The organism is Kribbella sp. NPDC051952 (assembly GCF_040680855.1).
Lineage (GTDB): Bacteria > Actinomycetota > Actinomycetes > Propionibacteriales > Kribbellaceae > Kribbella.
In genome coordinates, this window is sequence record NZ_JBFAXQ010000003.1 from 1 (window position 1) to 55,225 (window position 55,225).

At 67.7% G+C, this 55,225-nt stretch carries 58 protein-coding genes, 1 tRNA gene and 1 riboswitch (1 of these 60 cut by a window edge); of the genes, 34 read left to right on the forward strand and 25 right to left on the reverse strand.

The features are described from left to right. The 4 genes from AB0L70_RS07060 to AB0L70_RS07075 form a co-directional block, all read left to right on the forward strand. Window positions 1-391: thiamine pyrophosphate-dependent enzyme (locus AB0L70_RS07060; RefSeq protein WP_363680931.1), on the forward strand; the 391-nt coding region annotated here is incomplete at its 5' end. Beyond that, the gene (locus AB0L70_RS07065; RefSeq protein WP_363680934.1) at window positions 391-1,485 is read left to right on the forward strand and encodes a glycerate kinase; all 1,095 of its coding nucleotides are present in this window, start codon (window positions 391-393) and stop codon (window positions 1,483-1,485) included. The genes AB0L70_RS07060 and AB0L70_RS07065, both read left to right, overlap by 1 nt. After that, the gene (allB, locus tag AB0L70_RS07070) at window positions 1,482-2,825 is read left to right on the forward strand and encodes an allantoinase AllB (protein WP_363680937.1); all 1,344 of its coding nucleotides are present in this window, start codon (window positions 1,482-1,484) and stop codon (window positions 2,823-2,825) included. The genes AB0L70_RS07065 and allB overlap by 4 nt, the downstream gene beginning before the upstream one ends. After that, complete coding sequence (locus tag AB0L70_RS07075; protein ID WP_363680939.1) at window positions 2,822-3,637, forward strand: bifunctional allantoicase/(S)-ureidoglycine aminohydrolase; 816 nt, start codon at window positions 2,822-2,824, stop codon at window positions 3,635-3,637. Before allB ends, AB0L70_RS07075 begins: the two co-directional genes overlap by 4 nt. Here AB0L70_RS07075 and AB0L70_RS07080 read toward each other — a convergent pair. Together AB0L70_RS07080 and AB0L70_RS07085 are read right to left on the reverse strand one after the other, a co-directional pair. Further along, entirely contained in the window at window positions 3,634-4,062 is a 429-nt protein-coding gene (locus AB0L70_RS07080; RefSeq protein ID WP_363680941.1) for a GNAT family N-acetyltransferase, read from the reverse strand. The genes AB0L70_RS07075 and AB0L70_RS07080 overlap by 4 nt on opposite strands. A gap of 34 nt (window positions 4,063-4,096) precedes the next feature. Continuing rightward, window positions 4,097-4,636, reverse strand: coding sequence for a GNAT family protein (locus tag AB0L70_RS07085; RefSeq protein WP_363680943.1), 540 nt, complete (start codon window positions 4,634-4,636; stop codon window positions 4,097-4,099). 137 nt (window positions 4,637-4,773) lie between these two features. Between AB0L70_RS07085 and AB0L70_RS07090 the strand changes: the two genes are divergently transcribed. Beyond that, window positions 4,774-5,541: a glucose 1-dehydrogenase gene (locus AB0L70_RS07090; RefSeq protein WP_363680945.1), complete on the forward strand. Its 768-nt coding sequence runs from the start codon at window positions 4,774-4,776 to the stop codon at window positions 5,539-5,541. A gap of 95 nt (window positions 5,542-5,636) precedes the next feature. On the opposite strand, the gene AB0L70_RS07095 is transcribed toward AB0L70_RS07090, so the two are convergent. Then, entirely contained in the window at window positions 5,637-6,431 is a 795-nt protein-coding gene (locus tag AB0L70_RS07095) for an ABC transporter permease (RefSeq protein ID WP_363680947.1), read from the reverse strand. After that, entirely contained in the window at window positions 6,428-7,381 is a 954-nt protein-coding gene (locus AB0L70_RS07100; protein ID WP_363680949.1) for an ATP-binding cassette domain-containing protein, read from the reverse strand. The genes AB0L70_RS07095 and AB0L70_RS07100 overlap by 4 nt, the downstream gene beginning before the upstream one ends. A 97-nt stretch (window positions 7,382-7,478) precedes the next feature. Between AB0L70_RS07100 and AB0L70_RS07105 the strand changes: the two genes are divergently transcribed. Next, a complete protein-coding gene (locus AB0L70_RS07105) occupies window positions 7,479-8,240 on the forward strand; it encodes a TetR/AcrR family transcriptional regulator (RefSeq protein WP_363680951.1) in 762 nt (253 codons plus the stop codon). On the opposite strand, the gene AB0L70_RS07110 is transcribed toward AB0L70_RS07105, so the two are convergent. From AB0L70_RS07110 to AB0L70_RS07125, 4 genes are all read right to left on the reverse strand, one after another. Next, window positions 8,237-8,842 (reverse strand): FMN reductase, encoded by a 606-nt coding sequence (locus AB0L70_RS07110; protein WP_363680953.1) that lies wholly within the window; start codon window positions 8,840-8,842, stop codon window positions 8,237-8,239. The genes AB0L70_RS07105 and AB0L70_RS07110 overlap by 4 nt on opposite strands. Next, window positions 8,839-9,951, reverse strand: coding sequence for an LLM class flavin-dependent oxidoreductase (locus AB0L70_RS07115; protein WP_363680954.1), 1,113 nt, complete (start codon window positions 9,949-9,951; stop codon window positions 8,839-8,841). The genes AB0L70_RS07110 and AB0L70_RS07115 overlap by 4 nt, the downstream gene beginning before the upstream one ends. 145 nt (window positions 9,952-10,096) lie before the next feature. Then, window positions 10,097-10,432 carry a tetratricopeptide repeat protein gene (locus tag AB0L70_RS07120; protein ID WP_363680955.1) on the reverse strand — a complete coding sequence of 112 codons (336 nt, stop codon included), beginning with the start codon at window positions 10,430-10,432 and terminating at the stop codon, window positions 10,097-10,099. A 63-nt stretch (window positions 10,433-10,495) separates the two neighbouring features. Further along, window positions 10,496-11,371, reverse strand: coding sequence for an aldo/keto reductase (locus AB0L70_RS07125; RefSeq protein ID WP_363680956.1), 876 nt, complete (start codon window positions 11,369-11,371; stop codon window positions 10,496-10,498). A 138-nt stretch (window positions 11,372-11,509) separates the two neighbouring features. Between AB0L70_RS07125 and AB0L70_RS07130 the strand changes: the two genes are divergently transcribed. Further along, the gene (locus AB0L70_RS07130) at window positions 11,510-12,592 is read left to right on the forward strand and encodes a hypothetical protein (protein ID WP_363680957.1); all 1,083 of its coding nucleotides are present in this window, start codon (window positions 11,510-11,512) and stop codon (window positions 12,590-12,592) included. Here AB0L70_RS07130 and AB0L70_RS07135 read toward each other — a convergent pair. Then, on the reverse strand, window positions 12,573-13,055 hold the full coding sequence (locus AB0L70_RS07135; RefSeq protein ID WP_363680958.1) for a GNAT family N-acetyltransferase: 483 nt from the start codon (window positions 13,053-13,055) through the stop codon (window positions 12,573-12,575). The two genes, AB0L70_RS07130 and AB0L70_RS07135, sit on opposite strands and share 20 nt — an antisense overlap. Window positions 13,056-13,181: 126 nt before the next feature. On the opposite strand from AB0L70_RS07135, the gene AB0L70_RS07140 reads away from it, so the two are divergent. Continuing rightward, window positions 13,182-14,762 (forward strand): alkaline phosphatase D family protein, encoded by a 1,581-nt coding sequence (locus tag AB0L70_RS07140; protein ID WP_363680959.1) that lies wholly within the window; start codon window positions 13,182-13,184, stop codon window positions 14,760-14,762. 95 nt (window positions 14,763-14,857) lie between these two features. Here the strand turns inward: AB0L70_RS07140 and AB0L70_RS07145 are convergent, their stop codons facing one another. The 6 genes from AB0L70_RS07145 to AB0L70_RS07170 all read right to left on the reverse strand — a co-directional run bounded on the left by AB0L70_RS07145 (window position 14,858) and on the right by AB0L70_RS07170 (window position 21,063). Beyond that, a complete protein-coding gene (locus AB0L70_RS07145) occupies window positions 14,858-16,297 on the reverse strand; it encodes a diguanylate cyclase (RefSeq protein ID WP_363680961.1) in 1,440 nt (479 codons plus the stop codon). An 80-nt stretch (window positions 16,298-16,377) separates the two neighbouring features. Further along, on the reverse strand, window positions 16,378-17,124 hold the full coding sequence (locus tag AB0L70_RS07150) for a sugar phosphate isomerase/epimerase (protein WP_363680963.1): 747 nt from the start codon (window positions 17,122-17,124) through the stop codon (window positions 16,378-16,380). Between the two features lie 12 nt (window positions 17,125-17,136). Further along, window positions 17,137-17,952: a sugar phosphate isomerase/epimerase gene (locus tag AB0L70_RS07155; RefSeq protein ID WP_363680965.1), complete on the reverse strand. Its 816-nt coding sequence runs from the start codon at window positions 17,950-17,952 to the stop codon at window positions 17,137-17,139. Beyond that, complete coding sequence (locus AB0L70_RS07160) at window positions 17,949-19,157, reverse strand: dihydrodipicolinate synthase family protein (RefSeq protein ID WP_363680967.1); 1,209 nt, start codon at window positions 19,155-19,157, stop codon at window positions 17,949-17,951. Before AB0L70_RS07160 ends, AB0L70_RS07155 begins: the two co-directional genes overlap by 4 nt. Continuing rightward, window positions 19,154-20,317 carry a Gfo/Idh/MocA family oxidoreductase gene (locus AB0L70_RS07165; RefSeq protein WP_363680969.1) on the reverse strand — a complete coding sequence of 388 codons (1,164 nt, stop codon included), beginning with the start codon at window positions 20,315-20,317 and terminating at the stop codon, window positions 19,154-19,156. The genes AB0L70_RS07160 and AB0L70_RS07165 overlap by 4 nt, the downstream gene beginning before the upstream one ends. 11 nt (window positions 20,318-20,328) lie before the next feature. After that, window positions 20,329-21,063 carry a cupin domain-containing protein gene (locus tag AB0L70_RS07170; RefSeq protein ID WP_363680971.1) on the reverse strand — a complete coding sequence of 245 codons (735 nt, stop codon included), beginning with the start codon at window positions 21,061-21,063 and terminating at the stop codon, window positions 20,329-20,331. A gap of 587 nt (window positions 21,064-21,650) precedes the next feature. Here AB0L70_RS07170 and AB0L70_RS07175 point away from each other — a divergent pair. Next, complete coding sequence (locus AB0L70_RS07175; RefSeq protein WP_363680973.1) at window positions 21,651-22,346, forward strand: hypothetical protein; 696 nt, start codon at window positions 21,651-21,653, stop codon at window positions 22,344-22,346. On the opposite strand, the gene AB0L70_RS07180 is transcribed toward AB0L70_RS07175, so the two are convergent. Next, window positions 22,333-23,730, reverse strand: coding sequence for an FGGY family carbohydrate kinase (locus AB0L70_RS07180; RefSeq protein WP_363680975.1), 1,398 nt, complete (start codon window positions 23,728-23,730; stop codon window positions 22,333-22,335). The genes AB0L70_RS07175 and AB0L70_RS07180 overlap by 14 nt on opposite strands. A gap of 123 nt (window positions 23,731-23,853) precedes the next feature. Here AB0L70_RS07180 and AB0L70_RS07185 point away from each other — a divergent pair, with 123 nt between their 5' ends. Genes AB0L70_RS07185 through AB0L70_RS07215 form a run of 7 tightly spaced genes read left to right on the forward strand, consistent with a single transcriptional unit; the run spans window position 23,854 to window position 30,743 of the window. Next, a complete protein-coding gene (locus AB0L70_RS07185; protein ID WP_363680978.1) occupies window positions 23,854-24,747 on the forward strand; it encodes a nucleoside hydrolase in 894 nt (297 codons plus the stop codon). Further along, on the forward strand, window positions 24,744-26,042 hold the full coding sequence (locus AB0L70_RS07190) for an extracellular solute-binding protein (RefSeq protein ID WP_363680980.1): 1,299 nt from the start codon (window positions 24,744-24,746) through the stop codon (window positions 26,040-26,042). Before AB0L70_RS07185 ends, AB0L70_RS07190 begins: the two co-directional genes overlap by 4 nt. A 6-nt stretch (window positions 26,043-26,048) precedes the next feature. Further along, window positions 26,049-26,960, forward strand: a complete 912-nt coding sequence (locus tag AB0L70_RS07195) for a sugar ABC transporter permease (RefSeq protein ID WP_363680982.1) — start codon at window positions 26,049-26,051, stop codon at window positions 26,958-26,960. After that, window positions 26,957-27,853 carry a carbohydrate ABC transporter permease gene (locus AB0L70_RS07200; RefSeq protein ID WP_363680984.1) on the forward strand — a complete coding sequence of 299 codons (897 nt, stop codon included), beginning with the start codon at window positions 26,957-26,959 and terminating at the stop codon, window positions 27,851-27,853. The genes AB0L70_RS07195 and AB0L70_RS07200 overlap by 4 nt, the downstream gene beginning before the upstream one ends. Window positions 27,854-27,874: 21 nt before the next feature. After that, on the forward strand, window positions 27,875-28,870 hold the full coding sequence (locus tag AB0L70_RS07205; RefSeq protein WP_363680987.1) for a sugar phosphate isomerase/epimerase family protein: 996 nt from the start codon (window positions 27,875-27,877) through the stop codon (window positions 28,868-28,870). Beyond that, window positions 28,867-29,778, forward strand: coding sequence for a transketolase (locus AB0L70_RS07210; RefSeq protein WP_363680989.1), 912 nt, complete (start codon window positions 28,867-28,869; stop codon window positions 29,776-29,778). The genes AB0L70_RS07205 and AB0L70_RS07210 overlap by 4 nt, the downstream gene beginning before the upstream one ends. Beyond that, window positions 29,775-30,743: a transketolase family protein gene (locus AB0L70_RS07215; protein WP_363680991.1), complete on the forward strand. Its 969-nt coding sequence runs from the start codon at window positions 29,775-29,777 to the stop codon at window positions 30,741-30,743. The genes AB0L70_RS07210 and AB0L70_RS07215 overlap by 4 nt, the downstream gene beginning before the upstream one ends. Here the strand turns inward: AB0L70_RS07215 and ribB are convergent. Continuing rightward, window positions 30,727-31,341 carry a 3,4-dihydroxy-2-butanone-4-phosphate synthase gene (gene ribB / locus AB0L70_RS07220; protein ID WP_363680993.1) on the reverse strand — a complete coding sequence of 205 codons (615 nt, stop codon included), beginning with the start codon at window positions 31,339-31,341 and terminating at the stop codon, window positions 30,727-30,729. The two genes, AB0L70_RS07215 and ribB, sit on opposite strands and share 17 nt — an antisense overlap. Before the next feature lie 100 nt (window positions 31,342-31,441). Further along, window positions 31,442-31,575, reverse strand: a riboswitch (FMN riboswitch). 53 nt (window positions 31,576-31,628) lie between these two features. Between ribB and AB0L70_RS07225 the strand changes: the two genes are divergently transcribed. Genes AB0L70_RS07225 through AB0L70_RS07235 form a run of 3 tightly spaced genes read left to right on the forward strand, consistent with a single transcriptional unit; the run spans window position 31,629 to window position 35,433 of the window. Then, window positions 31,629-33,086 carry a DUF4038 domain-containing protein gene (locus AB0L70_RS07225; protein WP_363680995.1) on the forward strand — a complete coding sequence of 486 codons (1,458 nt, stop codon included), beginning with the start codon at window positions 31,629-31,631 and terminating at the stop codon, window positions 33,084-33,086. A 26-nt stretch (window positions 33,087-33,112) separates the two neighbouring features. Further along, the gene (locus AB0L70_RS07230) at window positions 33,113-34,090 is read left to right on the forward strand and encodes a sugar-binding transcriptional regulator (protein ID WP_363680997.1); all 978 of its coding nucleotides are present in this window, start codon (window positions 33,113-33,115) and stop codon (window positions 34,088-34,090) included. Then, window positions 34,090-35,433 (forward strand): threonine/serine exporter family protein, encoded by a 1,344-nt coding sequence (locus AB0L70_RS07235; RefSeq protein ID WP_363680999.1) that lies wholly within the window; start codon window positions 34,090-34,092, stop codon window positions 35,431-35,433. Before AB0L70_RS07230 ends, AB0L70_RS07235 begins: the two co-directional genes overlap by 1 nt. On the opposite strand, the gene AB0L70_RS07240 is transcribed toward AB0L70_RS07235, so the two are convergent. Further along, the gene (locus AB0L70_RS07240) at window positions 35,430-36,956 is read right to left on the reverse strand and encodes a DUF4185 domain-containing protein (protein WP_363681001.1); all 1,527 of its coding nucleotides are present in this window, start codon (window positions 36,954-36,956) and stop codon (window positions 35,430-35,432) included. The genes AB0L70_RS07235 and AB0L70_RS07240 overlap by 4 nt on opposite strands. 172 nt (window positions 36,957-37,128) lie before the next feature. On the opposite strand from AB0L70_RS07240, the gene AB0L70_RS07245 reads away from it, so the two are divergent. Then, the gene (locus AB0L70_RS07245; RefSeq protein ID WP_363681003.1) at window positions 37,129-37,911 is read left to right on the forward strand and encodes a DUF899 domain-containing protein; all 783 of its coding nucleotides are present in this window, start codon (window positions 37,129-37,131) and stop codon (window positions 37,909-37,911) included. Between the two features lie 3 nt (window positions 37,912-37,914). Here AB0L70_RS07245 and AB0L70_RS07250 read toward each other — a convergent pair whose 3' ends face one another. Further along, a complete protein-coding gene (locus tag AB0L70_RS07250) occupies window positions 37,915-38,856 on the reverse strand; it encodes a hypothetical protein (RefSeq protein WP_363681005.1) in 942 nt (313 codons plus the stop codon). Window positions 38,857-39,051: 195 nt separating this feature from the next. Here AB0L70_RS07250 and AB0L70_RS07255 point away from each other — a divergent pair, with 195 nt between their 5' ends. From AB0L70_RS07255 to AB0L70_RS07265, 3 genes are read left to right on the forward strand one after another with little or no spacing between them, the layout of a single operon-like run. Next, window positions 39,052-39,450, forward strand: a complete 399-nt coding sequence (locus AB0L70_RS07255; RefSeq protein WP_363681007.1) for a cyclic nucleotide-binding domain-containing protein — start codon at window positions 39,052-39,054, stop codon at window positions 39,448-39,450. Then, window positions 39,440-40,423, forward strand: coding sequence for an adenylate/guanylate cyclase domain-containing protein (locus AB0L70_RS07260; protein ID WP_363681009.1), 984 nt, complete (start codon window positions 39,440-39,442; stop codon window positions 40,421-40,423). Before AB0L70_RS07255 ends, AB0L70_RS07260 begins: the two co-directional genes overlap by 11 nt. A gap of 4 nt (window positions 40,424-40,427) precedes the next feature. After that, a complete protein-coding gene (locus AB0L70_RS07265) occupies window positions 40,428-41,216 on the forward strand; it encodes a GNAT family N-acetyltransferase (protein ID WP_363681011.1) in 789 nt (262 codons plus the stop codon). A gap of 1 nt (window position 41,217) precedes the next feature. On the opposite strand, the gene AB0L70_RS07270 is transcribed toward AB0L70_RS07265, so the two are convergent. Beyond that, window positions 41,218-42,495, reverse strand: coding sequence for a hypothetical protein (locus AB0L70_RS07270; RefSeq protein ID WP_363681013.1), 1,278 nt, complete (start codon window positions 42,493-42,495; stop codon window positions 41,218-41,220). After that, window positions 42,492-42,821, reverse strand: coding sequence for a PadR family transcriptional regulator (locus AB0L70_RS07275; protein ID WP_363681015.1), 330 nt, complete (start codon window positions 42,819-42,821; stop codon window positions 42,492-42,494). The genes AB0L70_RS07270 and AB0L70_RS07275 overlap by 4 nt, the downstream gene beginning before the upstream one ends. Before the next feature lie 161 nt (window positions 42,822-42,982). Here AB0L70_RS07275 and AB0L70_RS07280 point away from each other — a divergent pair, with 161 nt between their 5' ends. Next, a complete protein-coding gene (locus AB0L70_RS07280; protein ID WP_363681017.1) occupies window positions 42,983-43,906 on the forward strand; it encodes an AraC family transcriptional regulator in 924 nt (307 codons plus the stop codon). A gap of 257 nt (window positions 43,907-44,163) precedes the next feature. Here the strand turns inward: AB0L70_RS07280 and AB0L70_RS07285 are convergent, their stop codons facing one another. Further along, on the reverse strand, window positions 44,164-46,113 hold the full coding sequence (locus AB0L70_RS07285) for a Xaa-Pro dipeptidyl-peptidase (protein WP_363681019.1): 1,950 nt from the start codon (window positions 46,111-46,113) through the stop codon (window positions 44,164-44,166). A 146-nt stretch (window positions 46,114-46,259) separates the two neighbouring features. Between AB0L70_RS07285 and AB0L70_RS07290 the strand changes: the two genes are divergently transcribed. The 3 genes from AB0L70_RS07290 to AB0L70_RS07300 all read left to right on the forward strand — a co-directional run bounded on the left by AB0L70_RS07290 (window position 46,260) and on the right by AB0L70_RS07300 (window position 49,238). After that, window positions 46,260-47,273 carry a LacI family DNA-binding transcriptional regulator gene (locus tag AB0L70_RS07290; protein WP_363681021.1) on the forward strand — a complete coding sequence of 338 codons (1,014 nt, stop codon included), beginning with the start codon at window positions 46,260-46,262 and terminating at the stop codon, window positions 47,271-47,273. Window positions 47,274-47,287: 14 nt separating this feature from the next. Then, window positions 47,288-48,190 carry a 1,4-dihydroxy-2-naphthoyl-CoA synthase gene (locus tag AB0L70_RS07295; RefSeq protein WP_363681024.1) on the forward strand — a complete coding sequence of 301 codons (903 nt, stop codon included), beginning with the start codon at window positions 47,288-47,290 and terminating at the stop codon, window positions 48,188-48,190. Window positions 48,191-48,269: 79 nt separating this feature from the next. Further along, window positions 48,270-49,238 (forward strand): hypothetical protein, encoded by a 969-nt coding sequence (locus AB0L70_RS07300; protein WP_363681026.1) that lies wholly within the window; start codon window positions 48,270-48,272, stop codon window positions 49,236-49,238. Window positions 49,239-49,244: 6 nt separating this feature from the next. Here AB0L70_RS07300 and upp read toward each other — a convergent pair whose 3' ends face one another. Continuing rightward, window positions 49,245-49,886 (reverse strand): uracil phosphoribosyltransferase, encoded by a 642-nt coding sequence (gene upp, locus AB0L70_RS07305; RefSeq protein ID WP_363681028.1) that lies wholly within the window; start codon window positions 49,884-49,886, stop codon window positions 49,245-49,247. A 106-nt stretch (window positions 49,887-49,992) separates the two neighbouring features. Here upp and AB0L70_RS07310 point away from each other — a divergent pair, with 106 nt between their 5' ends. The 5 genes from AB0L70_RS07310 (at window position 49,993) to AB0L70_RS07330 (ending at window position 52,933) form a co-directional block, all read left to right on the forward strand. Then, entirely contained in the window at window positions 49,993-50,163 is a 171-nt protein-coding gene (locus tag AB0L70_RS07310; RefSeq protein ID WP_363681030.1) for a hypothetical protein, read from the forward strand. A gap of 85 nt (window positions 50,164-50,248) precedes the next feature. Further along, entirely contained in the window at window positions 50,249-50,746 is a 498-nt protein-coding gene (locus AB0L70_RS07315; RefSeq protein ID WP_363681032.1) for a tRNA adenosine deaminase-associated protein, read from the forward strand. Window positions 50,747-50,777: 31 nt separating this feature from the next. Beyond that, complete coding sequence (locus tag AB0L70_RS07320; protein ID WP_363681803.1) at window positions 50,778-51,206, forward strand: nucleoside deaminase; 429 nt, start codon at window positions 50,778-50,780, stop codon at window positions 51,204-51,206. A 13-nt stretch (window positions 51,207-51,219) separates the two neighbouring features. Next, window positions 51,220-51,310 (forward strand) — tRNA-Ser (locus AB0L70_RS07325). Window positions 51,311-51,421: 111 nt separating this feature from the next. Then, window positions 51,422-52,933, forward strand: coding sequence for a potassium/proton antiporter (locus AB0L70_RS07330; RefSeq protein ID WP_363681034.1), 1,512 nt, complete (start codon window positions 51,422-51,424; stop codon window positions 52,931-52,933). Here the strand turns inward: AB0L70_RS07330 and AB0L70_RS07335 are convergent. Next, window positions 52,930-53,493 (reverse strand): LytR C-terminal domain-containing protein, encoded by a 564-nt coding sequence (locus AB0L70_RS07335; protein WP_363681036.1) that lies wholly within the window; start codon window positions 53,491-53,493, stop codon window positions 52,930-52,932. The two genes, AB0L70_RS07330 and AB0L70_RS07335, sit on opposite strands and share 4 nt — an antisense overlap. A gap of 30 nt (window positions 53,494-53,523) precedes the next feature. Continuing rightward, a complete protein-coding gene (locus tag AB0L70_RS07340) occupies window positions 53,524-53,817 on the reverse strand; it encodes a type II toxin-antitoxin system VapB family antitoxin (protein WP_360364810.1) in 294 nt (97 codons plus the stop codon). A gap of 158 nt (window positions 53,818-53,975) precedes the next feature. Between AB0L70_RS07340 and AB0L70_RS07345 the strand changes: the two genes are divergently transcribed. Together AB0L70_RS07345 and AB0L70_RS07350 are read left to right on the forward strand one after the other, a co-directional pair. Beyond that, window positions 53,976-54,680, forward strand: coding sequence for a L,D-transpeptidase family protein (locus AB0L70_RS07345; RefSeq protein WP_363681039.1), 705 nt, complete (start codon window positions 53,976-53,978; stop codon window positions 54,678-54,680). Window positions 54,681-54,785: 105 nt separating this feature from the next. Further along, on the forward strand, window positions 54,786-55,225 hold the 5' portion of the coding sequence (locus tag AB0L70_RS07350; protein WP_363681041.1) for a helicase HerA-like domain-containing protein. 1,111 nt of this gene lie beyond the right edge of the window; the window shows 440 of its 1,551 coding nt (coding positions 1-440); the start codon lies at window positions 54,786-54,788; the stop codon falls past the right edge of the window.

The following is a 55,225-nucleotide window of genomic DNA, read 5'->3' on the forward strand; positions in this document are numbered from 1 at the left end:
CAACATCCCGTACATCCATGTCGTGGTGAACAACTCGTACCTCGGGTTGATCCGGCAGGCGCAGCGCGGGTTCGACATGGACTTCTGCGTGCAGTTGTCCTTCGAGAACATCAACAGCCCCGAGGTGAACGGGTACGGCGTCGACCACGTGAAGGTCGCGGAAGGCCTTGGCTGTAAGGCACTCCGCGTCTCCGAGCCCGACGGGATCCTGCCGGCGCTGGAGAAGGCCAAGAAGCTCATGGTCGAGCACCAGGTCCCGATCATCGTCGAGGTCATCCTCGAGCGCATCACCAACGTCTCGATGGGGCTCGAGATCAACAACATCACCGAATTCGAGGATGTTGCCGAGAGCCCCGAAGATGCGCCGACCGCGTTGGCCCTGCTCGACTGATGAAGGTGATTGTTGCTTCTGACAAGTTCAAGGGAAGTGTCGGGAGCGATGAGGTAGCAGCCGCGGTGGGTCGGGGCGTACGGCGAGTCCGGCCCGACGCCACCGTGGTCAGCATCCCTGTGGCGGATGGTGGTGACGGCACGTTGTCGGCCGCCATCGCGTCTGGCTTCGAGCTCGTCCCGGTAACCGCCTCGGGTCCCACGGGGGAGCTGGTGCGGAGTGGGTTCGCTCGTCGGGGTGATGTTGCGGTGGTGGAGTTGGCTGATGTCTCCGGGCTGGTCCGCTTGCCCGGTGGCCGGCCGGCTCCGATGACCGCGACCTCCCGGGGAACGGGCGAGGTGATCGCCGCGGCGATCGACGGCGGATGTACGCGCGTCATCCTCGGGATCGGCGGGAGTGCGTCTACCGATGGTGGCGCTGGGCTGGTAGAGGCTCTCACTGGGAGCCCGCTCGACCTGCCCGCGCTGCGCCAACGGCTCAAGGGCGTGGAGGTTGTGGTGGCGTGCGACGTCGACAACCCGCTGACCGGGCCGACCGGCGCGGCCGCTGTTTATGGACCGCAGAAGGGCGCCACCCCGGAGCAGGTGGTGGAGCTTGATGCGGCACTCAGCCGCTGGGCTGATCAGGTGGCCGAGGCGACTGGGCAGGACCTGCGGGACACGCCGGGCGCGGGTGCCGCGGGCGGGGTGGGCTTCGCTGCGCTCGCCCTGCTGGGAGCCGAGTTGCGGCCGGGAATCGAGCTAGTGCTGGAGCTCGTCGGCTTCCACGGCCAGTTGGCGGGCGCGGACCTCGTGGTCACTGGGGAGGGCGCGCTCGACGAGCAGACGCTCCACGGCAAGGCTGTAGCCGGTGTGGCCGCAGCAGCCCGAGCAGTCGCATCCCCCGGGATCCCGATTGTTGCGGTGTGTGGTGTGAACCGGCTGCGCCCTGAGCAACTGCGGTCGGCCGGTGTGCTGGCGGCGTACGCGTTGACTGATCTTGAGTCGGATGTGCGGAAGTGCATTGCGGAGCCGCGGCCGTTGCTCGAGCGGCTTGGGGAACGGATCGCGGTTGATCACCTTACGATGAACGAGACTGAGAGGGGCATCGCGTGAACGCGCTGGACCTCGTGATCCGGGCTCGCCGGACCGTGCGGGCGGGGAGCGAGCAGGCCTGTGCCATCGGCGTACGTGACGGCAGGATCGTTGCCATCGCGCCGTACGACGCCGACCTCGCCACGGCCACCGACGTACGCCTCGCGGACGACGAAGTACTGCTGCCCGGCCTCGTCGACACCCACGTGCACGTCAACGACCCCGGCCGGACCGAGTGGGAAGGCTTCACCTCCGCCACCAAGGCGGCTGCCGCCGGTGGTGTCACGACGATCGTCGACATGCCGCTCAACAGCATCCCGCCGACCTGCGACGTACCCGCGTTGGACCTGAAACGAAAAACCGCCCAGACCCAGGCGTACGTCGACGTCGGGTTCTGGGGCGGGGCGATCCCGGGCAACGTGCCCGAGCTCCGGCCACTCCACGACGCCGGCGTGTTCGGGTTCAAATGCTTCCTGCTGCACTCCGGCGTGGACGAGTTTCCGCCGTTGGACGCGCAGCAGGTCGAGGCTGCGATGGCTGAGATCAGTGGGTTCGACGGCCTGCTGATCGTGCATGCCGAGGACGCTCACCGGATCGACGACGCTCCGCCACCGGAGGGCGCCAGCTATCCCGCGTTCCTGCACTCCCGCCCGCGCGCCGCCGAGAACGCCGCCATCGCCGAGGTTGTTGAGCTCGCTCGCCGCACCGGTTGCCGCGTCCACATCCTGCATGTGTCCAGCGCGGACGCTCTGCCGCAGATCGCGCGCGCTCGCGAAACCGGCGTACGCATCACGGCGGAGACCTGCCCGCATTACCTGAGCTTCACCGCGGAGGAGATCCCCGACGGCGCGACGCAGTACAAGTGCTGCCCGCCGATCCGTGAAGGCGCAAACCGCGAGCTCCTCTGGGACGGTCTCCGCGACGGCGTGATCGACCTGGTCGTCTCCGATCACTCACCGTCGACGATCGACCTCAAGCATCTGGATACCGGCGACTTCGGCACCGCCTGGGGTGGCATCGCCTCGCTTCAGCTCGGCCTCTCCGCGATCTGGACCGAGGCCCGCCGCCGCGGCTTCAGCCTCACCGACGTCTCACGCTGGATGTCCGCCGCCCCCGCCGCCCAGGTTGGCCTGTCGACCAAGGGCCGGATCGAGATCGGCTCCGACGCCGACTTCTGCGTCCTCGCCCCCGACGAAAGCTTCGTCGTCGACGCGAAGATCCTGCAGCACAAGAACGCGATCACGCCGTACGACGGGCGCACGCTCGACGGCGTCGTCCGTAGCACCTGGCTGCGTGGCGAACCCGTCGACATCGACGCCGGCCCGCGCGGCCGCCTGCTGACCCGAGGAGCATCACGATGAGCTACTACTCCCCGAAGGGTGGGCTGCCCGCGCAGACCGACCTCACCACAGACCGCGCGGTCTTCACCACGGCGTACGCCGTCATCCCGCGCGGCACCATGCGCGACATCACCACCAGCCGGCTCCCGTTCTGGGACGACACCCGGTTGTGGGTGATCGCGCGGCCGCTGTCCGGGTTCGCCGAGACGTTCTCGCAGTACATCGTCGAGGTCGCGCCCGGTGGTGGGAGCGATCGGCCGGAGACCGATCCCGCCGCCGAGGTCGTCCTGTTTGTTGTCGAGGGCAACTTGGTACTCACGGTTGCCGGCGAGAAGCACGCGCTTGCGCCGGGTGGGTATGCGTACCTGCCGCCGGGTGGGGACTGGACTGTTCGCAACACGAGCGATGCGGTGGCTAGTTTTCACCTTGTGCGTAAGGCTTATGAGCGGGTCGACGGGATCGACGTGCCTGATGCCTTCGTGACGAACGAGGTTGAGGTCGAGGGGCGGGAGATGCCGGGCACCGAGGGGCGTTGGAAGACGCAGCGGTTCGCCGATCCGGATGACGTACGCCATGACATGCACGTGAACATCGTCAGCTTCGAGCCCGGTGGGGTCATCCCGTTCCCGGAGACCCACGTGATGGAACACGGGCTGTATGTGCTCGAAGGCAAGGCTGTCTATCTGCTCAACAAGGACTGGGTCGAGGTCCAGGAGGGCGACTTCATGTGGCTCCGAGCCTTCTGCCCCCAAGCCTGCTACGCCGGCGGCCCCGGCCCCTTCCGCTACCTCCTCTACAAAGACGTAAACCGTCACCCCAAGCTGACGCTCTAGTCGAGGGTCTTGGTGAGGAAGATCCGGCTGATGCCCAGTGATTCGGTGGGGATCCGACCGAACTCAGTCCAGCCGTGGTGTTTGTAGAACTTTGGCGCCTGGAAACTGATCGTGTAGACGAAACCGCTGACACATCCCCGCCGGCGGGCCTCGGTCTCGGCCTGCTGCAGCATCCTGCCCCCGAGCCCCGATCCGCGGAGTGAGTCCGGTAGGTAGAGCAGGTCGACGAACCACAGCCCGAGCGAGGTCCGGCCGGTCAGCCCGCCGAGTGTCCGGCCGCTGTCCGGGTCCTTCACGAGCACGGCAAGGGGCTGCCGATCCTGGACTCCGGCGGCCGCGAGGTTGAACTCGTCCAGGCCGTCGGACACGGCGGCGGTGTCGGCATCGGTCGGCTGGTCTGTCAGCACCAGGTCGTAGCTGATCACGCCCAGACCGTAGCCGCGGACTCCGACAGTTTTGTCAGCTCGCGATGGAGACTGGGCGTTGGGGTGGGGTCAGGGGGTCTGTGAGGAGGCGGGCGTGGCGTTCCACGTCGTGCCGGGAGCCGTCGTACGCGAGGCGTTGGCGTTCCACGCCTTCGGGGAGGAAACCGGCGCCGGCGGCGACCGCACAGGAGGCTGGGTTATCGATCTGATGGCCGAGTTCGAGCCGGTAGAGGCCGGCGTCGTGGTGGGCCCAGTCGGCCAGGGCGCGGAGTGCGTCCCGGGCTACGCCGTGGCCGCGGACGTCGGCGAGGGTCCAGTACCAGGTCCAGCCGACTTGATGGCGGTCGATGTTCGTGACCGCGACGCACCCGATGGGGTGGTCCTCGGCGTCGGCTACGGCGTACACATGCCCGTTGTCCAGGTCGGCGACGCGGCCGATCCAGTCGACCGCGGAGGCCCGGTCGACCACCCCGACCTGCATTCGCATCTGGGGATCCTGGTGCGCCGCGGCCAGCCGCAACGCATCAGCCGTCCGCCACCGCCGCAACCCCAGCTGCCCGAGCGCGTATCCCATCATTCGAATCTACCGCCGCCTCACCGTCAGTAAACCCCTGTACGGCGCGTTCTTAGTCAACGGACAGGGAACGCCCCGCGAGTTCTCAGGCAGAGGGGGGCGGCATGACTGGACAAAGTCGGGAGAGGATAGGGCGCATGGGATATCTGGATTTCAGGGATCAGGTTGTGGTGGTGACCGGGGCCAGTAGTGGGATCGGGGCCGCGGCGGCGGTGGGGTTCGCGGAGACCGGGGCGACGCTGGCGCTGCATTACCACCGCAACGAGGAGGGCGCCAAGCACACCGTGGGCGCGGTGCAGACGGCCGGCGGTACGGCGTCCCTGCACCAGGCGGACCTGGCTGATTCGAAGTCGGCCGACGCCTTCATCGACGACGTACTCGCGCAGCACGGGCGGATCGACGTACTCGTGAACAACGCCGGTGACCTCGTCAACCGGTCGCCGGTCGCCGAGGTGGCGGACGAGGAGTTCCACCGGATCCTGGATGTGAACCTGACCTCGGTGTTCGCGCTCAGCCGCCGGGTCGTACCGGTGTTCCGCGGCCAGGGCGGTGGCGCGATCGTGAACGTGACCTCGATCGCCGGCCGGCACGGCGGTGGCGGCGGGTCGGTGGTGTACGCGACCAGCAAGGGTGCCGTCAGCACCTTCACCCGAGGTCTGGCCAAGGAGCTCGCCCCGGACGGAATCCGCGTGAACGCGATCTCGCCGGGCGTCATCAAGACCCCATTCCACGAGCGCCACACCGGCGACGAGCAGATGACCGCGATGATCGGCACGATCCCGATGGGCCGCACCGGCACGCCGCACGAATGTGTCGGCACGATCCTGTTCCTCGCCTCCGACCGGATGGCGTCGTATGTCACCGGCCAGATCATCGAGGTCAACGGCGGCCAGTTGATGCCGTAGGCGGACTCCCACCACTCACCAACACCGGTCCTGGGCTTCCCTTCACGCTCACGGGGAGCCTGGGATCGGTGGTTGGTGAGTGGGGGAGATTCGCATCAGCGAGACAACGTGCGGAAGCGGTGCGCCGACAGCGGCAGGAAGACCGCGGTCAGCAGCAGCGGAGCGATGATCGCGGCGACCTCGGCATGGGTGCCGATCCAGGTCGCCGTCGCCGACGGATCGGCGTTGCCGAACAGGGCGCGAGAGGCTGTTGCCGTTGCGGACAAGGGATTCCACTGCGCGATCGTGCCGAGCCAGGACGGCATGGTCGAGGTGGCGACGAACGTGCTGGACAGGAATCCGACCGGCCAGACCAGGACCTGCACCATCGTCACGCTCTGCGCGTTCTTCACGCTCAGCCCGATGAAGATCCCGACCCACAGCAACGCGAACCGCAGCAGCAACAGCAACCCGAACGCAGCCACCGCGGACGGCAACCCTTCATGCCACCGCCAACCGAGTGCGAGCCCGGTCCCGGCCAGCACGACAAGTGTCACCACCGAATCGAGCATGTCCGCGATGCACCGCCCCATCACGACCGCCGCCGAGCTCATCGGCAACGACCGGAACCGGTCCGTCACGCCCTTCGACGCATCCGTCGTGACCGCGGTCATCGTGCCCTCGAGCCCGAACAGCATCGCCAGCGCGAAGATCCCGGGTACGAGCAGTTCGTAGTACGACTCGCCTTCCGGGAAGTCCATCGCGCCACCGAGCAACCCGCCGAACATCAACAGCATCAGCACCGGGAACGCCCAGCTGAAGATCACCAGCCCCGGCTGCATCCGCCAGTGGACGAGCGTCCGCCGCGCAATCGTCCAACTGTCCGCCAGCGCCCAACCGAAGGCCGTCATGCCGTCACCTCCGGCCCGGTCAGCTGCAGGAACACTTCGTCCAACGTCGGTCTGCGTAACGTGATGTCCTCCGGTTCGATCTTTGCCTCATGCAATGAGTTCGCCATCACCACGAGCGCGCGAGTCCGGTCCTTCACCGGCACGCTGATCCGCCCGTCCTGCACCCGGATCTCCCCGTCCGCAAGGGATCCCGCCATCTCGACGACTCGCCCTACCTCCACCGGGTCGACCAGCACGATGTCCAGCCAGTCCGATCCCAGTTGTGTCTTCAGCTCGTCCGGGGTGCCCTCGGCAACGACCTTGCCGGCCTTGAGCATCGAGATCCGGTTCGCCAGTTGATCCGCCTCCTCCAGGTACTGCGTCGTCAGCAGTACTGTCGTCCCGCCGTCGACCAGCTGCCGTACGGCGGACCACACCTCGAGCCGCCCGGCCGGGTCCAGACCGGTCGTCGGCTCGTCCACGAACAGGACCGCCGGTGCCACGATCAGACTGGCCGCGAGGTCCAGCCGCCGCCGCATCCCGCCGGAATACTTGCTGACCGCCTGACCCGCCGCCTCGGTCAGGCTGAACCGTTCGAGCAGCTCGTCCGCCCGGCGCACCGCCGCCGCGTGGCCCAGGTGGTTCAGGCGGCCGAACATCACCAGGTTCTGCCGCCCGGTCAGGATCTCGTCGATGGCGGCGTACTGGCCGACCAGCCCGATCCGTCGCCGGACCTCGGCTCCTTGGCGGCGTACGTCGTACCCCGCGACGGTCGCCGTACCGGAATCCAGCTCCAGCAGTGTGGACAGGATCCGCACCGCCGTCGTCTTGCCGGCGCCATTGGGGCCGAGCAGGCCCGTCACTGTGCCGGCCGTGACCTCCAGGTCGAAACCGTTCAGACCTGCCCCCTCGGTGCCGCCCTTGTAGTGCTTCCGTACGTCGACGGCCTCGATCACACGTTCCGTAGTCACTTCCCACCTCTCGCCCAGGTTGAGTCGTAGAGTGTACCGTACACTGTACGGCTCAGGTACGATCGGGACAACGACGACCGGCTGGAGAATGTTCCCGTTGACTGGAAAGAAGGCTGCTACGCCTGATCCGGCGCGCAGTCTGGCGCTGCTCTGGGGCAGCCACACGAAGCCCGGCCGCTCCGGCCTGACCGTCCGCGCGATCGTCGACGTGGCGGTCGAGCTGGCCGACGCGCAGGGGCTCGAGGCGGTCTCGATGCGGATGGTCGCCGAGCGGCTGAAGGCCGGCACGATGTCGCTCTACACGCACGTGCCCGGCAAGGGTGAGCTGACCGACCTGATGTTCGACCGCGTGTACGGCGATCTGTACGCCGACGTCGACGAGCCGGCCCGTCAGCCCGGTGGATGGCGCGGGGCGCTGGAGTTCATCGCCCACCGCAACTGGGACGTCCTCACCAAGCACCCGTGGATCCACGAGGTCCCGACGATGCGTACGGCGTTGGGCCCGAACGTCACCCTGAAATACGAGGCCGAGCTACGACCGCTCGACGGCATCGGACTGACGGACGTCGAGATGGACTCCGCCCTGACCCTGGTCCTCACCCACGTCCAGGGCACCGCCCGCGCCGGCGCGGAACAACTTCGCACCCAACGCGACTCCGGCCTCACCGACGAGGAGTGGTGGCGTCAGATCTCGCCGACCCTCACCCATGTGATGTCGGGGAGCGCCCAGCACTTCCCCCTCGCCGGCCGCGTCGGCACCGCGGTCGGCGAACAGTTCCAGTCCGTCATCGACCCGGCCCACGCGTTGAGCTTCGGCCTGACCCGGATCCTCGACGGGATCGGGCTGCTGATCGACTAGCCGTTGTTGAGCAGGTCCTCGAACGGGGTCGGGTTCTCGTAGGGGTCGGTGCGAGTGGGCGCGTCGTGCTGAAGAGCGGCGACCAGTTCGGTCGCGGCTTGGGTGATGCGGGTGCGGAGCTTGGCGGCGTTGGGTCCCCAGTCGGTGGAGGCGGCGTACACGCCGGTGGGAGTGGGCAGCGCCTTCAGGTAGGCGAAAAGTGGGCGCAGCGCGTAATCGAGGACCAGCGAGTGCCGTTCGGTGCCGCCGGTCGCGCCGAGCAGGACCGGCTTGCCGGCCAGGGCCTGGTCGTCGAGGACGTCGAAGAACATCTTGAAGAGACCGGAGTACGACGCACTGAAGGTCGGACTCACCACGATCGACGCATCGGCCGAGGTCACCGTGTCGAGGACCGTTTGCAGTGAGCCCGTCGGGAAGCCGGTGAGCAGGTTGTTCGTCAGGTCGTGGGCGTGGTCGCGCACCTCGATGGTCTCGACGTACGACGTGATCCCGCGCCCGGACAGCTCGTCCTGGACCGCGGTCGCCAGCTGGTCGGCGAGCAGCCGGGACGACGACGGTGTCGTCAGCCCGGCCGTCACGACGGCGATCTTCCGCTCGGTCATACCGAAGGCTCCTCGATCGTCTCCAGGTCGTGCGCCCGCTCGGCGGCGGCCTTCAGTGAAGCATGCGTCGGCGCGTCCGGCACGTGGGCCGGCTTCTTCGCCGCGAACTCCTTCCGCAGCACCGGAACCACCTCTTCGCCGAGGATGTCCAGCTGCTCCAGCACGGTCTTCAACGGCAGCCCGGCGTGGTCCATAAGGAACAACTGCCGCTGGTAGTCGCCGAAGTGCTCTCGGAACGTCAGCGTCCGCTCGATCACTTCCTGCGGGCTGCCCACGGTCAGCGGGGTCTCGCGGCTGAAGTCCTCCAGCGACGGCCCGTGTCCGTAGACCGGGGCGTTGTCGAAGTACGGCCGGAACTCACGGACGGCGTCCTGCGAGTTCTTCCGCATGAAGACCTGCCCACCGAGTCCGACGATCGCCTGGTCGGCGGCGCCGTGCCCGTAGTGCTCGAAGCGCGTGCGGTACAGCTCGATCATCCGCGCGGTGTGCGAGACCGGCCAGAAGATGTTGTTGTGGAAGAACCCGTCGCCGTAGTACGCCGCCTGCTCGGCGATCTCGGGTGAGCGGATCGAACCGTGCCAGACGAACGGCGGTACGCCGTCGAGTGGTCGCGGGGTCGACGTGAACCCCTGCAGCGGCGTACGGAACTTGCCTTCCCAGTCGACCACGTCCTCGCGCCACAACCGGCGCAGCAGGGCGTAGTTCTCGATCGCGAGGCCGATGCCGTTGCGGATGTCCTGACCGAACCACGGGTAGACCGGGCCGGTATTGCCGCGACCCATCATCAGGTCGACGCGGCCGTCGGACACGTGCTGCAGCATCGCGTAGTCCTCGGCGATCTTCACCGGGTCGTTGGTGGTGATCAGGGTGGTCGCGGTGGACAGGATCAGCTTCGACGTCTTCGCGGCGATGAACCCGAGCATGGTCGTCGGTGACGACGGCACGAACGGCGGATTGTGGTGCTCACCCTGGGCGAACACGTCCAGCCCGACCTCTTCGGCCTTCTGGGCGATGGTGATCATCGCCTTGATCCGCTCGCGTTCGCTCACGGTCGTCCCGGTCGTCGGGTCCTCGGTCACGTCCCCGACGCTGAACACACCGAACTGCATCCGTCCTCCTCACCTAGGTAGTTCACTATTAAACTACTCTGTCCATCAGAACACCAATCCCCGGCGTGTTCATTCCATCCTCCCCCGGCAAACGCCGACGGCCCGCGATCCGGAAGCGGATCGCGGGCCGTCGGTCGTGGCCGGGTTACAGGCTGTGTGGTCGCAGCAGCTCGTCGTCGCCGGTGAGGGCGGCGGCGATACGACGGTGTTTGCTGGCCTCGTCCCGGCGGGACAGGCGTTCCAGGGTGCGCGCGAGCATCAGGTGGGCGTAGTACTCGGTCGGCTCGCGTTCGATCACTTCGAGGAGATGTTCTTCGGCCGGCTTCAGCAGCGCGGCGTGGTAGTACGCCCGGGCCAGGAGCAGACGGGTGCCGACGTCGTCCGGCGTCTCCTCGACCACCGGCGCCAGGGCGCGGATCGCACCCCGGTAGTCGCGCTCCTCGAAGTACTGCCGGCCGAGGCCATAACTGAGTGCACGCATGTCTTCCACGGCACACCGAACGCCGGGTCGCTGGGGTCTTATTCCAGCGACCCGGCGGTGAGATCAGGCGGCGTCGAGGGTTGCTACCTGGTCGGGGGTGAGCTGCAGGTCGAGCGCGGTGTAGGAGTTGCGGATCGTTTCCGGCCGGCTGGAGCCAGGGATCGGGATGACGTACGGCGACTTTGCCAGCAGCCAGGCGAGCGTCAAGACCTGCGGGCTGACGCCGAGCTCGGTGGCGAGCTGGTGGAAGGCGGGGTGCTTGCTGCCGAGGTCACCGGCGTTCGAGATGCCGCCGAGCGGCGCCCAGGGCAGGAACGCGATACCGAGCTCGTCACACAGCTCGAGCTCGGGCTCGCTGGACCGGAACGCCGGGGAGAACTGGTTCTGCACCGAGACCAGGCGGCCGCCGAGGATCTCGTTGGCCTGCTTGATCTGGTCCGGGTTCGCGTTCGAGATGCCGGCCATCCGGATCTTGCCGGCGTCGAGCAGGTCCCGGATCGCGCCGACCGAGTCCTCGTACGGCGTCTTCGGGTCGGGCCGGTGGAACTGGTACAGCCCGATCGCCTCGACCCCGAGCCGCTTCAGCGAGGCGTCGGCCGCCTCGAAGATGTGCTTCGGCGAGCCGTCGACGGTCCAGCTGCCGTCGCCCGGGCGCAGGTGGCCGCCCTTGGTGGCGACGAGCACGTTCGACGTGTCACCGCCGTACGACGCGAGGGCGCCGGCGATCAGGGACTCGTTGTGGCCGACGTCGGTCGCGGTCAGGTGGTACGCGTCGGCGGTGTCGATGAAGGTGATGCCGGCGTCGAGCGCGGCGTGGATGGTCGCGATCGACCGGGCTTCGTCGGGCCGGCCCTCGATCGACATCGGCATCCCGCCGAGCCCGATAGCACTGACCTCAACATCACCGATCCGCCGCGTGGTCTTCGTATCTGGGGACATGCACCCAGCGTTGCGCGCCGAGACTCGGTATTCCAACAGCAAGAAAAGATGACAGCAATCAACCTGGATTCTGAATCCCCGGCCACATCGTAGGATCTGCAACGACAACGCCTGGGGGGATCCATGGTTCGAACGGTGATGAGCGGGCGCGCTTGGGTCGCCTACGCTCAGATCTACGTCGAGAGCGCGGACAGCAACGCCGACCTCGGTGAATGCTTCGCCGGCCAACGCAACGGGTTGTGCGGCGCCGCGGTGGCAGGGAAGTTGTTCCTGATGACCGGCCTGCACACCGGCAAGGTCGGGTTCACGGTCGAGGTACACGACGCGATGCCGCGATCGGTCGAGCACGACGCAGAAGAGATCGTCGAGGCGTCGTACCAACCGATTGGTGACGCTGCACTGAAAGGTTGGGGTGGCGAGGGGCGCTGGCCGCTGGACCTGGAGGACAGAAGCTACCGGGTGCGGTACTCCGCCTGGGGCATGGACGAAGGCCACCAGGCCGGCCCACCGATGGAGGACGACCCGCTGGTCGACCGATACCTGCTGCAATTCTGGCCGGCACCGCCTGCGCCGGATCGTGTGATCAGACAAACCAGCAAGCAAGCGGCGTACCGCCACAAGTACGCGCAAGAGCAACCGACCCCAGCACAGCTCGCAGAACAGAAGCGAGAGAAGGCCCGCCTCGCCGAGGAGCGGAAGCTCGCGGAAGAAGCCGAATCGTGGGGCGGAACGCTCCCGACCGCGCGGCTGCGGGAGGTGTCATCGACGGCGCGGGAGGTGGCCCGCCTCGATCGGTCGCTGGTGGACGGGTTGGTGCGTACCTATCCAGCGCACCTGCGGCTCATCGCGAGGTGGGCTGCACGGCGTGCCATGCAGGCTGCGGGATTGAGCCAGCTCGAGTGGGTCGCCGCCGCCCTCGATGGGATGGATCGAGGCGACGACCTCTGGGATCTCCTCCGCACCGCCGGCGAACTGCGGGGACCTATCGGAGGGGACCAACCGGGTGCCAGATTGGTCACGCGGCAATGGGGCTGGGACGACGATCTCGACCCCATGGAGAAGCTCTCGACCATGCTCTTCGCGGTCCACTCCAATGATCCGTTGCGTGCCGCGCTCGACGCGATCGTCCTCACCTTTGGCGCCTTCGGGAAGGGCCGGGAGCGCGACGTGATCGACGAACTGAATCAGGAGTTTCCGTGGGTCACGAGCCTAGCTGGGTGAGGGCCTCGTCGGTTAGGCGGTAGACCATCCATTCGTCCTGGGGGCCGGCGCTCAGGGATTTGTAGAAGTTGATGGCGGGGGTGTTCCAGTTGAGGACTGACCATTCGAGGCGTTCGTAGCCTTGGGTTACGCATTCTTGGGCGAGGGCAGTGAGGAGGGCTTTGCCCAGGCCGGTGCCGCGGGTTTCGGGGCGGACGTAGAGGTCTTCGAGGTAGATGCCGTGGACGCCGCGCCAGGTGGAGAAGCTGAGGAACCAGATCGCGCAGCCGGCCACCTCGCCCTCGTGTTCGGCGACGTGGCAGAAGACCGCGGGCTTGTCACCGAACAGGGCGGTCTGCAGTTGTTCCGCGGTCACGTGGCACTGGTCGCGGGCGCGTTCGTACTCGGCCAGGCTGTAGATCAGCTCCACCAGCGCCGGGACATCGTCCGGCCGCGCACGTCGTACCCGCTCGTCAGTCTGCATGAGGACATCTTGCCTGCCGGTCGATTCATCGGAGATCGCCGTTAACTTACCGACCAACTGTGAGACATCCGGCGCCTGAACACTGACGGGGCTTTCCCACCTGAACCCGCCCTCCAGGAGGAACCCATGTCCGTTTCACGCCGTCGCTTCCTCGGCCTGGGTGGTGCGGGCAGTGCCGCCGTACTGCTCGGCACCGGGGCCTGGGACGCCTCGACCACGTACGCCGCCCCGTCCGGCACCGGCAACCCGTTCACCCTCGGCGTCGGCTCAGGCGATCCGGCGTACGACGGTGTCGTGCTGTGGACCCGTCTCGCCACCGACCCGTACGCCGTCGACGGCAAGGGTGGCATGCCGGCCCGGCCGGTCCGGGTCGAGTACGAGCTCGCGTACGACGAGAACTTCCGGCACATCGTCCGCCGGTCGAGCGTCGTCGCGACCCCGGAACTCGGTCACTCGGTCCACCCCGAAGTCCGCGGCCTGCTGCCCGACCACGTGTACTACTACCGCTTCCGCACCGGCCACGAGGTCTCGCCGATCGGCCGGACCCGGACCACCCCGCACCCGTTCACCAGCCCGCGGGACCTGCGGTTCGCGTTCGCGTCCTGCAACGCCTGGCAGGACGGGTACTTCACCGCCTACGACCACATGGCCGACGAGGACCTCGACCTGGTCGTCCACCTCGGCGACTACATCTACGAGTCCGGCGTCAAGACGAACAAGCGTGGCGTGACCACCGACCCGCGGTTCCACACCGAGACCTTCGACCTGGCCCGGTACCGGCTGCAGTACGCGCTGTACAAGACCGAGGCGCCACTGCAGGCCGCGCACGCTGCCCACCCGTGGATCCACACGTTCGACGACCACGAGGTCGAGAACAACTGGGCCGGCGACCTCTCCCAGGCCGACACCGAACCCGACCAGGACCCGGCCGTCTTCCGCGCCCGGCGCGCACAGGCGTTCCAGGCGCTGTACGAGAACATGCCGCTGCGGCACGCACAGATGCCGGCCGGCCCGGACATCCGGTACCACCGCCGCCTCCCGTACGGCCGGCTCGCGGACTTCACCATCCTCGACACCCGCCAGTACCGCACCGACCAGCCGTGCGGCGACGGCGACTCGTCCACGTGTGACGACCGGTTCAACCCGGACAACACCATGCTCGGCGGCAAGCAGCGCGCCTGGCTGCTGGACGGGTTCCGCAAGTCGCACGCCCGCTGGCAGGTCATCAGCAACCAGACCCCGATGGGCCAGACCGACTGGACCCCTGGCCCGGAAACCCACGTCTGGCTGGATCCCTGGGACGGTTATGTTGCCGAGCGCAACAAGGTACTCGCGGCCGCCCAGGACAGCGGCGTACGCAACCTGGTGGTGATCACCGGCGATCGCCACCAGAACTACGCCCTCGAACTCAAGCGCGACTTCGCCAACCCCGACTCGTCGACGGTCGGCACCGAGTTCGTCGGTACGTCGATCACGAGCGGCGGCGACGGTGCCGACACGACCGAGCAGGGCCAGCAGTTCCTGGCCGCGAACCCGCACCTGAAATTCTTCAACAACCAGCGCGGCTACGTCCGCGTCACGGTGAACGAGAAGCAGTGGCGCTCCGACTTCCGGGTCGTCCCTTATGTCCAGACCCCGGACGCCCCGATCAGCACCCGCGCGACGTACGTCGTCGAGGACCGCAAGCCGCACGTGCACCAGGCCTGATCAGGCCTTCAACGGCAGAGTGGGAGGATCTCATCCTCGATCTCCCGCGGCCACAGCGACCACGTGACGCCGTCGCCGACGTACCCGGCGCCTGATCAGTCGCGGCTGTGTTTGGCGGTGTACATGGCTTGGTCGGCTTGGTGTAGGAGGGTGTCGAGGTCGGTGGAGTCGGGGGTGATGGGGACTGTGCCGATGCTGGTGGTGACCTGGACGGCGATGTTGGGGAGGGGGCGGCTTACTGCGGCTTCCAGACGGGCGATGAGGGCGGCCAGGTCTTCGCCGGCGATGTCTTCGGCCAGTACGGCGAACTCGTCGCCGCCGAGTCTTGCGACGGTGTCGCCGTGGCGGACGCCGGCGGTGAGGCGGTCGGCGATCTCGCGGAGAGCCCGGTCGCCGGCCTCGTGACCGTAGCCGTCGTTGACGAGTTTGAAATGGTTCAGGTCGCAGAACAGCAAGGCGCCGGGGCGGCCGGTGGAGCGGGTGCGTTCCAGGACCGAGAGGAAGCGGTGCTGGAGGTGCCGGCGGTTCGGGAGGCCGGTGAGTGGGTCGTGGGCCGCGTGGTGGCGGAGTTCGCGCTCGGCGTCCTTGCGGGCGGTCACGTCGTCGATCTGGATCAACAGGATCCGTGGCTGACCGTCGCCCTGTTCGACGATGGCCGCCGTACCACCGAGCCAGATCTCGGCACCGGTGGGCGGCGAGAAGATCCGCTCGAACCGGTACGCACCGTTGCCAGCGGCAACTGCTTCGAGTTCGCGCCGGGTCTGGTCCGGTTCCTCCTCGAGCAGGAAGTCGACCAGTCGGGCGCCGAGCAGCTGGTCGGCGGCGTACCCGGTGATCCGGCAGAAGGCGGCGTTCACCCGCAGGATCCGGCCCAGCTCCGGGCCGTCGAAGGCGACCGTGGCCATCCCGTTCCCGGCGCCCTCGAAGACCATCCGGAACGTCGTCTCGCTGGCCTCGAGCCGCGCCTTCTCGGCCCGCAGCTGATCGGTCAGCCGGGCCTTGTCGATCGCGAGCCCGGCCTGGGTGGCGAAGATCTCCAGCAGTTCCCGGTGGATCGGCCCCGGCCGGCGCTGGTCCTCGGGCAGATCGACCGCGAGCATCCCGAGCAGCTCACCATCCGGTGAGTACAGCGGCGCGAACAACGCGTCGAGTGGATGCCATGCGTCCGGATCGTCGGACACCGGTACGTCGGGAACCCAGCCGACCACCTCGCCCTCCGGCAGTCGCTCGTGCGGCACGAACCGCAGCCCGCCCCACTGGTCCGCGATCGCGAACTCGGCGTCGAAGATGTCCGCCGCACTGACCGTGCCGAGCAGGGCCTCGCGTGCCTCCGGGGAGCCGGCGACCGCGATCACCTCGAACTTCCCGTCCTCGTGCCGCAGGTTGAGCAGGGCGATGCCGAACCCGAGGCCGTCGACGACACCGTCGACGACGGCCTGCAGGGTTTCGGCCAGACTGCGGCCGGCGCCCATCCGCGCGCTCACCTCGTACAGGCGGCGAACAGCCGTTAGCCGGACCACAGGCTCTTGGGGCACGGATCGAGAATAGGCCGATCTCACCCGGCGTGAGCACCTGTGACGAAATCTGACCCGGTTAAGCGTTTGTCAAGGCGCGATCAGTACTGGATCTCGGTCAGCCCGCGGTAGCTCCGCTCGGCCGACTTCCACGCGTCGCCCGGCTTGTCGTGCTCGACCAGCCACTGCTCGACCCCGCCCTTGGAGGCGTGCTGGAACATCGCGCCGAAGTCGAGCTTGCCCGCGCCGACGTCCTCCCACGAGCCGTCCGCGGCCATGTCCTTCACGTGCAGCGCCGGGAACCGGCCGGGGTGCTCCTGGAAGTACTTCGCCGGGTCCTGGCCACCCTCGACGGCCCAGTACAGGTCGAATTCGAAGCCGAGCAGCTCCGGATCCACCTCGAGCAGGATGTCGAACCGGATCTGCCCGTCCTCCTCGGTGAAGTCGTGTCCGTGGTTGTGGAACAGCAGCTTCAGCCCGGCATCACGGGCGGCCTTGCCGGCCTCGGTGAACGCGGCTGCCGCCGTACGGAAGCCCTCCACCGACCGCAGCTCCGCCGGAACCGACGGTACGACGATCCACTTGCCGCCGAGCGTCTTCACGTCGGCCAGCGCGCCGGCCCAGTCGTCGGTCATCCGGTTGTAGCCGACGTGCTCGAGCACGATCGACAGCCCGGCGTCATCGGCGAACGACCTGATCTCCGCGGCGGAGTGGTCGAACCGCCCACTCACCCCGATCGTGCGATATCCGATCCCGGCGAGCCGCTTCAGCGTCCCCGGATAGTCCTCGGCCAGCACCTCGCGCATGGTGTAGAGGTGCATTCCAATCCCGTCGGCGGGAATGTTCATACAGGCAACTCCTCAGATGACGTGTTCTTCGTACCGCGAGAGCGCCAGGTCGAAGACCTCCTGGCCCGGTGCGTCCCACAGCGTCTGGTTGAAGATCTCGACCTCGATCGGACCGTCGTACCCGGCCGCGTCACAGGCCTCGCGCAGCTTGCGGAGCTCGATCGAGCCATCGCCCATCATTCCGCGCCCGAGCAGCATGTCCGCCGGCAGCGGCACCACCCAGTCGCTGACCTGGTACGACAGGATCCGCTCGCCGGCGCGGTCGATCTGCCGATAGACGTCCGCGTCCCACCACAGGTGATAGGCATCGACGATCACGCCCACCTGCGACGCCGGGAACTGCTCCGCGAGCTCAAGAGCACCGGCCAGCGACGACACCACACACCGGTCCGAGCAGAACATCGGATGCAACGCCTCGACCGCGAGCTTCACCCCCCGTTCCTGCGCGTACGGCGCCAGTTCGGCGAGGCCGTCGCGGACCATCGACCGGGCGCCTTCGAGATCACGCGAGCCGGGCGGGAGCCCGCCGCTGACGAGCACCAGTACGGACGTCCCGAGCGTCGCGGCCTCGTCGATCGCGCGGCGGTTGTCCTCGATCTTCGCGGCTCGTTCGGCCGGATCGGTCGAGGTGAAGAATCCACTCCGGCACAGCGATGAGACCTTCAGGCCCGCGTCCGCAACCAGGCGGGCGGACCGCTCGACGCCGTACTCCTGGATCGGCTCGCGCCACAGGCCTATCCAGGACAGGTCGGCCTTGGCGCTGGCTGCGACGACGTCCTCGAGCGGCCAGTACTTGGTCGTTGCCTGGTTCAAGCTGTAGCGGTTCACGCGTCGACTCCGCCGACCCGCAAAAGTTGCTGGAACCGGGACACCGCGAGCTCGGGATTTGTCAGTACGCCGGCTTGATCGGCGAGGCGGAAGGTGTCAGCCAGGTGTGGGAGTGAGCGTCCGGTCTGGAGTCCGCCGACCATTGAGAAGCCGGGCTGGTAGCCGTTCAGCCAAGCCAGGAAGGCGATTCCGGTCTTGTAGTAGTACGTCGGGGCCGAGAAGATCTGGCGGGCCAGGGGGACGGTTGGTGCGAAGACGCGGTCGTAGGTGTCGAGGTCGCCGTCGTCGAGGGCCTCCAAGGCGGCTGCGGCGGCTGGGGCGATTGCGGCGAAGATGCCTAGGAGGGCGTCGCTGTGGCGGTTGTCGTCGCCCTTGATCAGCGCGGGATAGTTGAAGTCGTCACCGGTGTAGAGGCGGACGCCCTCGGGGAGGCGGTTGCGCAGGGCAACTTCACGAGCGTCGTCGAGGAGTGAGACCTTGATGCCGTCGACCTTGGCGGTGTTGTCGTTGATGAGGTCAACGACCACATCAGCTGCGGTGTCGAGCGAGTCGCTGCCCCAGTAGCCGTCGAGTGCGGGGTCGAACATCGACCCCAGCCAGTGCAAGATGACCGGTCGGGTGGATTGACTCAACAGCCGGTCGTACACCTTGCGGTAGTCGTCGGGGGACTCGGCCGCCGCGCAGAGAGCCCGGCTGGCCATCAAGATCGGTTGAGCCCCAACCTCCTCAGCCAACGCAAGCTGTTCTTCGTACGCCCCAACCACCGCATCCAAGGAACCGTGGTCAGGGGAAGGAGAGGGGGTCCGGGGGGAGGAAGGGGTGGAGCCCGCGGTGGGTCGTCCTGTGGTGGTGAGCTGGTCTGTGCCCACCCCGACTGCGATCCTGCCGTCGGGGGCTTCGGCTGCTGAGCGGCGGATCAGCTCTTGGGTGGCGGCCCAGTCGAGGCCCATGCCGCGTTGGGCGGTGTCCATTGCCTCGGCTACCGACAAGCCCAACGACCACAGGTGCCGACGGAACTCCAGCGTGTGTTCCCAGTCGATGACCGCGGGTGCGCCCGGCGAATTGTCGGCCAGTGGATCGGCGACAACGTGTGCGGCGGCGAAGGCCAACCGGGAGCTCGACGGCGCATACGTGCCTTGGGCAACCGGTTCACCGACCAGCTGATATGTCTCCAGCTTGCCGTCCAGTGGAAGTTTCAGCTTCACAGCTGACCTCCGAGGTCGAGCTCGGGTACCTCCAGCTTGCGGCCCTCGCGCCACGACTGCAGACCCAGCTCGGCGAGCTGAACACCCTTCGCCGCCTCGAGGAAGTCCCACGTGAACGGCGCATCGTCGACGACGTGCCGCAGGAACATCTCCCACTGCACCTTGAACCCGTTGTCGAACACCTCGTTGTCCGGCACCGTCGCCCACTGGTCGCGGAACTTCTCCGTCGCCGGCAGATCCGGGTTCCACACCGGCTTCGGCGTCGCGGACCGGTGTTGCGCCCGGCAGTTCCGCAGCCCGGCGACGGCCGACCCCTCGGTCCCGTCGACGTGGAACTCGACCAGCTCGTCCCGGAAGACCCGCGTCGCCCACGACGAGTTCATCTGCGCGACGATCCCGCCCTCCAGTTCGAACACGCCGTACGCCGCGTCGTCCGCGGTGGCGGCGTACTCGTTGCCTTGTTCATCGACCCGGGTCGGGATGTGGGTCGCGCCCTGGCAGTAGACCGACTTGACCTGGCCGAACGTCTGGTCGAGCACGTACCGCCAGTGGCAGAACATGTCGAGGATGATGCCGCCACCCTCTTCGGACTTGTAGTTCCAGGACGGCCGCTGCGCTTCCTGCCAGTCGCCCTCGAAGACCCAGTAGCCGAAGTCGCCGCGGACCGAGATGATCCGGCCGAAGAACCCGCCGTCGACGAGTCGCTTGAGCTTCCGCAGGCCGGGCAGCGAGAGCTTGTCCTGGACGATGCCGTTCTTCAGCCCGGCGTCCCGTACCAGCCGGGCCAGGTCGACCGCGGCCTCGAGGCTCTCGGAGATCGGCTTCTCGCAGTAGATCGCCTTGCCGGCCTCGACCGCGGCGCGGACACCCTTCTCGCGCAGCTGGGTCAGCTGGGAGTCGAAGTAGATCTCGACGTCCGGCTCGGCCAGCGCCTCGGAGAGGTCGGTGGTCCACCGGGTCAGGTCGTACTCCTCGGCGATCCGGCGCAGCTTGAGTTCGTTGCGGCCGACCAGGATCGGTTCGGGGATGATCATCGTGCCGTCGGCGGCGGGCAGGCCGCCCTGCGCGCGGATCGCCACGATGGAACGCTCCAGGTGCTGGCGCAGGCCCATCCGGCCGGTGACGCCGTTCATCACGATGCCGACGCGTCGCTCGTTCACTGTTTTGCCTCTCACGAAGTGATGTCGTAGACGTCGAGGCGACCGCACATACCGTGCCGGCCGAACTCGGTGGGGGCGGGGATTCGATGGAGTTCGGCGGTCTGGAGGTGTGGCGCCGTACCGGCTTCGAGGGCGTCCAGCGCGGCGCCGGTTTCGTCGGCGAGGCGGCGGGCGCCCTGCTCCCAACGCTTCCGCCAGTCCGCCAGCTGTGGCTGCACGATCCGGACTGCCGCGGCGTAGAAGTCGTCCAGGGCTGACGGGCCGGTCGATTCGTACTGTTCACGCAGTACGGCGAAGCCGTCGAGTGCGAGGTTGCGCCGGGTCATCGCCGACTGGGTCCTGGCCGCATCTCCGCCGGTGAGTGCGGTCGCCTTGAGGTAGGTCTCCCGGTCGGTGAGGTGCTCCGGCGGGAGCGTCAGTACGGCGTCGCCTGCTTCGGGGAGACCGGAGTTCGACATCAGGGCGAGGATCTGGAGGCCGCCATGGTTGACCAGGCGGTGGATCGTGCCGGGGTCGAACCAGAGCACGGTGCCGGGCTGTAGTGGGGTCTCGGTGAAGCCGCTCGGGTTGAGGGTCTGGACTGCGCCGGAGCCGCCGATCACGTAGTAGCCCTCGGAGCAGGCCAGGTGGACGTGGGGCGATCCGCCGGCCAGGCCGTCGGGGGCTTCGACGTCGTACACCGTCAGCAACGAGACGCCGATGCCGCCGGGCAGAGCCACGGCGGTGCCCGGCTCGTACTCGCACATGACGTTCTCCCTCGTTGTAAGCCTGGGAAAGGGCTTTCCGTAGCTTGTGGTCGCAACCTTAGGTGGGCGGATTCCACGAGTCAACCTGTAACGGAAAGCGATCTCCGTCCACATCCGGTCACCCCCACCCGGACGCCGGTTGCAAGGAGGAAAGGGAACAAGGAAGAACAAAGAACAGGAGTGGGGAGGGGCCCACATCCGGTCGGGGACGGGCCGGCGTATGGGGACGAGGACGCGGCGACGGGCGAGGTGCTGGGTGGTGAGGTGCGGGGGCGGGGCGGGGTGTTGGGAGGTGGGGAGGGTGGTTGCTGGGGCTGGGGCGTGGGGTTGTTGGGGTGGTTGGGGTGGGGCTGGTTAGAGCCGGCTAATGGGGAAACGGGGGAACCAGGGGGTAGGAGCTTCCGTCGTAGGCGTCGACAGGACACCCGCCCTCCGGTTTGTGCCGGAATCTTGTGGAGGTAGTTATGGCTCAGCGGTTCAGTAGGCGGCAGGTGCTGATGCTTGGGGGTGGGGCGTTGGCTGGGGTTGCGTCGGTTGGGTCTGTGGTTGGGGCTCAAGCCGCGTCGGCGGCTACGGAGTGGTTTCGGTTGCCGATCATCACCGCCAACATCGGGCGGAAGAACCTTCCGGCGCGTGGCCCCGCGATCCAGGCTGTGCGTAGTGGTGACCCGGGGAACCGGCCGTTCGTCGGGTGGCAGGAGATCAGTGAGGGTGACAGCGGCGAGCCGGCGATGATCGCGCAGAGCTTCGGCGGTGCCTACGACAACCAATTCCTGAACGACCCCGGCTCCTACCGCGTGCCGATCTCCGTCCCGACCCCGTGGAAGGTGATCAACTCCAAGCCGACCTTCGTGCACCCCAAGGTCCCCGGCATCTCCCCGCCGCGCTGGATCAACGAGGTCGTCGTCGAGCACAACGCGCACCCGGGGCTGAAGTTCGTCCTGATCAACACCCACTACATCCACGGCGCGTACAACGGTCAGCAGAGCCCGAACCTGCGCGACGAGTACGACCTGCACAAGAAGACCCACCGCGAACGGGTGATGGCCCACCACGACAAGGGTCACCTGGTGATCTGGACCGCGGACACCAACAACCCGGGCTACGACAACGCGACCGGCCAGGACACCGAGCACAAGGTCTTCCCCGAGGGCATCGACCGGATCAACTGGCTGCCCGGCGACGGCTCGGTCCAGCTCGACCTGGTCAACACGAGCGTGGTCCCGATGAACGTCGACGACCACAACGCCCGCGTCGCCATCTTCCGGATCAGGCTGGCCTGACCCGAACGGACGCGACCGCTCCGGCCCACTGAGCCCGGAGCCGGGCCCGCGCGGCGTCGTCGATCCTGGGCTCAAACGTCCGGTACGTACGCCGCGCGGCCCAGCCCGTGGTCACGCCCAACGTGGACCACGCAAGCTCGGCCGCGCCCAGCGCGGACACCTCTGCGACATCGGCAGCCTCCACCGGGTGACCGAGAAGGTCGGCCTGCGTCTGCATCACCAGGTCGGACACAGTCGCACCACCGTCGGCACGCAGACTCTGCGCCCCGCCCGGGATCGTCGAGGTGATGTCGCAGATCTGATGCGCGACGGCATCGACGCACGCCCGTGCGATGTGAGCGCGCGTGGTCGAGCTGCTCATCCCCGTCAACGCCGCGCGCGCCTCGCGATCCCAATGCGGCGCCCCCAACCCAGCAAACGCCGGCACCAGTACGACGCCCTCCGCAGAAGGAACCGTGGCGGCGAGAGCGACAAGCGCACCAACATCAGGCAATCCGAGCAACTCCGCAGTCCAGGCGAGCGCCGCACCCGACGAGACGATGTTCCCCTCCAGCGCGTACAGCGGCCGATCCGTCAGCCACGCCAACGTGCAACCATCCGGTACGAACGCGTCCACCGGAGTCATCACCGACGTCCCGGTCCCGTACGTCGCCTTGACCATCCCGGCCCGCACACACCCTTGCCCATACATCGCCGCATGCGAATCCGCGAGTACGGCGACAATCGGGATCCCGTCACGCAGTCCCGGAACCCCTGCTGTCACGCCGAATCCAGCGTTCGAAGCCCGCACCTCCGGCAAGGCGGACCGCGGCACGTTGAATGCCTCAAGCAACGAAGGCGACCAGTCGAGGTCGAGTACGTCGTAGAGCAACGTACGACCGGCATTCCCGGCGTCGGTCAGGTGCTCACGGCAACCAGTCAGCCGATGGATCAGCCAGGAATCCACTGTGCCAACACGATCCGCGCCGGTCTCCGTGAGTAGCCAGTGCAGTTTCGGAGCCGAGAACATCGCGTCCACCCGCAGCCCGGTCCGCGCCCGGACGAGCTCGTCCACGGTCGAAGGCAACGACGAGCACCACGCGGCGGTCCGTACGTCCTGCCACCCGATCACCGGCCCGACGGCCTCGCCGGCTTGATTCCATCCGACGACTGACTCGCGTTGCGTCGACAAGGCGATCCCCACCACGTCAACGGGACCGGTGGACGCGATCGCCTGCAGCACGCTCTCCCACAGCTTGTCGGCGTCCTGCTCGGCCCAGCCCGGATGTGGCGTCGAGAGGCCGACCGGTGCCGACCCGGTCCCCAGTACGCGGCCGTCCGCACCGACCAGGACGGCCTTGGAATTCGTCGTGCCCTGGTCGATCGCCAGCACCGCTTCGACCATCGAGTTCCCTCCAACTTTCAACCGAGCTCTTGACGGGACTCTAGCCGGGTGGTGACACTCGGGGCGACAGGATATGCATGACTGAATATCTATTCAAAGCGCACAGGAACCGGAGGCCGCAGGGTGAAGCCGAGTAGACGCCGGGTGATCATCAACACGGACGCCAAGAACGAGGCGGACGACCAGTTCGCGATCGTGCACGGGCTGTTGTCGCCGACCTTCGACATCCGCGGCCTGATCGCCGCGCAGTTCGGCACCCGCCGGTCCGACCGGAGCATGGAGGAGTCCCGCGAGGAGATCGACCTGCTGCTGGACCTGATGGACCTGACCGGCAAGGTCCCGGTCGCGAACGGCGCGCCGACCGGCATCCCGGACGAGCAGACCCCGCTCGACTCGCCCGGTGCGCAGCTGATCATCGAGGAGTCGAAGCTGGCCTCGAAGGACGATCCGCTGTACGTCTCGTTCCTCGGGCCGTTGACCGAGATGGCCTCGGCGATCCTGCTCGACCCGGAGATCGTGCACCGGGACGTGATCGTGATCTGGATCGGCGGACGGGGCTACTACGGGCACACGTCGTACCCGGGGATCGAGTTCAACCTGTCGAACGACATCCACGCCGCGAACGTGGTGTTCGGCTCCGGCATCACCGTCTGGCAGGTGCCGAGCGATGTGTACACGAAGGTCTCGGTGAGCTACGCCGAGCTGGACGAGAAGATCGGCGACGCCGGTCCCCTGGGCAAGTACCTGATCGATCAGCTGCACGAGTGGAACGCGACCTGGCACGGGGAGCCGATCGAGTCCCGGTCCCTCGGCGACTCGCCGGCGATCGCCCTGATGCTCTACCCGGCCAGCGGGAACCTCCGCGTCCGGCCGGCGCCCCGGTTCGGCGTCGACGGCTGGTACCTGCCCGGCACGAACAACCCGATCAGTGTGGTCGAACAGGTCGACGTCCGCTTCCTGCTGGAGGACATGTTCGCCAAGATCCGCCGGTTCCACCGGCAAAGGAGTGAGTCATGACGCGTTCCTTCACCCGCCGGGGATTCCTCGGCCTGACGTCCGCCGCGGCAGCCGGTGTCGGTTTGTCCGCGTGCACCGGCGGCGGTGCCTCCACCAGTAGCGGCGGCTCCACCGGCGCGACCACGAACAACCTGCGCCTGTTCACCTACGAGGCCGACGAGACCATCGGCCTGCTGAAGGCGCAGGTGAAGAAGTTCGACGAGCAGAACGGTACGACGACCACGGTCGACAGCCTGCCCGGTTCGGGTGCGGCGGTGTACCCGGACAAGCTGCGCACGGAACTGCTCGGCGGCAAGGGCCCAGATGTCTGGCGGATCTGGGGCGGTCAGATCGGCAGCCCGTTCGCGAAGGCCAAGCAGGCCCTCGACCTGTCGCCGTACTACTCCAAGTACGGCTGGGACTCGAAGATCAACACCGCGGCGATCAGCGGGATGACGTTCGACGGTGTGAAGTCCGGCGTACCGTTCGTCTCGCTCGGGATCGGTGCCTGGTACAACAAGTCGCTGTTCGCCAAGGCCGGCGTGAGCGCGCCGCCCACGACGTACGCCGAGCTGGAAGCGCTGAACGACAAGCTGATCGCGGTCGGTGTGACGCCGGCCGGGCTCGGTGGGAAGTACGGCTGGGACATCATGCGGCTGTTCGAGTACCTGCTCGAGCACACCGCGGGTCCGGAGCTGCACGACAAGCTGCTGACCGGCGACGAGAGCTGGGACCGGCCCGAGGTGGTCGAGGCATTCACGCTGTTCAAGAAGTGGCAGGACAAGAAGTGGCTGCCGCAGGGCGCTCTCGGTCTCGACCCGGCCGATATCGAACCGGCGTACGTCCAGGGCAAGACGGCGTACACGATCACCGGACCGTGGACCGAGGCGGGCGCGATCCTGGCCGCGAAGAAGAGCCCGGCCGCGTTCGGCACCTTCGAGCTGCCGACCGACAAGACCCCGGCCCGGCACTCGGGCTTCGTCGAGGGCTACATGATCAACGCCAAGGCCGGCAACGTCGACAAGGCCGCGGCGCTGATCGACTTCATCGTCCAGCCCGCGACACAGAAGGCCATGCAGGTCAGCGCATCCACGGTCAAGGGTGCCGAGCCCGACCCGAAGACGCTGCCGCTGTCGGCGGAGTGGTCGCAGAAGTACGGCGGCAACCCGTTCTACACGATCCAGGACCAGGCGTTCCCGAAGAAGCAGGCCGACCAGTACTTCAGCGTGCAGAGCGACCTGTTGCAGGGCTCGGTCAAGCCGGAGGAAGCGGCGAAGAAGATGCAGGAGATCGTCTCCACCTGGGCGAAGGGCTGAGCCGCAATGGCGACCGTCGCGCTCACGAAGGCCCCGCCGGGCAAGGTCAAACGCGGTGGCAAGTGGTCACCGTGGCTGTTCGCGCTACCTGCTCTGGTGGTGTACGTCGCGTTCCTGGTGTACCCGGCGGTGTCGTCGCTCTGGTTCAGCCTGACCAACTGGGACGGACTGAGCGCGACGTACAAGTTCGTCGGCCTGGAGAACTACTTCAAGCTGCCGAGTGATCCGGTCGTCGTGACCGCGGTCCGGAACAACCTGATCTGGACCGTGGTGACGATCGCGGTGCCGACCGTGATCGGGCTCGCGCTCGCGATCGCCCTGAACGGGAAGGTGCACGGCAAGCCGATCCTGCGGCTGGTGTTCTACACCCCGGCCGTGCTGCCGCTGGTCTCGATCGCCTCGATCTGGGGCTGGCTCTACAACCCGCAGTACGGCGCGATCAACTCGTTCCTGCGGATCATCGGGCTCGACGGTCTCGCGCAACCGTGGCTCGGGCAGGACTCGACCGCGTTGTGGGCCGTGATGGTGCCCGCGATCTGGTTGCGGACCGGCTTCCCGATGCTGCTCTACCTGGCCGCCCTGCAGGGGATTCCGAACGAGCTCTATGAGGCGGCGACCGTCGACGGTGCGACCAAATGGCAGCAGTTCTGGCACATCACGATGCCGAGCCTGCGACCGGCCCACTACATCGTGCTGGCGCTCTCGCTGATCGACTCGTTCAAGGTCTTCGACATGATCTACGCGATGACGTACGGCGGACCTGGTACGTCGACGCAGGTGATGGGGACGTGGATGTACTTCAACGTCTTCCAGTACTACCAAGCCGGCTACGGCACCGCGATCGCGGTCGTGATCACCCTCGTGGCGGTCGCCGTCGGTATCCCGTACGTACGTTCGCAGACCCGGGAGGCGTCATGACCTCGATAGCGCCCGCTCGGGTTGAGGTCCCGATCGACACCGTCGAAGCCCATCCCGTCGGGGAGAAGCCGAAGAGCCGGCGTGGCCTGGTGATGACGCTGGTCCTGGCGGTGGCGGCGATCTTCTGGATCTCGCCGCTGGCGTTGCTGGTGATCACCGCGATCCGGCCGTTGTCGGACTTCATCGGGAACGGCCCGTTGTCCTGGCCGGACGCGTTCACCTGGTCGAACTTCAAGGACGCCTGGGGGATCGGCAACTTCGCCACCACCTATCGCAACAGCGCGCTGCTGGCCTTGATGAAGGTGCCGCTCGGGGTGCTGGTCTCGGCGATGCTCGGGTTCGCGCTGGCCAAGCTGCGGATGAAGTTCCGCCGTACGGTGATGTTCACGGTGTTCCTGGGGCTGACCATCCCGATCTACATCACGATCGTCCCGGTCTTCATCATGATGCGGTCGTTCGGCGCGACCGACAGCCTGTTCGGGCTGATCGGGCCGTACCTGGCCTTCGGCATCCCGTTCGAGGTCCTGGTGCTGCAGTCGTTCTTCCGGCAGATCCCGGACGAGATCATCGAGGCGGCCCGGGTCGACGGTGCCGGCAACTGGCGGGTGTTCTTCACGATGATCCTGCCGCTGTCGCTGCCGGCCCTGGTGACGGTGGCGATCCTGGACGCGGTCGCGACCTGGAACGAGTTCCTGTTCGCGCTGATCCTGCTCAACTCGGACGCGCACAAGACCATCCCGGTCGGGCTGCTGAACTTCCAGGGCCAGTTCGCCAACAACAACACCGGCCTCGCGGCGGGCATTCTGATTGCCGTGGTGCCGATCCTGATCGCCTACACCCTGCTCCAGCGCTGGATCGTCGGCGGCCTGACCGCCGGTGCCACCAAGGGCTGACCACATATGGAGGAGAACACCATGACCGACCTGCCGGTTTTCGGCGCTGGTATCTGGCACTTCGCGACCTACAAGGACCGCTACGCCACCGACGGCTACGGTCCGCCGGTCGGGCTGCTCGAGCAGATCGACCGGGCCGGCGCGGTCGGCGATCTGTCCGTGGTCGACCTGAACTGGCCGTTCGCCGGGTACGACGGGACCCTCGACGAGGTCAAGGACGCGCTGAAGCGGAACAACCTCACGGCGATCGCGATCACGCCGGAGATCTACACCCGCGACTTCGTCAAGGGATCGCTGACCAACCCGGACCCGAAGGTCCGCCGGCAGGCACTCGAGTTGTTGCACCAGGCAACCGAGCTGGCGAAGGACCTGGGCTGCTCGTACGTGAAGCTCTGGCCCGGCCAGGACGGCTGGGACTATCCGTTCCAGGTCAACTACCACGACATCTGGAACCTGGCGCTGGACGGTTTGAAGGAGCTCGTCTCGGCGCACCCCGACATCAACTTCGTGATCGAGTACAAGCCGCGGGAGCCGCGGGTCAAGATCATCTTTCCGAACGTCGCCCGTACGCTGCTCGGGATCGAGAAGATCGGCCTGCCGAACCTCGGCATCCTGCTCGACTTCGGGCACTCGCTGTACGGCCAGGAGACGCCGGCCGACGCAGCGCAGCTGGCGATCGACTACAACCGGCTGTTCGCGATCGACGTGAACGACAACATGCGCGGCTGGGACGACGACATGGTGGTCGGCTCGGTGCACCTGGTGGAGACCTTCGAGTTCTTCCACACCCTGCGCAAGAACAACTGGGAGGGCGTCTGGCAGCTGGACCAGTTCCCGTTCCGTGAGGACAGTGTCGAGGCCGCGAAGCAGGCGATCCGTTTCCTCAAGGCGATCCACCACGCGCTCGACGTACTGGATGACGAGGCGCTCGCCGCGGCGCAGGCGTCGCACGACGCACTGGCCGCACAGAAGCTGGTGCAGAAGGTCCTGCTGAGTTCGATGGCGGAGCTGGCATGACGCTCACGGTCGAGCACACGACCATGCCCGTGCTCGGGCGGCTGCCGATCCACAGCAGCCGCTCCGAGCAGGTCGCGCACATCGCCGAGGTGGCTCGGCAGATCCGGATCCAGGACCTCAAGCTGGTCCACTACGCCGGTGCCGGGCACATCGGCGGCGACTTCTCCGCGATCGACATCCTCTCGACCTTGTACGGCGCGGTTCTCGACATCTCGCCCGGCACGGTGAACGCGCCGGAGCGGGACCGGTTCATCCTGAGCAAGGGGCACGTGGCCGGGGCGCTCTACACGACGCTGGCCGCGTACGGTTTCCTGCCGGTCGAGGAGCTCGCGACGTTCCTGAAGCCGTTGTCCGCGCTGAACGGGCATCCGAACCGGACCAAGGTGGCCGGCGTCGAGGCCAACACCGGTCCGCTCGGGCACGGGCTGCCGGTCGCGGTCGGGCATGCGCTGTCGGCCAAGCTCGACGTCTCGTTGCGCCGTACGTATGTGCTGGTCGGTGACGGTGAGCTGCAGGAGGGCAGCAACTGGGAAGCGATGATGGCGGCCTCGCAGTACCAGCTGGACCGGTTGACGGTCATCGTCGACCGAAACCGGCTGCAGCAGGGCGCGACCACCAAGGAGACCAACGACCTGGATCCGCTGCCGGAGAAGGCGGCCGCGTTCGGGTTCGCGGTGGTCGAGGTGAACGGTCACGACCATGGCGAGCTGCTCGACGTGCTGTCCGCCGTACCGTTCCGGCCGGGCAAGCCGACGTTCGTCATCGCCCATACGCACAAGGGCCACCCGATCTCGTTCATGAGCAACAACGTCGCGTGGCACCACCGGGTGCCGGACGCGGCGGAGTTCCAGCAGGCGCTGACCGAGCTGGAGGCTGTCGTTCCCGGATACGCCAAGGAGCCGGCATGACCATCGTCCAGACGTCCTCGATCGCCGACCAGCCGCGCTACGACTGCCGGGACGCGTACGTCGAAACCCTGGCCGAGCTCGCGCACGCGGATCACCGGATCGTCGGCGTGGTGAACGACTCGGTCGGATCGAGCAAGCTCAACAGCTTCCGGAAGGCGTTCCCGGACCGGCTGATCAACGTCGGCATCGCCGAGCAGGACATGGTCGGCGTCGCCTCCGGGCTGGCCAACGGCGGCCGGATCCCGTTCGTCTCGGCCGCGTCCTGCTTCCTCACCGCCCGCGCACTCGAGCAGATCAAGGCCGACGTCGCCTACTCCAACACCAACGTGAAGCTCTGCGGCATGAGCCCGGGCGTCGCGTACGGCGAACTCGGTCCGACGCACCACTCGATCGAGGACGTCGCCTGGCTGCGGGCGATCGCGAACATGACCGTGATCGTGCCGGCCGACCCGATCGAGACGGCAGCTGCATTGCGGTGGGCGGCGGCCTCGGACGGGCCGGTCTTCATCCGGGTCAGCCGGATGAGCGTGCCGAAGGTCTACGCCGACGACTACCAGTTCGAGCTGGGCAAGGCGATCACGGTTCGCGACGGCGACGACGTGACGCTGATCAGCAACGGGACCGTGCTGTGGCGGGCGATCGCCGCGGCCGAACGGCTCGCCGAAGAAGGGATCTCGGCCCGGGTCGTGTCGATGCCGACGGTGAAGCCGCTCGACACCGACGCCGTGGTCACGGCCGCGCGGGAGACGGCCGGAATCGTGACCGCCGAGGAGGGCGTCATCGCCGGCGGACTCGGTGGTGCCGTCGCGGAGACCGTCGTACAGCATCATCCGGCCAGGGTGTCGATCCTCGGGTTCCCCGAGTTCGCCCCGACGGGGTCGGCCGGATTCCTGCTGGACCGGTACGGGCTCTCGCCGGACGGCATCGCGGACGCCGCCCGGCGCCTGGTCACGACAGGTACGTGACCAGGTCGGCGATCGAGATCATCGCGAAGTCGTGGGTGTCGGCGAACGCGCGCAGGTCGGCGCCGGTCATCAGGGTGCCGTCGTCGTTCATCAGTTCGCCGATCACCCCGACCGGCGGCAGACCGGCCAGCCGGACGAGTTCGACGGTGGCCTCGGTGTGACCGGGCCGCTGCCGGACCCCGCCGTCGACCGCACGCAACGGGAGGATGTGACCGGGCCGGATCAGGTCCGCGGGCTGTGCCGCCGGGTCGGCCAGGACGCGGACGGTCCGGGCCCGGTCGGCGGCCGAGATACCAGTGCCTACGCCAGTACTCGCGTCGACCGAGATCGTGTACGCGGTCCGCAGGCTGTCCTGGTTGTCCGGGACCATCAGCGGGAGCTCGAGCCGGTCCAGGATCTCCGCCGCGGCGGGTGCGCAGACGTAGCCGCTGGTGTGGCGGACCAGCAGGGCCATCAGTTCGGGCGTGGCCAGACTGGCGGCGAACGTCAGGTCGCCTTCGTTCTCTCGGTCCTCGTCGTCGACGACCACGACCGGTCGCCCGGCGGCGAGCTGGTCGACGGCGTGCTGAATGGTGTCGAGTGTTGTCGCGGTGCTCACGATCGTTGTCCTCTCGGCAGTGCTCTCGTCAGCACTCCGGGGCAACGACAGGCTCCACAGACCGCGCGACATGACAGGTCGCACGGCACCGCGAAGACTGCCACGTGCGTCTTCCCATCCGGACTTTCACCGTCGGTCCCGGAGTTCCACCAGGTCAACCGGACACCCTTGCGGGTGTACGGGTCGCGGACTGTCACCGCCGGCTCGGAATTTCACCGACCCCAGAGCACGTGTGGTCTTGCTTTGCGTCCGCCAGTTTATCGGCAACTTTGACCTTCGGGAGTGTCATGTCCATCTCAGTCGTCTGGCGGTCGATCGAACTCCCGGTGTCCCCGGCCGACGAGTGGATCGAGTTCGAGCACGAGAGCGGCCGCAGGCTCCGGCGGCCGACCTTCAGGGACGGCGACGCCCGGAAGGTGCGCTTCGCGGCGTCCGACCCCGGACGCTGGACCTGGACAGGTGGTGAGCTCGACATCGCTCCCGCGCCGACGGACGAGCTCAACCCGTTCTACCGGCACGGCTTCTGGCGGATGTCGCCCGGCGGCCGCAGCCTCGTGTACGCCGACGGCACGCCGGCGATCCTGGTCGCGGACACCGCCTGGGCGCTGCCGTGGCGGGCGACACCCGATCAGGTCCGCGAGTACGCCGCCGACCGGCAGGCCAAGGGGTTCAACGCGGTCCTGCTGATGACCGTCCAGCCGGATATGCGCGCGGTCGGTCCACGCGACAGGACCCAGGACGAGGGCTTCGACGTCGGCTTCGAGGACCTCGCCGACGGCCACCTGCTCAAGCCCAACGACGAGTACTTCCGGTACCTCGACGAGCTGCTCGGGATCCTCGTCGAGCATGGCCTGGTCCCCGTGCTCCAGCCCGTCTTCCAGGGCTTCGGCTGGAAGGGCCTCGACGTGGCCGGCACCGTCGTACCGCCGACCGAGTACGGAGACTACTGCCGCTACCTCGTCGCCCGATACGGCGCTCAGCCCGCGATCTACCTGGTCGGCGGGGACGGAACCGGCGCGGAACCGCAGGTCGCAGCCGGTGGGGCCGAGGTCCACGCGGTCGACTGCTACGGGCAGCCGACCGGCATCCACTACCGGCCGCACATCCACGCGCACGCTCACCAGGACGCCGACTGGCTGGATTTTCAGTGGTGCCAGACCGGTCACACCGGCGAACACGTGCAAGCGCGGGTCGCGGACATGTGGCGGAACGAGCCGGTGCGGGCGGTCGCGAACGGCGAACCGACGTACGAGAACACCGGCCGGACCGGCGTCGCTGCGGGCTGGTGGCAGGGGCATGAGGCGTGGAGCAACCTGTGTGCGGGCGGCACGATGGGGGTCGTCTACGGCGCGGGCAGTCTGTGGCAGTGGCGGCTGCATCCCGACGAGCCCGGTCACTCGGACTACTTCGTCGCCCCGGGCGCAGGCTGGCGGGAGGCGGTCGACTTCGAAGGATCGACGTACGTCGGACTCCTCGGACAGATCCTGGCCGGATTGCCGACGACTGATATGACCCCGGACTGGACCCGGGTGATCTCGGGGCGGGCGCTCAGCGGACCGGGCGGGATGCTGATCGTCTACCGCGAGCACGGTGGGATGGTGCCGGTGTTCGACGACACGGTGCCGCTGGACTACCGGATCGTGGATCCGCGGGACGGCTCGGTGGTCGCGACCGGGCGGCGCGACACTCCGGCCGATCCGCTGCCCGATCCTGGTGGCGCACCGCGCGTGTACATCTGCCTATAGTCCAGTCCTGACCTGAAGGGGGCACCGTGAACGGCAATCGTGGCGTACGCCAGCCGGGGCTGGACGAGCTGCGGCTGCTGGCGAAGGTGGCCCGGATGTACCACGAGAAGGGCATCCGGCAGCCGAAGATCGCGGCCGAGCTGAACCTGTCCCAGGCGCGGGTGTCGCGGATGCTCAAGCAGGCGGTCGAGGTGGGCATCGTGCACACCGTGGTGACCATGCCGAGCGGCGTGCACAGTGACCTCGAGGACGAGCTGCAAGGCCGGTACGGGCTGCGGGACGCGGTGGTCGTGGACACGCTCGGGCTGGTAGGCGACGACGTACTGCCCGCGTTGGGTTCGGGGGCGGCGGCGTACATCGACATGACGCTGACCGGTGGGCACGTGATCGGGATCTCGTCCTGGAGCGAGACGCTGATCAGCGCGGTCGACCGGATGCCGCGCAAGAGCGTGCCGGTGGTGGACAAGGTGGTCCAGATCGTCGGCGGTCTCGGTGACGCGGCGGTGCAGATGCAGGCGACCCGGCTGACCGCGCGGTTCGCGGAGCTGACCGGCGCGATGCCCGTCTACATGCCCGCGCCGGGTCTGGTCGGGACTCCCGCCGTCCGGCGCGCGATGATGAACGACGTGTCGGTTCGCGACGTTCTGGGCACGTGGGGGCAACTCACCGACGCCCTGGTCGGGATCGGCAGCCTGGAGCCGTCGCCGCTGCTGCAGCGCAGTGGCAACGCGGTCGCCGAGGCCGATCAGGACGAGCTACGCCGGCTCGGGGCGGTCGGGGACGTCTGTTTCCGGTTCTTCGACGAAGAGGGAAAGCTCGTGCGATCGACGTTCGACCAGCGAGTCATCGGGGTGACCGCCAAGGAGCTGCTGGCGGTACCGCGACGGATCGGTGTGGCCGGCGGTGAGCGGAAGTTCTCCGCGATCCGGGCCGCGCTGCTCGGAGGCTGGGTCAACATCCTGATCACCGACCTGGCGATGGCCCACCGCCTCCTCGGCGAGTGATGGAGCGGGACGAGCAGCGGGACGTCTACCGCACCCTTGACCTCGCCCTGCGGGTCGGTGAGGTGCTGCTGTCCAGCGGTGCCGGTACGGCGGACACGACCGCGACGATCCTCAGCGTCACGGCGGCCGGCGGCCTGCGCGGGTGTGAGGTCGACATCACCTTCACCTCGATGGCGCTCTCGTACCAGGCCGCGCCGGACGTCGCGCCCGAGACCCACCTCCGGCTGGTCCGCTACCGCTCACAGGACTTCTCCCGGCTGACCGCCGTCGACCAGCTGGTACAACGCTTTGCTCGCGGTGAGGTCACCCGGGACGAGGCGAGTCGTGAGCTGGCCCGGCTGACCTCGGCGGGACCGCCGTACCCGCGGTGGAGCGCCGTCCTCGCCTGGGGTGTGATGGCGGGTGGCGCGACGCTGCTGCTCGGTGGTGGCTGGCTGATCACAGCGGTTGCGGTCGTCACCGCGATCGTGATCGACCTGAACAACCGCTGGTTCAACCGGCAGCGACTACCGGCGTTCTACCAGCAGGTGGCGGGCGCGTTCGTCGCAACCGCGGTCGCCTTGATCCTGTACGCCGTGCATGCGCCGGTGAAACCGTCCTTGGTTGTTGCCGCCGGCATCATCATGTTGCTCGCGGGAATCGCCCTGACCGGTGCGGTCCAGGACGCGATCACCGGGTACTACGTGACCGCCGCGGCTCGAAGTCTGGAGGCGATGCTGCTGACCGGCGGCATCATCGCGGGGGTGTCGCTCGGTCTGGCGATCGGGGTCAAGTTCGGCCTGAGCATCGGGATCGAGGCAGAGACGATCCAGTTGGCGAAGCTGCCGATCATGGTCGGTGCGGGCGCGCTGATGGCGATCGCCTTCGCCTACGCCTCGTACGCGCCGTTGCGGGCGCTGCTGCCGGTCGCGGTGATGGGTGGGCTGGGTTCGATGGCGTTCACGCTGATGACCAAGGCCTCGTTCGGCCCGGCCTGGGCGACGGCCGCGGCGGCGTTCGTTGTCGGCCTCGGTGGCTACTCGCTCGGCCGCCGATCCGGGGTGCCGCCGCTGGTCGTGGTCGTGTCGGGGTCGGTTCCACTACTGCCGGGCTTGACGATCTACAAGGGCCTGTACGAGTTGATGAGCCTCGGGAATCTGATCGGGATCTTCGGTCTCGCGAGCGCGGTGGCTATCGGGGTCGCGCTCGCGTCGGGCGTGATCCTCGGCGAGTACGTCGCCCAGCCGATCCGCCGGGAGGCCCGTCGGCTGGAGGACCGGCTGGCCGGCCCGCGCCTGGTCGGCCCGCGACGGCCGGTGCGTCCTCGCACCAGCCGCCCGCGCCGGCGTCGGCGTACGGACTAGCCGAGCTCCTCCAGGACTACGTCGTCCAACTGGAGCCAGACGTCCTGGCCGTGGCCGAAGAAGCCGCCGTACAGCTGGATCAGGGACTCACGGCCGGAGTTGAAGTCGACGGAGACCTTTGTGTACGCCGGATGCGCGCCGCCGGTCTGTTGCGCGATCGTGCGGCCGCGAAGAGTTCGTACGCCGAGCATCGTCTCGGAGTTGTTGTCCGCGGTACGGATCCAGGCGGACAGGCGGTAGCGATGATTGGGGCGGACGGCAACGGTCTGCTGGAGTTGGTGCGCGCCGATCGAGTCCCGGACGTAGGCGTTGTTGGCGCCGGAGTGACCCAGGTTCGTGCGGTCGATGCCGCCGCGACCACTCAGTTGCCAAGGTGCTGTCGGCGTAGTCCCCGCCTGCGCCTCGAAGCCGGGATCCGTTACCAGGTTGGTGACCTGTCCATCGTCGGTGAGCTTGGTGTGCATCAGGAAGACGTTGTACGGATCCCACTGCGCCATCGTGAAGTAGAGATCCGGACCGGACGACCAGGGGTGCATGAAGGTGCCGTAGAGACCCGGGAAGTCAGTGCCGCGCGCAACGATCTGTTCCCCGCTCCACGGACCGGTCAGTGACTTCGACGAACGCAGTACGACGGATGCGCGGCTCTCGTCGAGATACATCATCAGGTACTTGCCGAGATAAGCGTTCCACTGGACCGAGACCTCACTGATCGGCCCGGCCGCAACGGGTACGGCGGCACGCTCCTGCGGGGACCAGGTCCGGCCGTCCCAGTACCGCCAGGCCTTCTTGTCCAGCACCTGCTTCTCCGGGGCCCGCGCCAGATGGGCGTTGCCGAACCGGCCGTTCGGCGTACCGATCATGTAGACGTAGCCCTTTTCCTTGACCAGGGCAACCATCTGGAAGTTGTCGTCCCACGCCTTGGTGTTCTGCCAGCGGGCGGTCGGGGATTTCGTCCAGGTCTCGCCGTTGTCGTCGGAGTAGGCGAAGCCGGAGTAGTTCGTGAACCAGCTGCCGGCCGGCCCCCAGTAGTTGACCGACATGTACTGCACGTACTGGCGTTTGCCGACCGAGATCCCCGCGGTCGGGATCACTGTGTGCTCGTCGCGGTCGATCTTCTTGCAGTCGAGGAACTCCTTGGCGTGACCAGGCCGGTCCTCGGCGGCCGAGTCGAGCGTCATGCCGTCGGCGAGGTTGCGGTCCTTGCTGCGCAGGAGCAGGTTGCACCGCCAGTCGATCGTGGCCTGGTCGCCGGCGCCGCCACCCGGGCCGGTCCAGCCACTGCCGTAGCTGTCACCGAACGCGGACAGGATCTCGCCGGAGCCGTTGTCCCAGAGGATTCCGAGGTCGGTCGCCTTCAGCCCGAAGCGGGCCTCGGTGTCGTTGATCGACTCGGGACCGGTGAGCTTCGCGACCCGTTCGGCCGGCGAGGGGACGGCCGAGGCCTGGGCCGGTCCCGACTGGTTGGCCGGCACCAGCGCGGCTCCGAGCAGAACGGGCAGGACGAGCAACAATCGCTTCCGCATGCGTGGTCTCCTCCGGGCGGGGCAGGACTCGGTGAGAAATACTCGAGAGTGAGAAATCGATTTCCGCTGAACCTAACCGGGGACTGTGCGCTGGTCAACAGCTCAGTCCGGTTCAGGGGGCGACATCTGGACACTGAGGTGAGAGAAGCTTCCGAGGCCAATGGAGGGTGAGATGACGACGATGGGGAATCTGCCGGAGGTTGTGTCGGAGGAGGAGTGGCTGGCGGCCCGGCGGGAATTCCTGGCCCTGGAGAAGGAGGTGACCCGGGCCAGGGACCGGCTGAACGCGGCACGCCGGCAGTTACCGATGAAGAAGGTGACCAAGCCGTACACGTTCGAAGGACCGGACGGAGAAGTCGGCCTGCTCGACCTGTTCGACGGCCGTCCGCAGTTGGTCATGCATCACTTCATGCTCGCGCCGGACTGGGACGAGGCGTGTCCGAGCTGCTCGTCGGCGGCCGACGAGATCGGGAACCTGCGCCAGTTGCACGTCCGCAACACGTCGCTGGTGGCCGTGTCGAGGGCGCCGTACGCGAAGATCGCCGCGTTCAAGGAGCGGCTGGGCTGGACGTTCCCGTGGTACTCGTCGTACGGCAGCGACTTCAACTACGACTTCCACGCCACCCTCGACAACCGGGTCGCGCCGGTGCTGCTGCACTTCCGCACCGAGTCCGATCTGACCGCAGCCGGTACGCCGTGGACGGGCGGTCCCTGGACGGACGACATGAACGGCGAGGAGATGCCCGGGATCAGCACCTTCCTGCGGGTCGGCGACGACGCGTTCCACACGTACTCCACCTTCGGCCGCGGCATCGAGGACTTCCACAACGGCTACCGCTACCTGGACCTGACCGCTCTCGGCCGCCAGGAGGAGTGGGAAGAGCCGAAGGGTCGCGCCGAGCCGTTAGGCCTGCAGGTCGGTGGCCCGAACATGAAGGTCCCCGACCAGTACTGACGTTCACTCCCCGAAGAGCATCGGGTTGTCGCCCGGCCGGAGGACGTGGCGGAAGTAGACGGGGTCGGCGAACGTCGCCGGGACCTTGCCGAGTCCCTTGATCACGGTGGCGGTGCCGTTGGCGTGGCCGACGGCGTACAGGTAGCCCGTGTGGGTGTCCTTGTCGATGCCGAGGAGCACGGTTCCGTACTGGCCGCACTTGTCGATCACCAGTGCCTCGAAGCCCTGCCAGGTCGAGTCGCGGATCTTCTTCACGACCGGCTTCAGCGGCGACGTCCGAGGGAGCCGGATCGTGTAGAGCGCACCGCCGCGGGTGTTGGCCAGGAAGGTGTCGTACGTTGCGGTCTGGCTGATCAGCGCCATCGTCTTGACCGCGGCGAACCCGGTCGCGGTCTGCTTGTTGCCCCAGGCAGTTCCGGGGCGATCTTCCCAGCGGGTGATCGTGCCATTGCTGCGCAGCGAGTACTGCATGTTGAACGCCGGGGGATCGGGATACTTCCAGTACCGGGTCGTGTCGACGAAGGTCGCGTCACCCCAGCCGCCGCCGACCTTGGAGAGGTAGACCTTCGATCGGTCGACCTCGTCGGCCTCGGTGAGGTAGTAGGCGCTGGCGTACAGCGCGGACCCGATCACGACATTGCCCCAGTACAACCCGCCGGTGCCGGTGACGTCCGGATCGTTCGTGATGGTCGCGCTCAGCCGGACCTGTCCGTCGGGGTAGATGTCGGGGTAGCTGCGGATCACGTAGGACGTCGGCGGTGAGGTGGCGGTCACCACCAGGGATGGGTGGTCGCCGCCGGTTGTGACCGAGCCGGCGACCATGGCGCAGGCTGCCGAGGTGGCGGTGGCGACCGTGGGTGCGGCGTCCGCGACGCCAGGGACGGCGCCTGTCAGCAGGAGGGCCGTCGCTGCGATCCACCGCGTGGTACTCGTTCGACCGGACATGACCAGCCCCTCAGGGGTCGCCGTACGAAGTAATGCTTCTGGTTACCCCGATGCGCGGGCGGGCCGGAAAGTTACGCCGCCGGTTTTCGGCGTTTCGGACCCGTCGGGTGACCTTCGCTCCGGCGAGCCGTTAGAGTTACCGACTGGAAACATCGGCTGATCGCCGGGGTGGCCCGGCGGGCTCGGAGGATCGACGTGGCACTGGGTAGGACGTCCCCGCGGGACCTGCCGCTGTTCGCGGATCTGTCCGGCCGGGACATCAGGGACATCTTCCGGGCCGGCGAGGAGGTCTCCGTGCCGGCGGGCTGGTCGCTGATTCTGGAGCAGACCGCTCCGGACGCGGCGTACCTGATCCTCAGCGGTACGGCAGCGGTCCGGTCGAAGGGCGAGGAGATCGCCGAACTCGGCCCCGGCGACATCGCCGGCGAGGTCGCGGTCCGGAAGAACACGTTGCGCACGGCAACCGTCACGGCCAAGTCCCGGCTGCAGCTGCTGCACTTCACCCGGGAGAAGTTCGACGACCTGACCCGTCGCCTGCCCGCGTTCCGCGACGCCATCGACGCCACCATCGCCGAGCGCCGCGGTGGTTCCTGACTCCTCTCCCGCTGACCTGGAGGGACTGCAGCGGGAGTTCGAGCGGACGCTGCTGGGTGGGGAGCGGAAGTTCACCCGGATCGAGGTGTCCGAGCGGGCCGGTATCTCGATCGCGCGGGCCGAGCGGATGTGGCACGCGCTCGGGTTCGCGACCGTACCCGACGACGAGATCGCCTTCACCGACGACGATGTCGAGGCACTGCGGCTGGTGGCGGCGCTGGAGGACGACGACTTCATCGATCCGGAGATGGAGTCCTCGCTGGCACGCAAGCTCGGGCAGACGCAGTCCCGGCTGGCCTCGTGGCAGTCGTCGATGTTCCTCGAATTCCTGGGCGGATCGAAGCTGTCGGCGGACGAGGCCATCGAGGTGGCCGAGCAACTGTTGCCGGCGATGGAGCGGCTGCAGACCTACGTGTGGCGACGGCACCTGGCCGCGGCCGCCGGGCGGGCGGTGGCCGGCTCGGACGAGCTGGCGCGCGGCGTGCGGACGGTCGGGTTCGCCGACATCGTCAGCTACACCCGCCTGACCCGGCGGATGACGGAGGCCGAGCTCGGCCAGTTGATCGAGCGGTTCGAGGGCATGGCCGCGGACGTCGTTGCGCTGAACGGCGGCCGGGTGATCAAGTCGATCGGCGACGAGGTCCTCTTCGTCACCGACAGCGCGGCCCAGGGCGCTGCGGTCGCGCTGGCCCTGCAGGACGCGGTCAACGCGGCCGAGGACCTGCCCGAGCTCCGGATCGGCCTTGCCTACGGCACCATCCTGATCCGCCTCGGCGATGTGTACGGCGAAGTCGTCAACCTGGCCGCCCGTCTCACCGCCGAGTGCAAACCCGGCCGCGTCCTCGCGGACCGTGAACTCGCCGCAGCCCTCGACGGTCACCCGGCCTACCGCCTCCGTCGCCTCCGCCGCGTCTCGGTCCGCGGGTACCACCACCTCGTCCCGTACGCCGTTCAACGGGCTGAGGAACAATAGGTTCGTGCGCGAGATCCTGACCTCTGCTGACCTGATCCAAGCGAGTGGAGGCGATCCGCAGATCGTCTGGGCTGCCCAAGGCTTCGCCCCGGGGGTTCGCGCTTGGTACGACGGCGATGCGGTCGCCGTCGCGTCCCCCGGTCTCTCGAGGCGCGATCGGCTCGCGGTGGCCGGCCCGGTTTCGACGGTAGCCCGACTGGCGGCCGGGATCCTCGCGGAGGTCGGGCCGACCTTCCGCCCGTTCGGCGCGGAGGACCTCGTGCGCGGGCTCGTCGAGCGGGTGCCGGGGTTGAAGTTCGGCGCCGCGTTCGGCTGGATGGAGAGGCGGACGTCCGCCACTCACCAAGCTCGTCCGGCAGCGCCGCCGCACGCTCGGCAAAGGACCCAGGACGGGTCAGGCGGTGACTTGGTGAGTGGTGGAGGTCCGACGTGGCTCGATGGAGATGCCGGTGTCGAGGAGTTGCTGACCGAGGCGTCGCCTTCGTCGTATGCGTGGCCCGGTCGGGGCGGTGTACGGCGGTGGGCTGGGGTGACCGGGGACGGCGGGGAGCTGTTGAGTATCGCGGCGGATGCGTGGAGTGCACCGGAGGTGGGTTTCCTGGCCGGTGTGGCCACGTTGCCTGTTGCCCGGGGCAAGGGGTTGTCGCGGCAGGTGTGTGGGTTCGTGACGGCCGAGCTGCTCAAGCGGCACGGGCGGGTGGCGTTGATGGTCGATGGCATCAACGCCCCCGCGATCGGGCTCTATCGCACGCTCGGGTACACCTACCGCAACGTCGCTGCCGCCCACCTGTAGGTCAGCGGGTCGGCTCGACCGTCAGCGTCACACCAGGGGTCGGAACCTTGGCGGTCGGCGCCGTGGTCGGCGGCTTCACGGACGGTGGGGCCGTGGGCGTCGGGGCTGGCGTCGGCTTGTCGGTCGGGCCGTTGCTCGGTGTCGACGTCGTACGGGTGGCCGGCGCGGGCGGCGGGACGAAGGGCGCCTTGGTGGTGTCCTTGCAGTTCTCCGGGTCTGCGTAGCCGTCCTCGTCCGGGCTCACCACAGCCTGGGGGAACAGGTTGCTCGTCGTGCCAGGCTGGTTCGAGCCGTAGTTCGCTGCGCAGTCCTGGGGCTCCAGGCTGATCGGGTTGCCGTCCTGGTCGTACAGCCGGACGTCGACCTGCTTGCCCTGGGCATCGAACGGGTAGATGTTGGTGACCCGGTTCCCGTCCAGCCGGAGGCCGTTCGGGGCGTACGACGTGTTGTTGGTGCCGCGGTAGTCGTTGTAGTTGCCGAACAGGCTGAACGAGGTGCCGACATACGCGGCGGCAAGGAACGCCGGGACCGCGACGGCTGTGACGACGTTGAGCGGTACGACGTACCAGAGCCAGCGGCGGTCCCGCTGGGTCTTGCGGCCGACCCAGATCGAGACCGCGGCGCCCGCGATTGCACCGACTACCGTGACCGAAGCCGCGCCGAACAGCGCGAAGAACCCACCGCCGCCGATCACGCCGCGGACGACCCACCAGACCGGTTGGCCGATGCTGGTCAGCTCGGCGCGGGCGTTCGGGGGGATCTGATCGATCAGGCCACGGATCGCAGTCGCACCCTGCGCGCCCCGAGGGGTGTCGAGGACGATCCGCGGGTCGTAACCGTGCAACGCCCGTACGCCGAGATAGGCCGCCGCGAACAGCACCGCGATGCCGAGCAGGCCGAAGAACACGGTGGCGTCCTGCTGCCAGGCGAAGATGCCGATGGCAATGAAGAACGGTCCGACGGTGGCCGCGATCAGGCCCCAGCGCAAGGCCTTCCAGCCCGCGTCGAGGTGTGCGACGCCGACCGGCTTGGTGCGGGGCGGGTAGCCGGCCGCGGTACGCAGCTCATCGGCGTACTGCTGTGGGGTGCCCAGTCGCTCCTGCAGGGCCGCGAGCGTCGGCCCGCCCTCGGGTCCAGGCTCGAACTCGGCGGCAACCTCGGTGAGGTGACCGCTGACGTCGTCGAGCACGTCCTCCAGCTCACCCGGCGGCAGGTCGCTCAGCTCGGCCCGCACCTGGGCGAGGTAGATCGCGACGGCTCCGGTCAGAGTGCTGTTCACGCGGCCTCCTTCTCCAGCAGCAGCACCGACATCGTGTCGGCGAAGTGGTTCCAGGTCTTGGTGGACTGTTGGAGCAGCTCGTGGCCGGTCTTGTTCAGCCCGTAGTACTTGCGGTGCGGACCTTCCTCGCTGGGTTGCACGTACGACGTCAACGCGCCGGCCGCGAACAACCGCCGCAACGTCCCGTACACCGACGCGTCCGCGACATCCTCGAGGCCGGCGGCCCGCAGTCGGCGCAGCACGTCGTACCCGTATCCGTCGGCATCCCGCAACACCGCGAGCACCGCCAGATCCAGCACACCTTTGAGCAGTTGGCTCGTGTCCATCAGACCTCCCTCGGCGCACCGGAAGGCCGGACCCCTCAGACCGCCCTCCCGGTGCTCTGCCGACCACACTACTACACATTGCGCAGTACTCCGCCAACCAGTAGGCGGATCCGCAATTTCGATCAAGTACGGCGGGGCCCGGACGGGGCACAGTGGTGGGCATGGCGGATGTGTTCGAGAAATTCGTGGCGGTGGTGGCCTCCGGGCTGGCCGGTGATGTGCCCGTGAACGGGGCGGGGCTGGCTGGGCGGGTGCACTTGTCGCGGTTCCACTTCGATCGGGTGATCGGGGCGGCGGCCGGGGAGTCGCCGTTCGCGTTCCGGCGGCGGGTGTTGCTCGAGAGGGCGGCGTACCGGTTGCTGGCCGAGCCGGTCGGGGTGCTGGAGGTCGCGGTCGAGGCCGGGTACGGGTCGAACGAGGCGTTCACCCGGGCGTTCGCCAGAGCCTATGGGATGTCGCCGCGGGAGTGGCGACGGGAAGCGTCGCGGGTGTTCTTCCTGACGGCGCCGAGCGGGGTTCATTTTCAGCCACCGGCGGGATTGCGCCTGCCGGCCCGAAGAGAGGTGCGAGGGATGGACGTACTGGTGAAGATGGTCGAGCATCACGTCTGGCTCACCGGCGAGATGATCGAACGCGGCGCCCGCCTGGACGCGGCGACACTGGACCGGCCGATCGAACTGTCGGTCGAAGGAATCGACGACGACATCTCGATCCGCTATCTGCTGGATCGCCTTGTCTGGCAGGAAGAAATGTGGCTGGCGTCGGTGGAGGACCGTCCCTTCCAGGTGCCCGAATGCGGCCGCCAGGTCGTCACCCCGATTCCCGACCTCCGCACCCGCCACGCCGACGCGGGTTCCCGCTTCGTTGCCTTGGTCAATCAACTCAACGAGTCAGGCCGCTTCGATGAAAGCTTCGTCGACACCACCTGTGAACCACCCCGGGTCTTCACCTACGGCGGCCTGGTCGCCCACGTCCTCACCTTCGCCGCCCACCGCCGCTCCCTCCTGATCGGAGCCTTCTACACAGCCGGCATAACAGACCTAGGCTTCGGCGACCCCATGCTCTACGTAGCCGAAGGCAAATAGTTGGTGCGTGTGGTTCAGCCCCACGCCCCCGGCGCACGCGCTCCTACGTCGCCTGCCCGCTCCACCCACCCGACAATGCGCGATGTCGCGCTGACGAGACACGGCTCACCGGGGTTGGATGGGCTTGCGGAGGTGGGTTGGCGGGACCGCGGGGCTGTCGATGAAGCGCGAGAGCGCGCACCACGGGTGGGTGGGAGCGGCGGCGAGCACGCGACGTAGGAGCGCGCGTAGCGGCGCGTGGGGCTTCCTTGAGCTCGTTAGTTGCTGGGGTCGTGGAGGTCGGGGCGTTGGGTGGGGGTGGTGATGTCTACGTCTATGGGCTGGGGCTTGGTGGGGGCGGCGATCTTGCCGGACGTGAGCGGGAGGTTCAGTTTGCTGCCGGCCAGGTCGATGTCGATGGTGGCGCCGGTGTCGTTGGGGGAGGTCCACTCGGTGTCGGAGAGGGTTACGGCCAGGGCCAGGACTCGGCCCTTGGGGATTACCTCGTCCTGGGCGCGGAGGGGAACGGTGACCGTGGACCACTTGCCGGGCGTCAACGGAGTGGGCTTGCTCAGGGACTTGCTGTGGGCGGCGTCAACCCAGCCTCGGCTGACGATGCCGTGGTCGCTCTGTGCGGTGAGCTTGTCGACGGTGTAGTAGCAGCTGTCGTCGTAGTCGGTGCTCGAACCCTCGCAGGTGCTCTGCGTCGTCGTGCGTACGCCGGTGTAGCGGGCCGCGTCGCCGTACTCGATCAGGCGGGCGGTGACGGGCGTGGTGGACGAGTCGGACTTGAGCTTGAGCGTGACCGACGGCGTACCGCTGATCCGGATCGGGGCGGTCAACGGCGCGGACAGGAACACCTGCCGGCCGGCGATCTCCTCGGACGGGTCGGCGACGATGTCGTCCTCGGTCAGCTCGGGGTCGTCGGTGATCGTGACAGATCCCTTGCCTGCGGCACCTAGTTTGCCGGCGGCGAGCGGGACCGAGGCGGGACGGTTCACGGCCGGCCAGGACTTGTAGTCCCGCCAGACGTTCGGAGCCGTCTCGATCGATGCCATCGGCTCCTTCATCACGCCGTTCTGCAAGCCCTGCAGCCAGTAGTCGAACCACTTGTGCAGCTCGTCCACCCAGGCGTCACGCCGGAACTCGAAGGGATCCACGTGGTCCTCGATACCGAGCCACAGCTTGCGCGGCACCTTGTTCTTGGCGAGTGCTGACCACCACTGCGAGAAGTGGTTGGTCTGGACGTTGTAGTCGCTCAGGCCGTGCGTCATGAACACCGACGCCTTCACCTTCGACGCGTTCTTCAGGTAGTCACGCTCGGCCCAGAAGGCTGTGTAGTCACCGGTGTCGTCATCGTCGTTGTCGCCGAGCTCGCCCCGAACCGCTTCACACGCAGGCGTGCTGTGACCGACGTACCCACCGAGCCAAGGCATGTAGTCGTCGGAGTACGGGACGCCGCCGGAGCGCGTGTAGTCATACCACGACGAGATCGCCGAGATCGGTACGATCGTCTTCAGGCCCTTGACCCCGGTTGCGGCCACCCCGTTCGCGAGGGTCCCGTCGTACGACTTGCCGATCATGCCGACATTGCCGGTGGTCCAGGTGGCCGTCACCTTCCGCCCGTCGGCGTCGTGTGCGGTGTTGCGGCCGTTCAACCAGTTGATCACCGCGACCACAGAGGCGATCTCGTCCTTGCCGCCGACGTCTCCACAGCCGGTCGAGCGACCGGTGCCGACGATGTCGACGCCGACAACGGCGTACCCACGCGGTACGAAGTAGTTGTCGTAGTACAGCGGCATCTTCTGGATGATGCCGCTCTCGTCGTACGTCTTCTTCTCGCTCTCGTTGCCGCGTCCGCAGCAGGAGTAGTACGGCGATGCGTCCATGATCACCGGGATGCGTACACCGGTCAGCGCGGTCTCGCTCGGCCGCACGATGTCGACGGCGATCACGTCGTCCTTGCCGTCGGAGTCGGTGTCCATCGTGGTGTCGACGTACACGGACTGACGGATCGCGGCAGCGTAGTCGTAGACCGGCTGCGTGCTCTTCGTGCGCTGGTCGATGTGCTCGGGCACGCCGGCTGCGGTGGCGGCCGAGGCCGCCGGAGCAGGGTTCGTGCCCGGGCCGTCCGGGATCGGCCCAGCCACAGCGGGACCGGTGACGGTCCCGAGGCTGAGCACGGCGGACGAGACCAGGATCGTCACCCTGGCGCGGACGGACGTCATGGCTGGGAAGGCTAGTCACTCGCGCGCCGCAAAGCCAGGTTCTGCGGAGATTGGCAGCCTGTTCGCGGCCACACAGCGTAACAAGACGCCGATTCCGATAAGGTGACCGCCACCACCCCTGGGGGGAGAGCAGGAAGGGTAGGCCAGTGAATCTGCGAGCACCGGTGACATTGCTGGACGTCGCACAGCGTGCGGGTGTGTCCGTGGCGACCGCTTCGCGTGTGCTGAACGGCGGCGATCGCGTGCCGCGACCCGAGCTGCAGGAGCGGGTGAAGGCGGCTGCGGACGAGCTCGGCTACACGCCGAACGCGCAGGCCCAGGCGCTGGCCAAGTCGTCGACGAACGTGGTCGGCATCCTGGTCCACGACATCGAGGACCCGTACTTCGCCGCGATCGCGAACGGCGTGATGCGCGCCGCCGACGAACGCCAGCTGCTGGTGATGATGGCCAGCACGTTCCGCGACGCCGAGCGCGAGATCGCTTACCTGTCGTCGTTACGGGCGCAGCGGGCCCGCGCCGCGGTGATGATCGGTAGCCGCCGGACCGACGCCGAAAGCCTTGCGCGTACGGCGACTGAGGTCGGGACGTTCCTCAACTCCGGCGCGGGTCTGGCGCTGGTCAGTCAGTCCGGGATGCCGGCGCACACGATCGAGCCGGACAACCGTTCCGGTGCGGCCGCGCTCGCCGGTGAGCTCGCGGGCCTTGGCTGGCGGAAGTTCGCTGTACTGGGTGGTCCGGATGCGCTCGCGACCGCGCGGGACCGGCGGGACGGATTCGTTGCGGGACTGGCCGAGGCCGGGTTGCAGCCGGTGGCGGTGCAGACCGGCGACTTCACTCGCGACGGTGGGTACGCCGCCGCCGAGGAGTTGCTCGACAAGCACGCGGATGTTGACTGTCTGTTCGCGGTGAACGACGTGATGGCGGTCGGCGCGATGTCCGCTTTGCGGGCGCGTGGAGTCGACGTACCCGGACAGCTGGGTGTGGCCGGATTCGACGACATCGCGACGCTGCGCGATGTGTGGCCGGGGCTGACCACGGTCCGGCTGCCGTTGGAGCAGATGGGCCGGCGGGCGCTCGAGTTGGCGATCGAGGGCGGCGACCCGAAGACCGAGACGTTCAAGGCCGAGGTCGTCCTGCGGGAGAGCACCGCGAAGCGCTGAAATATGCTCGCCGGGTGACTGTCTCCGAGATCTTCGACGCGTCCGCCTGGAAGCAGGTCGACGGGTTCGACCTGACTGACATCACCTATCACCGGGCCGTCGACGCCGGTGTGGTGCGGATCGCGTTCAACCGGCCCGAGGTACGCAACGCGTTCCGGCCGCACACCGTGGACGAGCTCTACCGGGTGCTGGACCACGCGCGGATGTCGAGCGACGTCGGTTGCGTACTGCTCACCGGCAACGGCCCGTCGCCGAAGGACGGCGGCTGGGCGTTCTGTTCGGGTGGCGATCAGCGGATCCGGGGCAAGGACGGTTACAAGTACGCCGAGGGTACGACGGCGGACAGCATCGACCCGGCGAAGGCCGGGCGGCTGCACATCCTCGAGGTGCAGCGGCTGATTCGCTTCATGTCGAAGGTCGTCATCTGCGTCGTACCGGGTTGGGCTGCCGGCGGCGGGCACAGTCTGCACGTGGTTGCGGACCTGACGCTGGCATCGGCGGAGCACGCGCGGTTCAAGCAGACGGATGCGGATGTCGCGTCGTTCGACGGTGGTTTCGGATCGGCGTACCTGGCCCGGCAGGTCGGGCAGAAGTTCGCGCGGGAGATCTTCTTCCTGGGCGACGAGTACGACGCCGAGGACGCCTACCGGATGGGGATGGTGAACAAGGTCGTGCCGCACGCCGAGCTCGAAGCGGTCGCGCTCGAGTGGGGCAAGAAGATCTGCGCGAAGTCGCCGACGGCCCAGCGGATGCTGAAGTACTCGTTCAACCTGATCGACGACGGGCTGGTCGGGCAGCAGATCTTCGCCGGCGAAGCGACCCGCCTGGCCTACGGCACCGACGAGGCCGCCGAGGGCCGCGACTCCTTCCTGGAGAAGCGCCCGGCCGACTGGTCGCCGTACCCGTACGCCTTTTAACACTGGTTGATGAGTAGTTCGCAGAAATTTTTGTGCGAGCTACTGACAGTTCGCGGTAAGAGGTTTACCGTCGGGTGCCATGGACAACCTCTCCCGCCGCGGGTTGCTCACCGGAGCCGGCGCTCTGCTCGCCGCCGGCGCCGTCGGTGCACCCGCCTCCGCCCGCCCTGTCCGAGCCCTCGATCTGCCCGCCACCAAGCGGTTCAAGATGAGCGCGACAACGAACGAGTTCTTCCGCAGCAAGCCGCTGTGGGGACCGACCGTCCTGCAGTCGTTCGCCTTCGACACCCCGAACAACCGCCTCTTTACCGGCCAACTGCGGTCCGGTACGCCGGCCAACAGCGGCGATCTCACGCTCAGCCAGCTGAACTTCTCCGGCACCGTGCTCGGTCACATGTACCTGACCGGGTTCGGTCACGCCGTCTCGATCGGGGCCGAGGCTGTCGGAGGTACGTCGTACATCTGGACCGAGACCGACGTCGACACGGCCAACGGGCGCGGGCGGCAGATCGCCCGGTTCCCCTGGCAGAACGGCGCGACGCTGACCTCGAGCTCGGTGACCAAGTGGAAGCCGGTCTCGAACGGCAGTGTCTTCACGCCGGCGGTCGACCAGCGATACGGGCGGCTGGGCGTGCGGTACTCGCTGTCCGACGGGATGCACATCAACGTGTACTCGCTGGCCGCCGCGCGGGCCGGGGACTTCTCGACCGTGCTGGCGTCCTTCAAGCAGCCCGCGCTGACCTCGGGGATCGACTTCCAGGGGTGGACGCTGTACGGCTCGTACGCGTACTTCTGGGAAGGCGAGGCGTATCCGGGTGCGCCGGACGAGACCAAGGCCACGTCGAAGCTCTGGTGCTACGACATCAACGCCGGTCAGCTCGTCGACTCGTTCCTGACCCTGGCCGGGAAGAGCCTCACCTACCGCGAACCCGAAGGCATGGCCGTCTACGGCTCCACCGACGCGACCGCCCGCCTCTACTTCGGCTTCGCCTCCGGCGTAACCGGCGACCGCCGAGCCAACCTCTTCTACCGCAACACCCTCATCTAACAGTTCTTACTGGGCGACGCCGTACAAACGGTCTCCGGCGTCGCCCAGTCCCGGCACGATGTAGCCCTTGTCATTGAGGTGTGAGTCGAGGCCCGCGATCACGAGAGTGCACGGTACGGCGAGCTCCGCCAGCTCACGCTCGATCCGCTCGACGCCTTCGGGAGCGGCGAGTAGGCAGATCGCGGTGATGTGGTCGGCGCCGCGGTCGACCAGGAACTGGATCGCCACGGACAGCGTGCCGCCGGTCGCCAGCATCGGGTCGAGGACGTAGCACTGGCGTCCGGACAGGTCCTCCGGCAGGCGTTCGGCGTACGTCGAGGCGGTCAGCGTCTCCTCGTTCCGGATCATGCCGAGGAACCCGACCTCCGCGGTCGGCAGCAGCCGGGTCATGCCCTCGAGCATGCCGAGGCCGGCCCGCAGGATCGGTACGACCAACGGCTTCGGAGCGGTCAGCTTGATGCCCTGGGCCTCGGCGACCGGGGTCTGAACGGTGACCGGACCGGTGCGGACGTCGCGGGTCGCCTCGTAGGCAAGCAGCGTGACGAGTTCCTCGGTCAGGCGCCGGAACGTGGGTGAGTCCGTGCGCTCGTCCCGCAGCGCGGTGAGCTTGTGGGCGACGAGCGGGTGGTCCACGACGAGGATCTGCATAAGCCGGAACGGTACCGTCGGCGATTCGCCACGGGAAAGCGCGCTCGCTGCCAGACTGGAAAGTGCACCGGAATCTGCCCTGTCTCGCCCACCAGGGAGTACGCCGATGACCGAAAGCGCCGCGAAGACGCCCGAGCAGCTCGACCGCCTCCGCCGTCGGGCTGCTTTCTTACGCGAGCTCGAGGAGGCACGCGCCCTCCGGGACCGGATCGCACCACGCCGGGCGCGGGTCCGGCAACTCCGGGAAGCGATGCGGAGAGCGACCTACCATCACTGACCGTTGACCGTTGTTCGGCTATCTGATACCGCGTCGAGATCGGAGAAACCTCCCGAGTACGGCGGGAGTCTGCGACGATGAACCGGTGTCTGATGCCACGGCTGGGCCGATGACCACCGATCTCGACTTCGCGGTGGCCGCTTACACCGAGGACGGCGTTTGGACCGTCACACCGCTGGTTCTGCGCGGTGAACCCGACCTCCCCACCCTGGTGTCCGCGCTCCGGCGCTACCCCGGCGAGGCCGGCGTGCTGGGGATGATCTCGGTCGACGAGGACTTCTTCATCCTGGTCCGCCTGCTCGGTGGCCGGGCCAAGTTGCTGATCTCCGACGTGACCGCCGCGACCGAGTGGCCGCTGGCCCGGCAGGTCGTCGACGAGCTCGACATCCCGCTGGCCGAGGACGACGACGAACAGGTCCCGGCCGGCGATCTGGCCATCATCTCCGACATCGGGATGAGCGCGATGGATCTGGGCGCCCTGTGCGACGACGTCGACCTCTACCCCGAAGAGATGCTGGAGGAGGTCGCCGAAGCGCTTGGGTTCGGCAACCAGTTCCACGAGGCGATCGAAGCTCTTGGCTAGTCCGGCCCTGACCCGCGAATGGGCGCGGCTGATGGCTCTCGCGTTGGAGGAGGGCGAGAAGGCGCTGCCCGACGTACCGATCGGGGCGATCGTGGTGGACGAGTCCGGTGAGGTGATCGGGCGCGGTCACAACGAGCGTGAGGTCACGGGCGATCCGACCGCGCATGCCGAAGTACTCGCGATCCGGGACGCCGCCCGACATGTCGGCGAGTGGCGGCTGACCGGCTGCACGCTAGTGGTCACGCTGGAGCCGTGCACGATGTGCGCGGGGGCGATCGTGCTGTCCCGGTTGGAGCGGCTGATCTTCGCGGCGTACGACGAGAAGGCGGGCGCCGTCGGGTCGCTGTGGGACGTCGTACGGGATCGGCGGCTGAATCACCGGCCGCAGGTCGTGGGCGGGGTGATGGCGGACGAGGCCGGTGCGCGCCTCCGCGATTTCTTTATCGGGCACAGATCTTGATAGCCTCTCCGGCGGTGGCGTGTCCGAGCGGCCGAAGGAGCGCGCCTCGAAAGCGCGTGACGGGCAACCCCCGTCCGAGGGTTCAAATCCCTCCGCCACCGCCAAAAACCACCCTCCGGGGTGGAAGAGGTTCGAAAACCCTGATGCTGTGTGATGCGTCAGGGTTTTCGTCTCTCTGGACCTTGCTCGGGACCTAGCGGGAGGGCGGGCCCCAGATGGATGTTGCGGAGCTCGATCGAATTCTGCTGGCCGGGGCCGGGGTGCTGCTGGTCGCGGTGGTGGCGGTGCGGCTGTCGGGGCGGCTCGGGCTTCCGTCGCTGCTGATCTATCTGGGCATGGGGCTCGTGCTCGGCGAGTCGGGGCCGGGGCATATCCACTTCGAGGACGCGCAGCTCGCGCATGCGCTCGGGTTCGCTGCGCTGGTCGTGATCCTGACCGACGGCGGTCTGACCACCCGATGGAACGAAGTACGTCCGGTGATGCCGCTCGGCGTCGTACTGGCGACCGTCGGGGTCGCGGTCAGCGTCGGCGTGGTCGCGTGCGTCGCGCACTACGTGCTCGGGCTCGATTGGCAGATCTCCGTACTGCTCGGGGCGGTCACGTCGCCGACGGACGCGGCTGCGGTGTTCTCGGTGCTGCGGAAGGTCCCGATCAGACCGCGGTTGCGAGGTGTGCTGGAGTCTGAGTCCGGGCTGAACGATGCCCCGACCGTGTTGCTGGTCACCCTGGTGAGCACGGGCGAGGTCGGCGAGAAGGGGCTGCTGCATTTCGGCGGGCTGGTGCTCTACGAGCTCGTGGTCGGTGCGCTGTTCGGGTTCGTGATCGGGTGGCTGAGCGTCGGCCTGATCCGGCGGATGGCACTCGGGTCGGCCGGTCTGTACCCGCTCGCGGTGCTGTCGTTGGCGATCATTTCGTACGCCGGTGGCGCCGTACTGCTGCACGTGTCCGGGTTCGCGGCCGTCTACGTGACCTCGTTGGTGCTTGGACGGGCCGAGTTGCCGCATCGGATGGCCACGCGATCGTTCGTGGACGGGATGGCGTGGCTGGCGCAGATCGGGCTGTTCGTGATGCTCGGGATCCTTGCGTCGCCGGGGCGGATCCAGCTGAACGATGTACTCGTGGCGCTGGTGATCGGGGTCGCGGTCACGGTGGTCGGGCGGTTCGCGTCGGTAGCGGTTTCGGCGTCGCCGTTCCGGGTGCCTTGGCGGGAGCAGACGTTCATCTCGTGGGCGGGGTTGCGGGGTGCGGTGCCGATTGTGCTGGCGACGATCCCGTTGGCCGAGGGAGTGCCGCAGGCGGACCGGATCTTCGATGTGGTGTTCGTGCTGGTGCTGTTGTTCACGCTGCTGCAGGGGCCGTCGTTGCCTTGGCTCGCGCGGCGGCTGGGCGTGCTCGATGAGAACGCGGCACATGAGGTGGACATCGATGTGGCGCCACTGGAGTCGCTCGGCGCGGACATGATCCAGGTCCACGTACCCAGCGAGTCCCGCCTGGCCGGCGTCGAGATCGCCGAACTCCGGCTCCCTGCCGGGGTCTCGGTCTCGCTCGTGATCCGCGGGGATCGTGCCTTCGTCCCAGATCGGCGTACCGTCCTCCGAGCCGCCGACTCACTGCTGGTCGTTGCCCCCAGCCCTCTTCGCGAACAGACCATCCGCCGCCTCAGAGCGGTAAGCCGAGCCGGCCGCCTGGCCGGCTGGTTCGGTGAACGCGGCCGCGAACAGCTCTAGTTCGGGTTCTGGCCCGACGGAACCGGCTGGGGGGTGTGGACCACCGGGAGGCAGACCATGCTGTCGGGAGCGACCGTGACCGAGGGAATGCCTTTGAGGCGTAGGGAGCCGAAGCCGGCTCCGATGACCAGGTCCACGGTGTGGTCGGTGCGGCCGTCGCCCACGGTCAGGGGCTTCTGGTTGAGCTGGCCGGCGATCAACTGGAGCTCGGGGGCGTTGTCGGTGGCGCCCCGGACCGAGACGATGTCGATCTTGTCGCCCTTGGGCTCGTTCGCGATCTTGTTGATGTTGAAGCCGCGCTTCTTCAGTACGTCGGCAACCCGGCTCGCCGAGCCCGCCCTGGCGCCGCCGTTGTAGACGTTCACCACGACGTTCTTCGGCACGAGCCGGTTGTTGGGCAGCTTCTGCTCGACGCAGGTCTGCTCGGCACTACTGGTGATCAACGACTTCCAGCCCCACCAGCCGCCGCCGACCAGGATCGCCAGCAGGACCACCATGGTGATCGGCGTACGCCACCGGATGCCGGAGTGCGGCCTTGGTTGTGGATGGATCGCGGTCATCGGCTCAACCCCCCGTGAGCAGCCATGTGGTCAGTCCACGACCAGGACCCGGGCGTGCAGGACCAGACGCTGCTGCAGCGCCGCCCGGAGGGCGCGGTGCAGACCGTCCTCGAGGAACATCTCGCCCTTCCACTCGACCACATGCGCGAACAGATCGCCGTAGAAAGTGGAGTCCTCGTCGAGCAGCGCGTTCAGGTCCAGGGTGCCCTTGGTCGTGACGAGCTCGTCCAGCCGCACCTGCCGTGGTGGCAGCGACGACCAGTCCTTCGGCTTGAGCCCATGGTCCGGGTATGGCCGTTCCTCCCCGACGCGCTTGAAGATCACCCCCCGAAGTCTAGCGGTGTAACAGGTCTTGTGAGAGGTAGTAAGTGTCACCGGAATAGTCCGGAGCGCAGGCACAACCTTTCCGGATCCACCGGCGTCCTAGGGAGAGGAACCTGTGGGCACGGTCAACCCGGCCCACGAGCAAGGGGGTTAACCGCATGCGAATTCTTGCCAAACTCGGCCTGGCCGCGCTCACCGTCACCGCGGTGGCAGCCGGTACGACGCTTCCCGCCGACGCACTGACCGTCAGCCAGGTGAAGACCGCACAGACCCGCCTCAACCGGCTCGGCTGCACCGCCGGACCGGTCGACGGGAAGGCCGGGGCGATGACCCAGGCCGCCACGGTCCGGTTCCAGTCCGCCAACGTCCTCAGCCAGACCGGCGCGCTGAACAGTACGACGTACTCGCGCTTGATCGCGAGCACGGCCAAGCGGTGTGACGTCCGGGCTGTCCCGCGCCGGTCGGGCACCGGCCGCCGGATCGTGATCAGCCAGACGCAGAACTGGGTCTGGTTGATCGATGCCCGCGGCAAGATCGTTCGCCAGGGCGGGATCATCGACAACCCGCGGTACCTGAAGGCCGGCAACTACACGAGCGGCGCCAAGTGCGGCCGGGCCGCCCGGGTCCGGAAGAACACCGACGGCGCGAGCCTGTACCTGAACAACTTCGTTCGGTTCGCGCCGTGCGGAGTCGGGTTCCACCAGATCCCGACGTACAAGTCGAACGGGAAGCAGATCCACGCCGACTACCTGCTCGGCACCAACTACAAGGCTTCGCACGGCTGCATCCGGGTCTCCGCCACGATGTCCGCCGCGATCTGGTCCTTCGCAGCCGGCGCGACCCGCGTCATCGTCATGCGCTGACCACAACTGTGCCCCCAGGGTGTGGATAACTCTCATCCCCACCCGGGGGCATTAGCATGCCCACCGGGGTACACATTCGTCGGAACCGGGGAAAGGCACGTTGACATGGCCGAGACAGGCGACGTCGTGGAGACCGTCAAGCAGGGGTACGCGTTCGAGGGCGCGGCGATCGAGCTCGGCGCACTGCTGGTGGACGGCGAGCCGAAGCCGGACGCCGCGGTCCGCATCCCGCTGGCGATGGTGAACCGGCACGGCCTGGTCGCGGGCGCGACCGGTACCGGCAAGACGAAGACGCTGCAGCTGATGGCCGAGCAACTGTCCGCGGCCGGTGTCGCAGTGTTCGCCGCCGACATCAAGGGCGACCTGTCCGGTGTCTCGCAGCCGGGTGAGGGCAACGACAAGCTGCTGGCCCGGACCAAGTCGATCGGCCAGGACTGGACCGCGTCCGGCTTCCCGACCGAGTTCTACGCGCTCGGCGGCCAGGGCACAGGCATCCCGATCCGCGCCACGATCACGTCGTTCGGGCCGGTACTGCTGTCGAAGGT

Bases quoted from the DNA above. Each gene is read 5' to 3' on its own strand.
- AB0L70_RS07090 (WP_363680945.1), top strand. From the start codon at position 4,774: ATGGGATATCTGGATTTCAGGGATCAGGTTGTGGTGGTGACCGGGGCC.
- AB0L70_RS07190 (WP_363680980.1), top strand. From the start codon at position 24,744: ATGACGCGTTCCTTCACCCGCCGGGGATTCCTCGGCCTGACGTCCGCC.
- AB0L70_RS07280 (WP_363681017.1), top strand. From the start codon at position 42,983: ATGGCGGATGTGTTCGAGAAATTCGTGGCGGTGGTGGCCTCCGGGCTG.
- AB0L70_RS07065 (WP_363680934.1), top strand. From the start codon at position 391: ATGAAGGTGATTGTTGCTTCTGACAAGTTCAAGGGAAGTGTCGGGAGC.
- AB0L70_RS07300 (WP_363681026.1), top strand. From the start codon at position 48,270: ATGGACAACCTCTCCCGCCGCGGGTTGCTCACCGGAGCCGGCGCTCTG.
- AB0L70_RS07245 (WP_363681003.1), top strand. From the start codon at position 37,129: ATGACGACGATGGGGAATCTGCCGGAGGTTGTGTCGGAGGAGGAGTGG.
- AB0L70_RS07115 (WP_363680954.1), bottom strand. From the start codon at position 9,951: ATGCAGTTCGGTGTGTTCAGCGTCGGGGACGTGACCGAGGACCCGACG.
- AB0L70_RS07205 (WP_363680987.1), top strand. From the start codon at position 27,875: ATGACCGACCTGCCGGTTTTCGGCGCTGGTATCTGGCACTTCGCGACC.
- AB0L70_RS07120 (WP_363680955.1), bottom strand. From the start codon at position 10,432: ATGCGTGCACTCAGTTATGGCCTCGGCCGGCAGTACTTCGAGGAGCGC.
- AB0L70_RS07275 (WP_363681015.1), bottom strand. From the start codon at position 42,821: ATGGACACGAGCCAACTGCTCAAAGGTGTGCTGGATCTGGCGGTGCTC.
- AB0L70_RS07180 (WP_363680975.1), bottom strand. From the start codon at position 23,730: ATGGTCGAAGCGGTGCTGGCGATCGACCAGGGCACGACGAATTCCAAG.
- AB0L70_RS07330 (WP_363681034.1), top strand. From the start codon at position 51,422: ATGGATGTTGCGGAGCTCGATCGAATTCTGCTGGCCGGGGCCGGGGTG.
- AB0L70_RS07075 (WP_363680939.1), top strand. From the start codon at position 2,822: ATGAGCTACTACTCCCCGAAGGGTGGGCTGCCCGCGCAGACCGACCTC.
- AB0L70_RS07240 (WP_363681001.1), bottom strand. From the start codon at position 36,956: ATGCGGAAGCGATTGTTGCTCGTCCTGCCCGTTCTGCTCGGAGCCGCG.
- AB0L70_RS07095 (WP_363680947.1), bottom strand. From the start codon at position 6,431: ATGACGGCCTTCGGTTGGGCGCTGGCGGACAGTTGGACGATTGCGCGG.
- AB0L70_RS07345 (WP_363681039.1), top strand. From the start codon at position 53,976: ATGCGAATTCTTGCCAAACTCGGCCTGGCCGCGCTCACCGTCACCGCG.
- AB0L70_RS07320 (WP_363681803.1), top strand. From the start codon at position 50,778: ATGGCTCTCGCGTTGGAGGAGGGCGAGAAGGCGCTGCCCGACGTACCG.
- AB0L70_RS07225 (WP_363680995.1), top strand. From the start codon at position 31,629: ATGTCCATCTCAGTCGTCTGGCGGTCGATCGAACTCCCGGTGTCCCCG.
- AB0L70_RS07195 (WP_363680982.1), top strand. From the start codon at position 26,049: ATGGCGACCGTCGCGCTCACGAAGGCCCCGCCGGGCAAGGTCAAACGC.
- AB0L70_RS07140 (WP_363680959.1), top strand. From the start codon at position 13,182: ATGTCCGTTTCACGCCGTCGCTTCCTCGGCCTGGGTGGTGCGGGCAGT.
- AB0L70_RS07150 (WP_363680963.1), bottom strand. From the start codon at position 17,124: ATGAACATTCCCGCCGACGGGATTGGAATGCACCTCTACACCATGCGC.
- AB0L70_RS07200 (WP_363680984.1), top strand. From the start codon at position 26,957: ATGACCTCGATAGCGCCCGCTCGGGTTGAGGTCCCGATCGACACCGTC.
- AB0L70_RS07310 (WP_363681030.1), top strand. From the start codon at position 49,993: ATGACCGAAAGCGCCGCGAAGACGCCCGAGCAGCTCGACCGCCTCCGC.
- AB0L70_RS07250 (WP_363681005.1), bottom strand. From the start codon at position 38,856: ATGTCCGGTCGAACGAGTACCACGCGGTGGATCGCAGCGACGGCCCTC.
- upp (WP_363681028.1), bottom strand. From the start codon at position 49,886: ATGCAGATCCTCGTCGTGGACCACCCGCTCGTCGCCCACAAGCTCACC.
- AB0L70_RS07170 (WP_363680971.1), bottom strand. From the start codon at position 21,063: ATGTGCGAGTACGAGCCGGGCACCGCCGTGGCTCTGCCCGGCGGCATC.
- AB0L70_RS07210 (WP_363680989.1), top strand. From the start codon at position 28,867: ATGACGCTCACGGTCGAGCACACGACCATGCCCGTGCTCGGGCGGCTG.
- AB0L70_RS07335 (WP_363681036.1), bottom strand. From the start codon at position 53,493: ATGACCGCGATCCATCCACAACCAAGGCCGCACTCCGGCATCCGGTGG.
- AB0L70_RS07110 (WP_363680953.1), bottom strand. From the start codon at position 8,842: ATGACCGAGCGGAAGATCGCCGTCGTGACGGCCGGGCTGACGACACCG.
- AB0L70_RS07130 (WP_363680957.1), top strand. From the start codon at position 11,510: ATGAGCGGGCGCGCTTGGGTCGCCTACGCTCAGATCTACGTCGAGAGC.
- AB0L70_RS07135 (WP_363680958.1), bottom strand. From the start codon at position 13,055: ATGCAGACTGACGAGCGGGTACGACGTGCGCGGCCGGACGATGTCCCG.
- AB0L70_RS07085 (WP_363680943.1), bottom strand. From the start codon at position 4,636: ATGGGATACGCGCTCGGGCAGCTGGGGTTGCGGCGGTGGCGGACGGCT.
- AB0L70_RS07285 (WP_363681019.1), bottom strand. From the start codon at position 46,113: ATGACGTCCGTCCGCGCCAGGGTGACGATCCTGGTCTCGTCCGCCGTG.
- AB0L70_RS07125 (WP_363680956.1), bottom strand. From the start codon at position 11,371: ATGTCCCCAGATACGAAGACCACGCGGCGGATCGGTGATGTTGAGGTC.
- AB0L70_RS07235 (WP_363680999.1), top strand. From the start codon at position 34,090: ATGGAGCGGGACGAGCAGCGGGACGTCTACCGCACCCTTGACCTCGCC.
- AB0L70_RS07215 (WP_363680991.1), top strand. From the start codon at position 29,775: ATGACCATCGTCCAGACGTCCTCGATCGCCGACCAGCCGCGCTACGAC.